Raw genomic sequence first — 55,558 nt, 5'->3', positions numbered from 1 at the left:
ACTGGCGCTGGATCAGCAGCTGCGCCAGAGCCTGGTTCAGTCCTGGAGCCATTGCCCGTGGCAGATGCAACCCCTGGAGGCCGACGAAGTTCAGGACTTGGAAAGAGAGCTGGCGTCCTGGTCGGAGCTTTGATCCCTCATCGTCTGCACCATCTGAGGAAGCATCGCCAAACCCAAGGGATAGCCATTGCGCTTGCGCGCCTCGTCGAGAATCGCGGGGGGCAGGGTCACACCGAGACGCTTCAGCACCGCATCTCCCACATCCATGCGATCAAGGGTGCCGCAGGGAAGCCCAGCAATACTCATCACCAAAAGGCGTCCCTGGGAGGCCGCCTCCAGGGCCGGCACCGCTTCCACCATTGGGGCCGCACTGGTGATGGACGGCAGTTCAGTGAGGGGCCGCAGATGATCCTCGAGGCGCTGTTGGTCCCATTGCTGCACTGGCAGCAGTTTCAGGGGCTGATCGTCAATCCAACCCACCCAACGGCCGCTCTTGCAGACGAGCACCCAATCGACAGGACCCTCACCCTCGCTGGCCGTAAGCCGCAGCTGGCTAAGGCGCCGCAAGGTCTGATCAGCCTCCAGCACGCGGAAGCGTTTGCCTGCCGCAGCCTCCACCTTCAACTCCCGCAGCACGGTCTGCAACTGCAGCATCTGGGTCTGACTGCGGTTGGCACTCAGGCCGAACCAACCGATCAACATCAGCAGGAGGCCGTTAAGCCCCCAGCCCTGCCAAAGCAGGACACCGCCCAACACGATCATCAGCATCGACAACGCCCGTCCGGACGCCGATGCCACCTGAACGCCCTTCTGCTGGCTGCCGCTCACCTGCCAGACCAGGGCCTTGAGAATCAGCCCACCATCCAGCGGTAGACCAGGCAACAGATTGAACAGACCCAGCATCAAGTTGAGCAAACCCACCTGGCTCAACAACTGCGTGGCCAAGGGCTGGGTGTCGGACAGCGCTGCAGCCCCCACCAGCATCCCGAAAGCCAACATCAAACTGACGATCGGGCCAGCAGCTGCAATGCGCAAATTGCCCATGGCGGTAGGGCATTCCTTCTCCACCCGCGCGATACCGCCCAGATGAAACAGGGTGATACTCAGCACCTTCACCCCTTCCCGCAGGGCCATAAGGGCATGGCCCAACTCATGCAGCAGCACGGAGCTGAACAACAGCAAGGTGGTCAGCAATCCCAGCCCCCAACTCACCGTGACCGAGGCCGTGGTCGCATAGCGGGATTGGAACAATGTGGTGAAGATCGCCACAGCAAACAACCAGCTGGGCTGGAGCCGCAGGGGGATTCCGCCAATTTTGAGCACCTGCCAGCCCTCTCCCACCGCCAATCCCGTCGTGTGCCGCTACTGCGGACTGTCATCCACGATCCTAGGGAGAGCAATCGATGCGGCCCTTGCGTGATCCCCGCCCCACTCCAGACCTGAAGATCTGTGGGATCACCGACCCCGAGCAGGCCCATGCCATTGCACAAATGGGCGTGCAGGCGATTGGCGTGATCGGCGTTCCTGCCACCCCACGCTTTGTGGAACCACCCCAGCGCAGGTCCTTGTTCCAGCTGCTGGAGGAGCAGCATCCCCAACTGCATCGCGTTTGGGTGGTGGCCGACCCCGACGATGCCGCCCTCGAGGAAGCGCTCAACGGTGCAGGACAGCCCTCCGTGGTGCAGCTGCACGGCAGCGAGTCAGAAGAACGCTGCCAACGCTTGAAACAGCGTTACCCCCGGCAGCAGTGGTGGAAAGCTTTACGGGTGCGCGAACCCGAAGACCTCGAGCAGCTTGAGCAGTACGCGCCCAATGTGGATGCCCTGCTCCTCGACGCCTGGAGCGCTGATCAATTGGGCGGCACAGGGCACAGGATCCCTCTTGATTGGCTCGGTGAGACCCAGTTATCGGTGCCTTGGTGGCTGGCGGGGGGAGTAAGTGCGGAATGGGTTCCGGAACTGCTTAGCCGCGTCACGCCACAAGGGCTCGATGCCTCCAGTCGGCTGGAGGAACGTCCGGGATGGAAAAACCTCGACAAGGTCCAAGCCCTTGTCGAGGCAGTGAAACGAGGTTGAGTTGAGGCTGATCAGGTGCTGAGCAGCGCTTCCTGCTGACGCACCAGCTCAAAGAACTCCTGCTTGAGGCTGGGGTCGTGGCGGAAATCACCGCGCACCACGGAGTTCACCATGCTGGTTTGGGGCTCCTTCACGCCACGCCACTTCATGCAGTAGTGCTGCGCCTTGATGATGATGCCGAGACCCTGAGGCTCACAGAGCTTCTCGATTTCGTCGGCAAGGATCATCACAGCCTCTTCCTGGATGTGGGGGCGGGAGAAGACCCAGTCAGCCACACGGGTGAATTTGGAGAGGCCAATCACCCTGGCACCAGGCTTGATCCCAATCCAGCAGTTGCCCATGATCGGCACCAGGTGGTGTGAACAGGCGGAACGCACCGTGATCGGTCCAACGGTGTAGATCTCATCCAGCTGCTTCACATTGGGGAAGCTGGCCACCTTGGGTTGCTGGTGGTAGCGCCCTTTGAACACCTCCTGCAGATACATCTTGGCGACCCGCTCCGCCGTCTCATGGGTGTTGTGGTCGTTATCGATATCGATCACCAGGCTGCGCAACAGATCGCGGACCTTGTCAGCGACCTCAACCTGAAGCTGATCCAGTTCACCGGGATTGAGGTGATCAGCAATGTTGTCGTTGGCCAGGAAGGAAACGCCAGATTCGATTAAACGTTCACGAATTCGGGCTGAAACCTGGGGATTCAGGAGCTTTTTAGCATTGCCGTTGCCGTTGGCGACGCCGTTGGAAACGAAAGGGACTGTGGAGGTCATGGTGTTCGTTCAGAAGGCGCCGGCGGCCGGCATAAGGGTGAGGTCTTCGATCAACTGGTTGCTGGGTTGCATCGCCAGATTCGCCAGTGTTTCTGCCGCCTGATCGACAGAGAGCATGGCACGACGATCGAAATCGCTTTGTACGGTTTCCGCGTCCCACAGTGGTGTGTTCACGGCTCCAAGAGTGAGGGTGCAGGCACGAATGCCGTTGGCCCGTTCCTCTTCTGCAAGGCAGCGGGTGAAGCTGGCCAAGGCAGCTTTACTGACGCAATACGCACCCCATTGAGGGAAGGCATTGCGAGCGGCGTGACTGCTGATGTTGATCACCAGTCCGCCGTTCTTGCGCATGGCGGGAACGGCAGCAGAACAAACCTGCATCACGCTGGTGACATTCAGCTGTAGCAGCCATTGCCAATGCTCAAGCGGCATGGCCAGAAGGTCGCCGGTGTAAGCAGCGCCAGCGTTGTTGATCAACACTGAAGGGGTCTCACCCTGCTGCAACAAGCCAGCCATCGCAGCTGCGATGGCATCTGATTGGGTCAGGTCGATGGCGGCATAGGCCACAGAAACACCTTGTGAGCTGAGCTGAGCACTCAGCCGCTCCAGTTGATCAGCGCTACGGGCCGTGAGAAGCAGGTCCCAGCCCTGGTGAGCAAGAAGCTCAGCAGTCCGGCGACCTATGCCTCGGCTCGCACCCGTGATTAGAGCCGTTGGCAAAAACCGTTAGCAAACCACAACACCTTAAGCCGCTTTCTCCACATCCTGTGACGTTTTTTCGAGGAACCGCCCCATCGCTCTGAATTTGGAGTAACGGGCCTCCCGCAGTTGTTGTTCCGAAAGGCTCAGCAATTCATCGAGATGACGCTCGATCGCCGCCCGCAGAATTTCTCCGGCCTCCAGTGGTGCCCAGTTGTTACCACCGGAGGGCTCCTCGAGCACCTCATCCACCACCCCAAGCTCCAGCAGGTCCCGACCGGTGATCCGCAAGGCTGCCGCCGCATCAGGCGCCTTGGCCGCATCACGCCAAAGGATGGAGGCACAGGCCTCTGGGCTGGCCACCGTGTAGACGCTGTGCTCGAACATCATCAAGCGATCGGCCACCCCGATGCCTAAGGCACCGCCGGATCCGCCTTCACCGATCACAGTGGCGATCACCGGAACGCGCAAGCGAAACATTTCCCGCAAGTTGACCGCAATAGCTTCACCCTGGCCCTGCTCCTCGGCCTCGAGCCCGGCATAAGCACCCGGAGTATCGATGAAGGTGAGGATTGGTAGGCGGAAGCGATCGGCATGGTCCATCAACCGCATGGCTTTGCGGTATCCACCCGGAGCAGCCATCCCGAAGTTACGAGCGACGTTTTCCTTGGTATCGCGGCCTTTCTGATGGCCGATCAACATCACCGGACGATTGCCCACCCGTCCGACACCGCCAATCAGGGCCTGATCGTCATTACCGCGACGATCGCCATGTAGTTCGACCCAGTCGTCGCAGAACATCTGGATGAAATCCAGCGTGCTCGGACGGTGCGGGTGACGGGCGACCTGAATTTTCTGAGCGGGGGTCAGCCCCTGAAAGATCTCCTGACGCCGTCGGGCTGCAAGGCTTTCCAGCTGCTGCAGCTGCTGCGAGACGTCAACTTCAGAATCCCGGGCCAGCTGGCGGATTTGCTCAATCTGCTGCTCCAGCTCGACCAGCGGTTTTTCGAACTCAAGCAGGGGGCGACGGGGCATGGCTCTGGCTCTCCGGAGGTCAGGCGGCAGTGGCCTGCAGGTTGGGATGGAGGTTCAAGGTGCTGAACCCATGACGGACCGATGCCGCACCAATGAAATCCATCTTCTCGAGGGTGATGTTGTTGCGCCCCCAGCTGAAGTTGGTGTGGCAGCGCTCGAACTCGAGCAGCATCGCTTCAGCGAAGCAGGCAAACATCTGACGCTGGGGCCGCTCCATCTCGGCGATGGCCATCATCGACCATCCGATGTCTCGGCAGAACTCAACAATTCCACCTTTGAGAACGTGGATGCCACCACCAGCGACCTTGGAATTGAGATTCTTGGGATAGCCCCCATCAATCATCAAACAGGGCTTCTTCAAGCTGTTGTGGTCGATCTCAAGGGTGCGGGGCATGCTCGCCACCCAGACGACCACATCTGCCTCGGGCAAGGCTTGATCGAGCGGCAGGATCCGTCCACCTCCCAGTTCTTGCTGAAGATCAAGCAGAGGCTGCTGCTGACGTGCCACCAGCAACAGCTCTGCGACCCCAGTACGCGCTTGCAGCCAACGACAGACGGCAGAGCCGATATCACCAGTCGCACCAACGACGGCCACCTTGGCCTTGCTCAGATCGATGCCAAGGGTTGGAGCGTTGTTCTCCACTTGGCGGCAGATCACCCAGGCCGTATGGGTGTTGCCGGTGGTGAACCGTTGCCAATCCAGGGTGGTGCTCCGCACAGTCTGGTGCTGAAGCAGGTTGAAATTCTCGAAAATAATCGAGGTAAAACCACCCAAAGCAGTGATGTTGATGCCCTTCTTTTGGGCCAGTTCCATCGCATTGAGCACCTTGCGCCGAGCCGTTTTGAAGCGGCTCAGCATCTCAGGCACGAAGCAGGAGTCGATGTAGGCACCCTCAATCGTCGTGCCCACCGGACTGGTGACTTCCACGTGCTCAACGAGCTGTGGAGGTGCGCTGCACCACACATCCAAATCACCGTCGGCGATGTGATCGAACCCGAGTTCCATTGCCTTGCGGCGAGCAGCCTCAAAACTCGTTGAATGTCCGATCAGACCAAACATGTCTTACCGCTGACGTCTCAAAGAACACCTCGAATCACCATGCTCCCATGGCAAGCGGTATCGACGGCAACGTGCCTGTCGATGAACCGGCGTTGAATCAAGCCCTGGAGCGGGTCAAACGGCCAGAGCTGCCGCTGCCATGCGGGCGATGTCGCGAGAGGTGAAGCCGATCTCACCCAAAGCTTCCTGGTAAGCGATCAGGAAATCTTCGATCAGGTCTTCCTTTTCCATGTGCAGGACGGCGGCATCAGCAGCAACGTCTTCCAACATTGAACGGATCAGAGGAAGGTTGGCTTTGTTGGCCTCGAACAGCTCATCTTTACTGGCCTCGAAGTTGGCCTTGAGCCATTCCTGGCCGTAATTGAGGTGGGTGTACTCGTCCTTCACCACACCCTCAGTGATTTTGCGGGCGAAGGGATCTGCAACAGGGATATAGATGTGATAGGCCGAAATAGCGAATGCTTCGATCAGGAGGGCCTGAATCAGCAGGCAGGTGACCACCTTGCCCTCCTTGAGAGCGGCCTGGAAATTGCCGTGCAGTGGTTCGAAGAACTTCTTGGCGAAGGGCAGATCGGCTTCAACCCCGAGGTTGCGACCACAGGAGGTGAAGCCCTTCATGTGCTTCATTTCCATCCGCGCCAGACGCTTGAGCTCCTCGGCCTGCTCAGGGATCAGCGTGCCCAAGGAGATGTAGTTGTCGTGAGCTTCCTGTTCGCCCTCGATCACGATGGCGTTGATCCGGCTGTAAGCGTCTTTGTAGGCAGCGGTTGTGAAATCGGGAAGTGCGTCCTGGCCCTCCAGCACGGGTGCTTCAGGTGCATTGAGGGTCGTCATAGGACGCTGTCCACCACGTTTAGTGGGACCGACAATAACCAGTGCCCCACGAGTTGGGGACACATGCGTCCAAGGTTCAGGACCTGGGGGAGCTTTGGGAGGGTTTGGGGAGCAGGCTTTGGGTGGGGGGCCAGTGACTGGCCAAAAGGGCCTGAAAACGTGCCTGCCAGTGGTTCACCAGCCGTCCTTCCAAGCGATTGCCCAAATCCACCGAGGCCTGGCTCGCATCTCCGATCACGCCCGTTGCACTGAGGTCGTCGGTGAGCCAAGCGCAGGGCGCCGCCCCTTCGAGGCTCCACCCCTCCGGCGGTTCCTGATCTGAACCCGGTATTGGACGTCCATCCACGGGGCGGGCCGATCCAACCAGTTCTGGGGCCATCTTCAGCATCAAGCTGGTTTCGGCTTGGCCGGCATGGAGACCGTGGAGCAACTCCTGATCGGACAGCAGGTCAGCCAACCCTTCAACCCCACTCCAGAGGAAGCAAGGCAGAACGGCCAGCGACGGGCAGCGAGCGCGCAGCTGTCGGGCCGCCACCTGAAGCAAACCGATCTGGCCGCCATGGGCGTTGAACAGAACAAGGCGCTGCACCCCCATCGCCGCCAACTGCGAGCCCACCTGTTCGACGAGCTCCAGAAGCAGAGAAGCCGAAATGCTGAGGGTTCCGGGGAAGTTCTGGTGCTCAGGCGAAAAGCCGATGGCCTGACACGGCAGTCGCCAAATCGGCAGAGCTGGATCAAGCCCAGACAGGACCAAATCGAGGATGCCGTCGGCAAAAACAGCGTCCGTCGACAGGGGCAGCTGAGGACCGTGTTGCTCAAAGGCTCCAAACGGCCAAATCACCGTTGCACCAGGCCGAGAGGCGGCTTTGCTGGCCTCGGGCCAGGTCAGCTGATCAAATCGCTTGCGAAGCTGATCCATGGAGTTGAACAGGCAAGGAGCTGCTGATCCCAGCCCAGCCTGTCAAAATGGGCGATCGACAAGCCCAATGGTCCATGCCCGCAGCCGGCAGTCCGCAGCCCAACCGCCCCAAGGCACCCAAGCCGGCAGCGACGAAACCGCTGCAGGTGATGCAGATCAACCGCCGCGAAGAGCAGGAAAAGCTGGCTCTCGAAGCGGCTGAAGCACGGGCAGCAGCAGAGGCTGCGGCGGAAAAGGCACGCATCCTTGAGGAACGGGCGGGTCTTGCCACCCCTCCGCGACCGGTCCAGCAGGCACCCTCCTCGTCTCCAGGAACGGATGACGACGCGCTGTTCGACATGGGCGGCATGGAAGGCATGACCATGGCAGACCTGATGGGTGCGCCGGATCAGAAACCCAAGAAGGAGCAGCGCAACCAACCGCGCAGCGTGGATGACTTTGATTTCGATGAAGAAGCTTTCCTCGCCGCCCTGGACGAGAACGCTCCGGTTGGCACCACCGGTGAGGTGATCAAGGGCACGGTGATCGGCATCGAAAACGATGGGGTGTATGTGGATATCGGCGGCAAAGCCCCCGGTTACATGCCCAAGAGCGAATCAGGCCTTGGTGTTGTGACCAACTTCCGAGAACGCTTCCCCAAGGGCCTGGAGGTTGAAGTTCTGGTGACCCGTGAGCAGAACGCTGATGGGATGGTCACGATCAGCTGTCGCGCCCTGGAGCTGCGCAAAAGCTGGGACCGGGTCAAGGAGATGGAGAAACAGGGGAAAGTGGTTCAAGTCATCGTCAATGGATTCAACCGCGGCGGTGTCACCTGCGATCTCGAAGGGCTGCGGGGCTTCATTCCCCGCTCTCAACTCCAAAACGGTGAAAATCACCAGGAGTTGGTGGGCAAGACCCTGGGCGTGGCCTTCATCGAGGTCAATTCGGAGACGCGCAAGCTGGTGCTGTCCGAAAAACGAGCCGCCGTCGCCGAACGCTTCCAGGATCTGGAAGTGGGCCAACTGGTGGAGGGCCAAGTTGCTGCTGTGAAGCCCTACGGCCTGTTCATCGACCTCGGTGGCATCAGCGGACTGCTGCACCAATCAGCCATTACAAATGGCAGCCTGCGCTCAATCCGTGAGGTGTTCGATCAGGGCGACCGCGTGTCGGCCCTGATCACAGAACTGGACCCTGGCCGTGGACGCATTGGTCTCAACACAGCCCTTCTCGAAGGCCCCCCCGGAGAGCTGCTGATCGAAAAAGACAAAGTGATGGCTGAAGCTGCCGATCGCGCCAGCCGCGCCCAGAACATGCTGAAGCAGCAGGAGCAATCCGCCGGATGAGCACTGCTGCCCTGACAGCCGCTGAAGACTGGGAACTCGACTTCTACTCCCGACCAATTCTTGAGGCCGATGGCCGCAAGCGTTGGGAACTGCTGATCACCTCCACCCCCGCCGCAAGCGGCGATGCAGGGCCATTTCGCTTCGCCAAGGTGTGTCCCTCTGGAGAGGTGAATTCGCTTTGGTTGAGCCAAGCCCTGGCAGAAGCCAAGGAGGCATCCGCCAGCGGAGGCTGGGGTTCTCCCGTCCGTTTGCGCTGCTGGCGCAGTTCGATGCGCACCATGGTGCAGCGCGCCGCAGCCGAACAAGACCTCGAGGTGATTCCCAGTCGCCGCACCTTCGCGCTGCTCGATTGGCTTCAACAGCGCGAGAGGGAGGTCTACCCCGAGGAAGAGGGATTCATGGCGGGCCCATTGGCACCGCCGCCGGCGCCCGTCCCAACCCCTCCGGTGCCCCTGCCGGAAGAAGTTCAAGGAGACGCCTGGAGCTGGGCCGCCCTGCCGGCAAGCCTGCTGCTGGAGGCATCGGAATGGCCGATGAGTTTCAGCGGGCTGCTGCCGGTGCCCGATGGCATCGACCCCGAGGCCTCTGTGCCGGGTCTGCGCCTATTCAGCCAGAGCCGCTCGCTCGCCATGGCTGGCTGGTTGGGGGGGCTGGAGCCCGTGCGGATGATCGTTGAAGACCGCCAGCTGGTTCTGGAGGCTGGTCAGGACGACCGCTGGCTGGTGAGCGACCTAGAACCGGGCGTCGCCGCTGAAATTGCCGAAGCCCTGGCGACCTCGCAACAGCAGGTGCGCGGCCTCCAATTCATCGCCATCCAAGCCAGCCCCGAAGAACAGACCTTCGGCGGCTTCTGGATGCTGCGAGACATCCCGATGGCCTGATTGCAGGGCTGATGAAAGACGGGCCGTTTGATCGACCAGACAGCCGCTTCAACACGTTGAAGGGCTGGACCTGGATCGGTTGTTACGGGGGCTATTACCTCCAGAGCGATCTTCTCCATGAACAGGGTTTCGAGCACGGCTTCTTCACCCGGCTTTGGCACGGCCGCGGGCCCGATCAACTAGCGGGATACATCAGCGCTGGCATCAGCGTCCACCGGCCCCAGCAGATCCACAGTGGAATCGTTCTGAACGGCAGCGACGCCCGTCAGGATCCCTGGCCTGAGGCCGATGGACTGGTGAGTGATCGTGGGGGGCAAAGCCTCTGGGTGTGCGGCGCCGACTGCACGCCTGTTCTGATCGCAGATCCCGGCACCGGGCATGCCGCGGCCTGTCATGCCGGTTGGCGTGGGGTGGCAGCTGGAATCCTGATCACGGCCCTGGATCGGTTGGTGGAGCGGGGTGCCCGGCGGGAGGATCTGGTTGTTGCCCTGGGTCCGGCCGTCAGCGGCCCTTGTTACCAAGTGGGCGACGAGGTGGTGGAGGCCGTCAGCGACGCGATCCCCGGCGAGGCTGCCTTATCCAAGACCGGGGCCCTGGTGCCCGATAAGCAGCCGGGGCGGCATCGCCTGGATATCCGAACCGCAGCCAGATTGCAGCTCCAGGGTGCGGGAATTCCTGGCGAACGGATCGCCCACTGCCCGCTCTGCACCGTCGGTGAACCCGAGCTGTTCCACTCCTGGCGACGGGATCAGGTGAAAGCCGTGCAGTGGAGCGGCATCGTGGCGCAAGCCCCAACCTGAGCCAGTCCAATCACGACTTACGGACAAGAGCAGACGATTGCTCAATACAGAGCCAAGCTGAAAAAATCTTTTGAGCTTTCCCGATGTTCCAATCGATCCTTCGCCTGGGATTGGTCAGTGCAGTGTCACTTACTCCCCTACTCACCTTTACAACCGCTGCTGATGCCAAGCCCGCAGTGATGTCGGAAACCATCCGTGTAGGCGAGGTGAAAGCCGCCCAGGACGGTTGGTGTGATGCCCTCATCAACATCAGCAAAACCCATGCTGAGGGAGGTTTGGCCAAATCCAAACCCCTGGCCGCCGAAGTGATCGATGCGGCTTACGGCTACCAGTTTGGTCCTGTGGCCTTCAAGCCCACCTGGGCGACAGGCGACCTGACGTTCCGCGATACCCGCGCTGGTGCTGTGTCGTATTTCGTTGGAGGCGATCCCACTTTTGACGATCCCGGCTTTGCCATCGGGACGCCCGGTGCCAAGCGCAGCCCCTGGGTGAAATGTGAGCCCGAGATTTTCGTGATCCAAAGCTTCGGCAACACCGCCAATGCGATGGGCTGGGTGCATATTGAGGCGGCCGATGGCACCACCAGCAAGGTCGACAAGACCTTTGGCTATGTGCGAGATGACGCAGGTGCCCTGCGCATCGTTGTTCATCACTCCTCGACCCCGTTTGCCGGGTATTGATCGCGGAGGGGGGGGCGAGGTCAATGGGACGATCGGCTAGTTCTCAGGATTTGCATAGCCAAGGCTTCAGCAGCCCGAATGCCATCGATTCCGGCCGACAGGATGCCGCCGGCGTAGCCCGCCCCTTCACCGGCCGGCACCAGTCCCTTCACATTGAGCGATTCCAAAGCCTCATCCCTGGGAATCCGCACAGGCGATGACGTGCGGGTTTCCACGCCAGTGAGCACCGCATCGGCGTGGTCGTAGCCCTTCAACTTGCGGGCAAAGGCCGGCAACGCTTCGCGCAAGGCCTCAATGATGGGGGCTGGAAGCAGCTCAGCCAGGTCGGCGGGATGCACACCCGGTTGATAGGACGCTGCAATGGCTCCGAGCCGGGTTGACGGCCGAGAGGCCAGGAAATCCTCCAGTCGCTGCGCCGGTGCGGCATAGCTGCTGCCCCCCAAGCGAAAGGCGCGCTCCTCCAGATGCCGTTGCAGGCCAATGCCCGCCAACGGATCCCCGGGAAAGCGTTCAAACGGAGCCAGGTCATCGGCGTCCAGGGCCACAACCAACCCGCTGTTGGCGTTGCGCTCGTTGCGGGAATGCTGGCTCATGCCATTGGTCACCACCCGGCCTTCTTCCGACGTTGCCCCCACCACAAATCCACCAGGACACATGCAGAAGCTGTAGACGCAGCGGCCGTTCTCGGCATGGTGCACCAGCTTGTACTCGGCTGCCCCGAGACGCGGATGGCCAGCCGCCTCCCCCCAGCGGGCTGCATCAATCAGATGCTGCGGATGCTCAATTCGTACGCCCACGGAAAACGGTTTGCGCTGCAGCTGCACACCGATCTCCTGCAGCATTTCAAAGCAGTCTCGTGCGGAATGACCGGGAGCCAGCACCAGATGGCGACAGGGAATCTCCGTTCCATCGGCCAGAACCACTCCATCGAGTTGATGTGGCTTCTCACCGCTGCTGTCGCTGAGCTGAAGGCGTGTCACGCGACTGTTGAAACGCACCTCACCTCCCAAGGCTTCAATCCGAGCCCGCAAGCCGCGGACAACCGTGGCGAGCTTGAACGTGCCGATGTGGGGGCGATGCAGCGTGAGGATCTCCTCGCTGGCACCACAGGCCACCAGTTCCTCCAGCACCTTGTGGCCGTAGTGCTCGGGATCGCTGACCTGGCTGTAAAGCTTGCCGTCAGAAAACGTTCCCGCTCCACCCTCACCGAATTGGGCATTCGATTCCGGGTTGAAAGGGCTGTTGCCCCGCCAGAAGCCGAAGGTGTCAGCTGTGCGTTGCTTGACGGCCTGACCCCGTTCCAGCAACAGCGGGTGAAAGCCCATCTGCGCCAACAGCAACGCAGCGAAATAACCGCAGGGGCCTGCCCCCACCACCACAGGCCGATCGCCCGCGTCCAAGGGGAAGCCATCCGGCGCCTGGCCCACGGGCCGGTAGCGGGTGTCTGGGGCCGGACGCACCCGAGCTTTGTTGCCGATGCGCCGCAACAGGGCGGCTTCACCCTTCACCTGCACATCCACGCTGTAAATCAGCTGGATCCGGTCGCTGCGCCGCGCATCAACACTGCGCTTCACCAGGGTCTGACCCAAAAGACGATCGGCGGGAATCCGCAAACGTTTGAGCACCGCTTCCTGCAGCGCTTCCTCCCCATGGTCGAGGGGCAGCTTCAGTTCACTAAGGCGCAGCATCTCGAGGTTGTGTCCCCAGACCTCATTCGATCAGACTGGCCATGGCCTGACCTGATGGTGCCTGACCAGCACGAAAGCGGGAATCACTGGCAACGGCTTTCAGACGGAGACGCTCCCCGCGTCGACGCTGATCAAAGGCCTGGCAAATCGGGACGGCTTCCTGCTGATCGGGGTCCAACCACCCCATCGCATCGACGCCCCCGTCAGCAGACAGCGGCAAGGGGGCTGCATCGGCAAGGGCCAACAGCCGCGCCGTATCAAACCCCGCACCCGCGAGCAACGATGGAGCCTTGCCTGTGTGCTGCTTGAAATCCTGTTGAAATTCAGCCCAGGCCACACCACGGGCTGGGTGCTGAAGCCCAAGCTGCTGCCAAGGCACCGCGGGCGCATCCTGCAGACCTTCCGCCTCAGTGAGCCAAATCCAGTTTGGCGTCAGCGGCGCACCACCGCCGAAGCGCCCTTGCTGTTGCTCAGCCCGCAGCTCTTGGGAGAGAAGGCCGTCTGGAGCATCGGCGACCACAACGGTGGGCACCCAAGACCAGGCCATGTCGTCCTTGAACCGTTGCAGACGCCCGTTGTTGCTGGGATCCACCCGCTGGACAGGCTGCGCTTCGTAGCTCTCAACAATGCCGCCAGCGGCCTTGAACAGCTCCACAAAAGTATTTGAGCTGGTGGATTCGAGGGCAGAAGGGTCCTCCACCACCATTGCTCGTCCCCAGCCGGCCTCCATCGCCGCCGCCACCATCGCCTTCAGATCCTCCTGACGGGAGGGAACAAGCGGCCAGAGCCGTTCACGGCCTTCCAGCCCGCGCAGGGTGTCCAGCGACTGGCCACGCTGATAGGGGAGCAGCACGGTGAGGTCCCGCTCGTCAGCCAAGGCGGCAAAGGCCCGCAGATCTGCAGACGGGGGAGCCACCAGAAGCTTGAGATCACTGGATGGCATCAACTGCGGATCGGGCCCATCGCCGGAGTTGGTCCCATGCCAAGCAACCTGCGGGAAGGGCTCACCACAGGCCTCCACCGAAGCCTGGCCCAGACGAAAGCCCTGGAGAAAGTTGTGCCGCAATTCAGCATCGCGGTGCCCCATCGGCAGCAGCACCGCAAACCTTGGGCGACTAACCCCACTGGCAACGATTGACTGGCAGCCGATCAGCGTGGCTGCCACAACACACCACGACAGCCAAGGCCAACGTCGCCACTCAGGCTTCGACATGGAATCGGAGGGAAGCAACCCGATCCACGCAAATTAGGGAGAGGGGTCTGACTCGTCTGGTTTTGTCACAGAGGTCTCAGAGCCGCCGCCCAACTGGGACAAACCACCAGCCAAAAGCAAGCCAGCACCAATGCCAATGGCCAGGGTGCGATTTTCAGCTGCGGCGCCCTGGCCCCAGGCGGCTGTGGCCAGAAAGGCAGCCCCAAGCAGCAGGCAGGGCACCAACACAATCCCCCTGGCAATGCGGTTATCAGCCATCAACCCCACAGCTGTTGCTGGCCAAACCAGCGGCAATCAAGCCAGCGCTGAGGTCACGCTCAGCACCGATCGGGGTCACCCGAGCCATCAGCTGACCCTCACTGGAGCCGACCGGCCGCAAATTGACCTTGCGGCGGCGCGGCAGCTCCTGACGCAGCCATGCGGTGGCCTCGGCTTCCTGGCTCGCATCAACGGCAGCACAGGAGAGGGCAACGGTGTAGGTGCGGTTGTGATCGCCAACCTGCAGCAGTGAACTGCTGCGCACCTGAAGCACCTCAGCAGCCTGTACAGGCACGGCCCAAAGCAGCAGCAAAAAGCCGATTAAGACAAAACGAATCAAGAGGTCGGCGCGTTGAGAACCGGCATGGGAGCCGGGAGGCCAACCATTTCAGCATTGCTTTTGCCTGGGGGAACCATCGGATAGCAGTTCTCACCACGACGAACGTGGATGTCAATCAACATCGGGCCGGGAGCCTTGAGCGCCGCCTCGAGATCACTGCGCAACGACTCCCGCTCGCGGATGTGGACGCCTTCCACACCGAAGGAGCGTGCAAGGGCCACGAAGTCCGGCATGCCATTAAGCATGTCGGAGGCGGAATAGCGCTCCTCGTAGAAACTCTCCTGCCACTGGCGCACCATGCCCTGCCAGTGGTTGTTGACGATCACCACCTTCACCGGGAGGCCATAGGCCGCCAGGGTTCCCAGCTCCTGAATGTTCATCAGGATGCTGGCGTCACCCGCGATGCACACCACCTGACGATCGGGGCAAGCCACTTGGGCGCCCATCGCAGCCGGCATGCCATAACCCATGGTGCCGAGACCGGCACTGCTGATCCAGCCCCGAGGCCCATTACGCAGGTACTGGGCAGCCCACATCTGATGCTGGCCCACATCCGTGGTGACGATGGCATTCGGTGCCAACTCACGAACGGCCAGCAGAACCTCTTGGGGGAATAAGGGGCCTTCGGCGGGAGGAACGGTGAGGGGATAAGTCTTTTTCCACTCAGCGATGCGTGCCAACCAAGGGGCCGTGCGGGGCTGCACCTGCTGCTGCAGGCTCAGCTCCACCAACCGCGCCACACTCAGGCTCAGGTCTCCCAGCACCGCCACATCGGGGCGGCGGGTCTTGCCGATTTCGGCCGGGTCAATCTCGAAGTGGATGACCTGGGCGCGGGGAGCAAAAGTATCGAGCTTTCCGGTCACCCGATCGTCAAAACGGGCTCCAACAGCAATCAGCAGATCGCATTCGGTGACGGCGAAGTTGGCGTAGGCCGTGCCGTGCATGCCGAGCATGCCCACCGAGAGGGGGTCGTTTTCATCGAATGCACCCTTCCCCATCAAGGTGGTAGTGACGGGTATCTGGTAGCGCTCGGCAATCACCCGCAGGCTGTCGTGGGCACCGGCTGAGATCGCACCACCGCCCACATAGAGCAGGGGATGCTCTGCCTCGGCGATCAGCTCAAGCGCCGACAGGATCGGTTCATCCCGGGGGGGCTGAGGCTTACGGAAGCCTTTGGGAACAATCGATCCGGGCTCAACCGGCACGTAGTCGAACATCTCCTGGCCAACATCCTTCGGGATGTCAATCAGCACGGGGCCCGGACGACCGCTGGCTGCGATCAGAAAAGCCTGGGCAACGATGGAGGCGAGATCCGCCGGATCGCGCACCACCCAGGAATGTTTCACGATCGGCAGGGTGATGCCGAAGATGTCGGTCTCCTGGAAGGCATCGGTGCCAATCGCCGGACGCGGCACCTGGCCGGTGATCACCACCATGGGCACCGAGTCCATCTGGGCGGTGGCGATGCCGGTCACCAAGTTGGTGGCACCGGGCCCCGATGTGCCGAAGCAAACGCCCACCTTGCCTGTGGCGCGGGCGTAGGCATCGGCCGCGTGGGTGCCGGCCTGCTCATGCCGGACCAGGATGTGCTTGACCCAACCCTCGCTTTCGGCGATGTGAAGTGCGTCGTAAATCGGGAGAATGGCGCCGCCGGGGTAGCCGAAAATGGTGTCGACGCCATGGCGCCGCAACGCATCCATCAGGGCTGTCGCCCCAGACATTCTCTGCCCACCGTGACCGGCCTGCTGCCCAGTGACGGCCGAAGACGCTGAGGTGAGAGTCACAGAGGCGACGGGTCAATGACCCTCAAGATTAAGGGCCCGAAGCGCCCCTGGCTTGATCAGAGCAGACCGAGCGCATGCAGCGGCCCTTGACCACTGATCAGCTCCAGCAAAAAGGCCGAAAAACCGACCATGGCCAGACGGCCGTTCCAGACCTCAGAACTGTTGTTCCAACCCCATTCCCACTTTTCCTGGGGATAGAGCTTCACCTTGTTGGGAAGCTCTGCCGCCGCATCAAGACTCACTTCAGGACCCTGAAGGCTGGTAGCCACGAGATCGGCCAAGCCTTCGATGAAGGGGGAGTAGGTGTCGAGAGCGCGCACCCGGCGGAAATTCACCACGCCGGCTTCGGTGGCCAACTCCCGGTATTCGATGTCGATTTCCTCGAGCGTCTCGATGTGTTCGCTGACAAAGCTGATCGGCACCACCACCAGATCGTTGGTCTTCGCTTGGCCCAATTCCTCAAGGGCCTCCTCGGTGTATGGCTTGAGCCACTCCACCGGGCCCACACGGCTTTGGTACGCCAGGGTGAAGGGGTTGTCGTGGCCCATTTGAACGGCCAACTCCTTCATGATCAGATCGGTGCAGGATTCGATCTCTTTTTGATAGGGGTCGCCTGCCTCTTCGACGTAGCTCTTCGGAACACCGTGGGCGCTGAAGAAGACATGGGCCTTCGTGGGATCGTCGCTGTTGCGGACCTCTGCAGCGATCAGCTCGGCCATGGCCTTCACATATCCCGGGTGGTCAAACCAGCTGCGGATGCAGCGAATCGGCAACTTCTCAAACGCGGGATCCGCCTGCCGCAGGCGCTGAAGCTCGCGGAAACTGGATCCACTCGTGCTGATCGAGAAATGGGGGTAGAGCGGAAGCACCACCACCTCATCCATGCCGTCGGCCTTGATATCCGCCACTGCGGATTCGGTAAATGGATGCCAGTAGCGCATGGCCACGTAGCTGGTGGCATCGATGCCGCGCTGACGCAGCAAGCTCTGAAGTTCCCGGGCCTGCTGCTCCGTGATTCGCCGCAGTGGTGATCCGCCACCGATGGAGCGATAGGCCTCCTGCGACTTGCCACTGCGCAAGGTGCTGATCAACCAAGCCAGCGGTTTCTGCAGCGCCGGGCTGGGTAGCCGAATGATCTCCGGATCGGCGAACAGGTTGTACAGAAACGGGCCAACGTCTTGGATACGCTCCGGGCCACCCAGATTCAGCAGGACGACACCGACGCGAGACATACCCATCAGAACGCTTTTCGGGGGTTGAGCGTAGCCGCCATGGACGCGATCCTTGGTTCCAACGACACATTTATGGAGTTCAAAAGTGCGCTGGAGACCGCCAATGCGCAGCTGGCGGCACGGGGGTCACGCCTGCGCATCGAACAGCGGGGACGACGTCTGAACCTGCGCGGGTCTCTGCCATTGCGCGGGGATCCAAGCCAGAGCGGCTTGCAACGCATCAGCCTGGGGCTGATGGCCGATCCAGCCGGACTGAATCAAGCCCTCAGCACTGCTGCCCTGGTGCAGCTGCAATTGGAGCAGCGCAGTTTTGATTGGACGCTCTGGTCGGCCCCCACCTCATCAGCCACGGCCAAGGGGCGCTCGATCAGCATCCAGACCGCCATCGAAAGCTTCGAAGCAGCCTTTTTTGCCGACCCGCGCCGACGCCGTTCACAAGCGAGCAGTCGCACCACCTGGACCAGTGCCTACTTGCCCTACCTCAGGCGACTGGCGCGTCAGTGCAGTGATCAGCCGCTGGAGCCAGCGCTGCTGATGCAAACGCTGACCAGTTACGACGACGGCAGCCGCAGCCGGCAGCAGTGCGCCACGGCCCTGGCCGCCCTAGCCCGGCATCTGGAGCTGCCCTTACCGGAGGACTGGCGCCAAGAGGCCGGCGGCTATGGCCTGCATCGGGCCCGCTTCCGCCAGCTGCCCACCGATCCGCAGATCCTCGAAGCCGCAGGCCGCATTCCCAATCCGCAGTGGCGCCTGGCCTTTGCCCTGATGGCCACCTACGGCCTGCGCAACCACGAGGTGTTCTTCTGCGATTGCTCCTCTCTGGCCCCAGGCGGGGATCAGGTGTTGCGGGTGCTTCCGACCACCAAAACCGGTGAGCACCAGAGCTGGCCGTTCCACCCCGACTGGGTCGAGCGCTTCGGATTGCAGGAGCTGGCGGAGAATCCAGCCGCCCTGCCGGCGATCCAGACCGATCTGCGTCGGACCACGCTCCAGCAGGTGGGACGGCGGGTGAGTGAGCAGTTCCGCCGCTACGACCTGCCGATCACCCCCTACGACCTGCGCCACGCCTGGGCGGTGCGCACCATCCACGTCGGCCTGCCGGACACCGTTGCCGCCAGGATGATGGGCCACTCGGTGACGATCCACACCCGCACCTATCACCACTGGATCACCCGTCGTGACCAGCAGCAAGCGGTGGATGCAGCCCTGGCCCGGCAACCGGCCTGACATCAACCTGACTGCCCTTTTGCACATCAACGATGACGTCGTTTCTGAGGCCGCTGGCCTACCGCTACCGCTGGATTTACGACACGGTGACGGCGGTGTCGTCGCTGAGTGTGGGTGGGGTGGAGCGCCTGCGGGGCCTAGGGCTCGAGGCATTGCGACCCCATCTCAAACCTGGAGCGGCAGTGCTGGATTTCTGCTGCGGGAGTGGCGAAGCAGCGGCCCCATGGCTAGCGGCGGGCTATGCCGTGACGGGGCTCGATGTCTCCCCCCGCGCCCTGGATCTCGCCGCCCAACGCCACCCCACCCTGGAGCGGGTGGAGGGGCTGGCCGAAGATCCGCCGCTGGCCGATGCCAGCTTCAACGCCATCCAGCTGAGCGTGGCCCTGCACGAATTCCCCCGCAGCGATCGGGAGAGGGTGCTGCGCAGCGCCCTGAGGCTGCTGGAACCGGGCGGCTGGTTGGTGGTTGTGGATCTGCATCCAGCCGGACCTTGGCTGAAGCTCCCCCAACAACTTTTTTGCGCCCTATTTGAAACCGACACCGCCACCGCCATGCTGGAGGACGACCTCCCCTCCCAGCTGGAGCAACTTGGGTTCAGCAGCGTGAGCCAAGAGCTGCTGGCGGGACGGGCCCTGCAACGCATCACCGCCACTCGACCTCGATAGAACCAACAACGCCCCTCTTTCCATGAGCACGAACGACCTCGATCAATCCGCCGCAGAGCTGGGCATGGGGGGCAAGCTCGCTCCCGAAACCGACGACGCCGGCTACCGCAAACGAATGGAGCGGCGCCAGCAGGTGCAGAAGCAACGGGTGGAGGAACGCGATAAGGAGAAGGGGCTGGTGCTGGTGTTCACCGGCCAGGGCAAGGGCAAAACAACAGCCGGGCTTGGGCTGGTACTTCGCACCCTTGGCCATGGCGAGCGGGTAGCGATTGTTCAATTCATCAAGGGGGGCTGGGAGCCCGGCGAAGCACGAGCACTACAGGCCTTCGGCGAGCAGGTGAGCTGGCATGCCCTGGGGGAAGGCTTCACCTGGGAAACCCAGAACCGAGAGCGGGATCAACAACTGGTGGAGGCGGCCTGGCAGACGGCCCTGGGCTACCTACGCGATGCGAGCGTGAAATTGGTGCTGCTCGACGAGCTGAATGTGGCCTTGAAACTGGGCTACATCGAGGCCGGTACGGTGATCGACGGATTGAACGAGCGACCGGAGCTCACCCACGTAGCGGTGACCGGACGGGGCGCACCAGCCGAGCTGGTGGAGCGGGCCGATCTGGTGACCGAGATGACCCTGGTGCACCACCCCTTCCGCGAACAGGGGGTGAAGGCTCAGGCGGGCATCGAGTTTTAAGGGTTGAACAACCCAGCCTTAATTAGGCCGCTTCAGCCTCCTCGAGATCGTCCTGAAGATGACGTGTGGCCGCGGTGAGCACCGACAGTCCACTCACCAACAGAGCGCGGTGCACCACAGGCTCACGCCAACAGTCCGGATCCTGGCTGGCCCGTTCCAAAGCGGAAAGCGTGAGACGGGCCATCACACCGCTTTGGGTGGCATCGCTCTTTGTCATCAAACAGCCGCGGTTTCCCCATCCAAGCGGCGATCAGAGGCTTCTGCCAGTGCTTGCTACTGTCGAAAGGATCTGGACCGTAGATGACCTACACACGCGTCCTGCTGAAAATCAGCGGCGAAGCTCTGATGGGATCTCAGGGCTATGGCATCGATCCCGCGATTGTTCAATCAATTGCCTCCGATGTGGCCAAAGTGGTGGCCAGTGGCACCCAACTGGCGATCGTCGTGGGCGGCGGCAACATCTTCCGCGGCCTTAAGGGTTCTGCAGCGGGAATGGAACGGGCCACAGCTGACTATGTCGGCATGTTGGCCACGGTGATGAACGCCATCACCCTCCAAGACGGGCTCGAGAGGGCCGGAGTGCCCACCCGGGTGCAGACCGCCATCGCCATGCAGGAAGTGGCGGAGCCCTACATCCGCCGTAAAGCCATTCGGCACCTGGAAAAAAACCGGGTGGTGGTGTTCGGCGCCGGTTGCGGAAACCCTTTCTTCACCACCGACACCACCGCTGCCCTCCGGGCCGCCGAAATCAATGCCGATGTGGTGTTCAAAGCCACCAAGGTGGATGGGGTCTACGACAAGGACCCGGCTAAGCACGCCGATGCCGTGAAGCATGCACAGCTCAGCTATCAAGACGTGCTCAGCGGCGAGTTGGGGGTGATGGACAGCACCGCCATCGCCCTCTGCAAAGACAACAACATCCCGATTGTTGTTTTCAACCTGTTCGAACCTGGCAACATCGGCAGAGCCGTGGCCGGCGAACCGATCGGGTCTCGCATCGGCGACCCCGCCTGATAACACCACCCAGTACGCACGCCTCCTCCCTCAACAACCATGTCGACCCAGGACCTCGAAGCCAGCATGCGCAAGTCGGTGGAGGCCACCCAGCGCAACTTCAACACGATCCGCACCGGCCGGGCCAATTCCTCCCTGCTGGATCGCATCAGCGTTGAGTACTACGGCGCTGACACACCGCTGAAGTCGCTGGCCACCCTGTCGACCCCGGACTCCCAGACCATCCAGATCCAACCGTTCGACATCAGCGCCCTGGCCTCGATCGAGAAAGCCATCGCCATGAGTGAGCTGGGCTTCACCCCCAACAACGACGGCAAGATCATTCGCATCAACGTTCCACCCCTCACCGAGGAACGACGCAAGGAGTTCTGCAAGCTGGCCTCCAAGTACGCCGAGGAAGGCAAGGTGGCCCTGCGCAACCTGCGCCGCGACGCGATCGACAAGATCAAGAAGCAGGAGAAGGAGGGCGAGTTCTCCGAAGACCAGAGCCGCGATGAACAAGACAGCGTTCAGAAAACGCTCGACAAGTTCATTGCCGAACTCGAGAAGCACCTTGCCACCAAGGAAGCCGACATCCTCAAGGTGTGAGCAAGGGAGTGGATCGGACCCGCGATGTTCTGATCGTCGGGTCCGGGGCCGCTGGTGGTGCGGCGGCAGTGCATCTCGCAGCAGCGGGCCATGACGTTCTGACGCTTGAGCGCGACGACGAGCCGCGGATCAAACCCTGCGGTGGTGGCATGGCGGCCTCGGTGCAGCAATGGTTCCCCTTTTCCCTGGAGCCGGCGGTGGAGCAGGTGATCCGTCAGGTGGATTTCAGCTGGTGCCTGGAGGATCCGGTGGTCGCCGAGCTGCCCGGCAATGCACCGTTCTGGATCGTGCGCCGCGAAACGCTGGATCAACTGCTCTCAGACCAGGCCAGTCAGGCTGGGGCCGAACGGCTTACAGGCGTTGAAGTCAATGACATCCGTCGTCATGGAGATATATGGCAGGTGACGGCAACCGATGGGCGCCATTGGCAGGGACGGACCGTGGTGATCGCCGATGGTTCGGGGTCCCCTTGGCCCCAACAGCTCGGCCTGGGAGCGAAACAGCCCCAGATGGCCACCACCATGTCGGTGCGGCTGGAGGGCCAGGGAAATCTCAGCGATGGCACCACACGCTTTGAATTCGGCCTGGTGAAACAGGGCTTCGCCTGGGCCTTTCCCCTCGCTGGCGGGGTGAACATCGGTGTGGGCAGCTTCATCGGCAAGCAGGACGCCGACCCGGAGCAGGTGCTGGCCCAGCTGCTGCCGGATCTGGGCTTCGCCGCAGATGCTGGGATCCGCCAACGGGGGCAACTGCGGGTGTGGAACGGCCATCACCGTCATGATGGCAACGGCATTGTGGTGGTGGGCGATGCGGCATCGCTGTGCGATCCATTTCTGGCGGAAGGGCTACGCCCCGCCCTGATGAGTGGCTGCGAGGCGGCTCGACATCTGAGCCAATGGCTCAAGGGCGACAGTCGAGATCTGCGGGGCTACAGCCGCGCCATGCGGGAGCGCTGGGGTGAGTCGATGGCCTGGGGTCGGCGCATTGCCCAGGTGTTCTATCGCTTCCCCGGTGTGGGATATCAGCTGGGGATCAAGCGGCCCACCGCACCACGGCGGATTGCTCAGATTCTCTCCGGGGAAATGGGCTACGGCGACATCGCCCAACGGGTGATCAAACGGCTGCTGCTACAGCGCAACTAAAGGCCAAGGCTGAGCTGCTGACTGGCGTTGTCGGGTTGCTGAGGTTTGCGCCGACGGCGTGCCGTCGTGGGCTTTAAGCCAGCTTTACGGGAGCCATGCTTGCGCTGAATCGCATCGGCATGGCGATCAAAACCGGCCGATCGACGAATCTCCCAGATGCGATCTTTGGCGTCTTGCATGGATGTGGTGACATCAACAATCGGTGCTGGCATGCCACCACCCAGCATCCACGGCTCATGGATATGAATCGCGGGCACATCCTTTAGCTCAGGACACCACTGACGGATGAACAGCCCCTGGGGGTCGTGGTCCATCCCCTGCTTGATCGGGTTGTAGATCCGAATCGTGTTGATCGAGGTGCTGCCTGACTGCATCTGGCACTGGCTCCAATGGATTCCCGGTTCGTAATCAACAAACTGACGGGCCAGATGCAGGCCACTATGCCTCCAGGGAAGCCAGAGGTTGTAGCTCGCGAATGACATCAACATCGCCCGCATGCGGAAATTGATCCAGCCATGGGCCCGCAAAGCGCGCATGCAGGCATCCACAAAGGGGACGCCTGTGCGGCCTTCGCTCCAGGCCGTCAAACGCTCGGCATCCGCTGCACGAATGCCCCGCATGAACGGATGGAAATCGCTGAATTCAATCGCGGGCTGATCCTCCAGCTTCTGAATGAAATGGCAGTGCCAGTGCAGCCGTGATTCAAAGCTGCTGACGCCGCGACCACTGTGGTTGCGGCTGGTCTGCAGCACCTCCCGCATCGAGAGACAACCCCAGGTGAGATACGTCGAAAGCCGAGAACAACCGATGAAAGCGGTGTTGGGGCTCGACATCGACCGTTGATAGCGCTGGGCACGGTGCTGCAGAAAGTCGCTCAACTCCTTGAGGCCGGTCGAACGGCCACCGATCTGACGCTGCGGACACGCATCCGAAAGCAGTTCTGAACAGGGCCCCTCAGGGATCACTCCAGGATCAACACCCTCCAGGCGTTGCAACGCGGCCGGCGCTGGCGTGATGGGCTCCGTCATCTGAACCTCCCATCGCTTGGCCCAGCCATTGCGGCTGCGCATCCGGCGCGTCACCCCGAACTGGGGGATTTCCGTCCACGCGATGCCGTGCTGACGAGCCCAGGCCCCAACGCGTTTGTCGCGCTGGTAGGTCCAGCCGTTGCCGGTTTCCTCATGGCTCCACAGCCCATCGATACCGAACTGGCGCCGGGCCCGCTCCAGCACCTGCACCACATCCCCAACACGCACCACCAGGGGTTGGCCCAGATCCGCTAGGGCCTGGCGCAACTCCAGCAGCGACTCCCGGCAAAACATCCACTGCCGCTCGGAGGCATCGGGCTGCTGCCACAACTCCGGCTCCACCACATACAACGGCAGCACAAGGCCACACTCGGCAGCAGCCGCCAAGGGCCGGTGATCAACGATGCGCAGATCACGCTTGAACCAGACGATCTGCAGCGCTGCCATTCACTGCAATTGAAGGAATCCGGTTCTAGTGGATCCGGAGCTCCAGCCAAGATTCAATCCACTGCCATTTCCATGACATCTGAAAAGCGGGTTTTCACCGTGTTGCGGAAACCCTCCACATCCAAATGGCGCGTCATCAACGCGGCACCAAGGAAACAAACCATCTGCAGGCCAAAGACACCGCCATAGGCAGCGAACAAATCACCCCCGTTCCACGCTTTGAGCAAGGTGAGCAGCCCGCCTCCACTGATGGTGGCCAGGCCGCAGGAATAGGCATAGCCCGCACCCCAGATGCCCAAGAGGAAGCCAGTGCGACCGGGCTGCACAAAGCTGAACATCAAGGAGAGGCAGGCATTCATGCACACCCCCAGCGACAGGCCAAACAAGCCAACGGAAGTCCGCAACAGGGGGATGGACTGCTCAGAGCCGGCCCAAAGCATCAATAGCAAAGCCAAAGCTGCCAGCACCGCGCCCACCCGGGCCGCTCTGATGTTGCCGGCACGCTCAATCAACCAGAAGCCACTGAGGCCCAGGCCAGCAAAGAAGCCCAGGGCAATCAACACATTCAGGGATGTGGTGGCACAGACACTCATGCCAAAGACGGCGGCACCGTAGGGCTCGAGCACCGCATCGTTGAGGAACATGCTGAAAGTGAACAGGCAGAGCACCCCGAGGAAGCGTCCGGCCTGAGGGATGGTGCGCAGTTGCCACAACAATTGGGGCAAAGCCAACCGCTGGGGGACATTCTGGGGAGCCGCCCCCGCAGGCACCATCAAGCCTGTAGTGCAGCGTTCCACGCCAAATACAGACACCACCCCAAGCCCCAGCAGCACCAACGGCGTCACCAACGACAAGCGCTGAAGTCCGGCCAGAACAGCGGTGCGGCTGGCATCGGCCGCACAGACACTGCCGAACACCTGATTCACCAGAACACTGCCCAGCAACACCCCCAGTAGACGCATCCCCCACACCACCGACAGCACCCGCGGCCGATCGGCTTCTGTGGTGCGATCGGCGATCAAGGCCGAAAAGGCTGTTCCACCGGCGGCAATCGCCGTGCCGATTCCCACGAAAACAAGAATCAACAGGCCAATCAGCAGCGCATTGAGCTCACCGCCGGAGGCCTCCATGCTGGCGGCCAACAGGAGCACCAGCTGACAAGCAACGCCGAACAACAGGGCGATCGCCAAGGAGCTGATCACGATGAAAGGTGTGCGCCGTAGCCGGCTGGGAGGGATGCCATCGGAGCGATGGCCGAACCAAGCGCGGGTGAACCCCATCAACTGCTGAGCACCCACGGCCAAGGCCGCCAACACCGCCGGCAGCTGGATGTCTTGAATTAGTAGACGATTCAGAAGTCCCAGGATGAGAACGCCAAGGATTCCCAGACTGAGCTGGAACAATCCAAGTTGCATTCCCAGGCGGAGAGGCCGCATCGCGAGTGATCGGAATCCAAAATCCGAATCATTCTCACTGATCAATCGAAAAAATCACTTGCTTGTTTCAGACAATGCCAGCAAGCTCTCTATGCGGCATAGCCGGCATAGGCGAGCTATTTGTCACGCCAAACGCTTGAGAAAACTCCTGTTCAAAGCCTATTTTTCTTGCGCCAATCCATCGCTTTAACAACAAGAGATTCAACTAGAGCTGCGCTTCATCATTCGAATTCACCACAAAGACACAGATTGGATCATCCAATACAACTTCTCCACAAGTGCAGACCAATACAACCTCGACGCCCCAGATATTTCCCCTTGCATCCAAAGCCTCACTTTGGCCTTTCAATAAATAACATCGCAGCACATTTAGCCACGATTCAAAATCAAGTCAAACAATCGTTAGACCCCATCGAAAAAAGTTCTGTCTCAGCCCTCAGCCAACTTGATGTCCCGCAGACGAGCATCAATCGATGCGAGGAGTTGCACTGCGAACATCGGCGTCTCCTGAACTGCAAACAGGAACTTGTCGCGGTTCATGGCAATCAAACGGCAATCACTGGTGGCCGTGGCGGTGCTCAGACGCTGATGGTCCTCCATCACCAAGGCCCCAGCACCAAACACATGGCCTACTGGGATGTCCTCGTGTCCCTCATGGCCTGCAGAATCAATCCAGGTGAGCCGCACCGATCCCTCCAGCAGACCGTACATGCAGGTGCCGGTTTCGCCCGTTCGAAACAGCACTTCACCCTGCTGGAGACGAATCACTTCGGCCTTGCTGGCCAAAGCACGCATGGTGTCGAGCGCATGCATGGAACCAGCTCGACTCAGACAGAGGTCAGAGCAAGGGCTGCGCCAAAGCCTTGGCGCACATCCTCCTGAGAGATCAAACCATCATGGTCCTGATCCAGGGCATCAAAGATGGCATCACTACCGAGCCATTCATCGCGGGTGATCGATCCATCACCGTTCATGTCATTGAGCATGAAGATCTCGGAAACGGCGTGGCGGAAGGCGGATCCACCCTCCAGTTCAGCCAGACGATGGGCCAGTTGATGCTCCAGCGTTTCAATTGCCTTGCTGAAGCCTTTGATGCCCTCGGTGAGTTTGTCGCTGGCCATCCGATCGTCCTGCATCAATGCATCAAAGCTGGCGCGATCGACGTGGATCTTGGCTTCGCCATCCGTGGGATGGGCCGCATCCAATTTCTGGGTCAGCACGGCATCACTCTCACGGAGTTGATCCAACAACTTCGGTGAAATCGTGAGCAGATCGCAACCGGCCAGCTCGGTGATCTCATCGATGTTGCGGAAGCTCGCCCCCATCACCTCCGTGCTGTAGCCGTGGGTCTTGTAGTAGTTGAAGATCTTGGTCACCGAAATCACGCCGGGATCTTCCGGACCCGGATAGGAGTCGCGCCCGGTTTCTGCCTTGTACCAATCCAAGATGCGCCCGACGAAGGGGGAAATCAGGGTGACGCCGGCTTCGGCACAGGCAACCGCCTGACCGAAACCAAACAGCAGGGTGAGGTTGCAGTGAATCCCCTCTTTCTCCAGCACCTCGGCGGCTTTGATGCCTTCCCAGGTGGAGGCAATTTTGATCAGAACACGATCGTTGCTGATGCCGGCATCGTTGTACAAACGAATCAGCTTGCGCCCCTTTTCAATCGTGGCATCGGTATCAAAACTCAGGCGAGCATCCACCTCAGTTGACACACGACGGGGAACAATCTTGAGAATCTCCTTGCCGAAGATCACACTGATTTCATCCAGCGCTTCCCGCACAACGTCTTCCACCGCTGCATCGCTACCCATCAACTTGCGCGATGACCGCAACGCCTCATCAATCAGGTTCTGGTAGGCGGGAATCTGCGCAGCAGCAAGGATCAACGACGGGTTGGTGGTGGCATCCCGAGGGGTGAACTTACGGATGGCCTCCAGATCACCCGTGTCGGCAACGACCACGGTCATTTGTGAAAGCTGATCGAGCAGGCTGGCCATGATGTACGACGGCTCAATACCCGTAACGTAGCGACGCTTTTTAATGCGTCAGCTGTTCAAAAGCTTGTTCAATTCAGCAGGTTTTGAGGGAGCAATGCGCTCAACAACCAGCAAGGCATCAATGATCTGCTTGGCGACAGGAACGGCCACGGTGGAGCCATAAGCGTGTTCACCTTGGGGCTCATCCACCACCACAAACACCACGTAACGGGGATCCTCAATCGGCAAGGTCGCTACAAAGCTGCAGATCTTGGCTCCTGGCAGATAGATCCCATTCAGGGCCTTCTGCGCTGTTCCCGTTTTGCCACCAATTCGGTAGCCGGGCGTTTTCACACCCTTGCCACTGCCCTGATCCACCACAGATTCCATCCACTGAAGCACCGTGCGCGTGACCTCCGGGTTCAGCAACGGCTGACCACTGGGTGCCGCCGCCGGAGCCAAGGCATCACCCGAGCGGAAGCCACGGGTGATGTGGGGACTGATCAACTTGCCACCGTTGGCCAGCATCCCGTGAAGCTGCACCAGCTTGAGCGGCGTCAGCGAAAACCCCTGACCAAAGGCCGTCGTCGCCGGCTCGATCGGCTGACTGGTGAACTGCTTCTTGCTCTTGAGCTGTCCGGCCACCGCTCCGGGGAGGTCGGTGTCGGGACGCTGATTGATGCCAAGACGCTCCATCCAGTTCCAGTAGGCATCGTCGTCAAGACGGCGCATGGCTTGGACCATGCCGACGTTGCTTGACACCTGCAGCACGGTGGCGAAATCCACCAAACCATGAGCTTTTTTGTCGTGGTTGTTGATCGGCCAACCACCGATCATCAGCTTGCCCACGTCATTCACCCGATCCGTCGCCTGAATTGCGCCGTCCTGAAGTGCCAGAGCCAGATTGATCGGCTTGAACGTCGACCCCGGTTCATAGAGATCCTGAACGGACCATTCCCGAAACCGCCCGGTGGGGAAATCCCAGTAGCGGTTGGGGTCATAGGTGGGTGTCGATGCCAGCACCAACAGCTCACCGTTGGTGGCATCCATCACGATCGCGGCACCCTTCTGGGCTTTCCACTTGGCAACCTGCTCAGCGAGAGCTTTGAGTGCCACCTGCTGGAGCCTCGAATCCAGCGTCAGCTGCAGGCGCAAATCATCGCCATAGAAGGCACCCGGGGCGAGGTTGGCCGGCAATGGCGTGCCATCAGCGCCGCGGCGGAGGTATCGGGTTTGCTCATGGCGAGCCAGATCACCATCACGGCTCTGCTCAAGACCCGCTTGAGGTTGCCGCTCCGCATTGAGAAAGCCCACAACGTTGGCAAACAACGACGCCTGGGGATACACCCGCTGGGGATAGGCCTCCAGATCCAGGCCGCTGATTCCAAGGGCACGGATGCGATCGGCCGTCTCCGGATCCAGCTCCTCAGCCAATTTGATCCCCGAGGCCTGGGTTCCCATGGCCTTCAGAAGCGCAGGCACGGGACGAGCCAAGGGATCGGCCAACACCTCCGCCACATCCTTGGTAGGACGGACGAGATTTGGGGCATCTCCCGGCATGTTGAAGTAGCGGGGATGGGCCCAGAGCCGGAACCGCTTTTCATCCATCGCGACCAGGCGGCCGGTGCGATCGACAATCGGACGCCGTTGCCCCAAGGGTTGGGTGCGCTGCGTTTGCAGCTGACGGGCACGCTGCTCCAGGTCGGGGGCTTGCACCAACTGCAACCAGGCCATGCGGCCCACCAACCCCATCAGGCCTGCCGCCAGGATCAAGAAAATGATCCAAAGCCGCTTTGGGGGGACTTGGGTCAGAGGAACGACCCGCGCGCGGGAACGCCGCGAACGGACGGGTCGATGCCCGGACAGCCGCGTCATCAGTACCCCGCCCTAATGGGCTGATTCCCCAGGGCCTGGAGCGATGCCATAGGAGAGGACGCGGACACTTGCAAAGAACCCAGATCGGGGCGATCGAGATGCACCAGATTGGCCACTTGCGTTGGCACCAGGCGGTTGGGCTGCTGAGAACGCTGCAATAGATGCTGTTCCATCACAGCGGTTGATTCCGTCAAGCGGTGTGCCTGGGTGCGTGTTGCCTCCAGCAGGTGAAAGGCCACAGTCCAGCGATGCTGCCAGTGCAGCGTGAGAGCAGCAAGAACCGCAACCGCCGCAATCAACCCCAGCAGCGTGCCGTCCATCAGGCGATGGAGCCCCCCAAGGAGAGGGGAGCGTCGTGCAATGCGTCCGGAGGACAGTGACCCCTGAATCAGCTCGAAAGCCGTGGTCGATGCACGCTGTTCCGGAGCGGCAACCACCGGGATCACAGGCGAATAGGCCAGTGAACCACCTGCAGATAGGCGGGGCAAGGCTCAGAGCAGCAGCAGATTCAGGAAAGTCACGGCGTTCCACAGCCCATGCATCAGCACCGAGGGCCACAGGCGTCCGCTACGGAGCCGCACTAAGCCAAGCCCAACTCCCAACACAGTGAGCGGTGCCAACTCGCCAACACTGATGTGGGCCATGGCAAACAACAGGCCACTGAGCAGGACCCCCGGGAGGGGACCGATCCGGGTCGCCAACACCGGCAGCAAGGCACCGCGGAAAATCGTCTCCTCAAACAGCGGCGCCAGCACAACCGCAGTGAGAGCAAGCAAGGCCAGCGCAAGCGGATCACGGCTGCCCAGCACCAACTCCAACAGCGGATTGCTGCCCCCGGGATCCCCCACCAGGCGCACGAGCAACCACCCCGTGAGCATCACCACCGGGGTCACCATCAACCAACCCGCCAGCGCATCGCGCAGAGCTGAGAGCAGCGGACGCACGCGCCACTGCATCCATCCCCCCAGCGGTGCCCTCTCCTTGGGCAGCGAACGCACTTGCCGCCAAAGGATCAGCAGGCTCGGCAAGGCCATCACGGCGTAGTTGATCACCACGCTGACGGCTTCGCGACGAGGGCTGCCAAGCCCCGCCGTCAGTGCACCGACCAACGGGAACGCCACCAGCGGAACGCCAACAGCACTGATCACCACGAAGCCACCCGCCACCAGCAGCGCCATGTCGACCAGGGTTAGCGCCGGCCCCTGAACATCGGGCCAGGCCATCAGCCGGCCTCGCAGCCAACGCCAGGCCTGACCAAACAGCAGCAGGCCACCGAGCAGGGCCGTCACCAGGGGCAGCACCGTGCTGAGGGCCAAACGGAACGCCGCTTCCCCCGCGGCTGCAGCATCGATGCAGAGCGTGGGATCAGAGGTGCCCGCTTCGCAATGCAGCTGCTGGAACAAAGGATCATCGGCGCCGCGTGCAAGGTCCGCTGATGCGGAACCTTGGCCCTGCAACAACAGGAGCATCTGTTGTTGCCGCTCATTCCGCTCCTCTGAGCTGATTCCCTCCAGGGCCTTGAGCAGGGCATCCCGCGGCGACTCCCCCAGGAGGGCATCCCGCAACGGGGGCGGCACCGCTGGTTCAGCAAGAAGCGTCAACTCCTGCTGCTGAAGGCTCAGGGCAGGTGCCACCGAAGGTCGCGAAAGGCTGTCAATCAATCCCGACAACCAGATAAAACCAGCCAAGGCGAGGGACAAGGCCGCCAGAAGTCCCTTCCAGTGCGGGGAAACCGGTTGTGGGGAACTGGGCACCAGCGGGCGTCAACTGCCCACGATTGTCCCCCCGAAAGGCCGCTTCCATACGATGGCCGCGCCCTGACGCTGAACCGTGCCCCTTCGTCTTCTTCTGGTCCGCCACGGTCTCAGCAGTTTCAACAAGGAACGGCGCATCCAGGGCCGCGATGATCTCTCGAACCTCAGCGAGGAGGGGCATGAGCAGGCCAGGTCCCTGGGCCGCTCGCTCCAGGACGTGAGCATCCAGGCCATCTACAGCTCTCCCTTGCAGAGGGCGGCCGCAACCACTGCGAGCCTGCTGGAGGCCAAAGGCGGGCAGACACCGGGTCCCGTCTTTGACGACGGACTGCTGGAAGTGGATCTGGAGCCCTGGTCCGGCCAGACCATCGACGAGCTAAAGCAAGGCTCAACGGAGGCCTACAAGATCTGGAAGCAGCGGCCCATGGAGCTGGAGCTCCAGCGTCGTGATGGTTCGAGCTACAAGCCACTGCCTGAACTGATGGAACAGGCGCGGGGCTTCATCAGCAACCTGTTGGAGCGCCACCCCGCCAACGGCAACGACACGGTGCTGGTGGTGGCCCACAACGCCATCCTGCGCTGCCTGATGCTGGTGTTGCTGGGGGAACCCGACCACGGCTTCCGTCGTCTCCGCGTCGACAACACCTCCCTTTCCATCTTCAATCTCCGGCCGGGAGAGAACGGCCCCCAGGTGCAGATCGAATGCTTGAACAGCACCACACATCTGCAACCCCTGCCGGAGAAGGGCAAAAACGCCAGGCTGATTTTGGTGCGACACGGCGAGACCGACTGGAACAAAGCCGGGCGCTTCCAGGGACAGATCGATATTCCGCTCAATGAGAACGGTCGCCGTCAAGCCGCGGCCGCCCGCGATTTCCTCAAAGACATCCCCATCGATCGGGCCTGGAGCAGCACTCTTTCGCGCCCAACCGAAACGGCCCAGATCATTCTCGAGGCGCATCTCGATGTGCCCCTGACTCAGATCGACGGACTGGTGGAGATCGGACACGGTCTCTGGGAAGGCAAGCTCGAATCCGAGATCAGAGATGGCTGGTCGGAGCTGCTGGACACCTGGAAACGTGCTCCGGAAACCGTGCAGATGCCTGAAGGGGAAACCATCCAGGACGTGTGGGCCCGTTCCGTCCGGAGCTGGGGAGAGATCGCTGGCGAGCTGAAGCCTGAGGAAACGGTGCTGGTGGTGGCCCACGACGCCGTCAACAAAACGATCCTCTGCGATCTGTTGGGGCTGACCCCGGCCGACATCTGGGCCGTCAAACAGGGCAACGGTGGCGTCACGGTGGTCGACATTGCCGCTGATCCAGGCCAGCCTGGAGTGGTGACCTGCCTCAACCTCACCTCCCATTTCGGAAGCGTGATTGACCGAACGGCAGCAGGCGCTCTCTGACGTCATGAACGACACCTTGCTGCTGGATCCGGTGCGCATCCTGCGTGGCCCCGGACATTCGGTTCAGCGCGGTGCAGTCCTAATCCACCAAGGGGTTCTCGTCGGCTTTGACGACCAGGCCCGGCAGCAGGCCCTCGACCTGGGCATCAAGGCCAGTCCAGCACCGGATCAACTGGTCGCCCCCTGCCTGGTTGATCCTCATTCCATCCTTGAGACCCCCTTCAGTGGGGATCAAGAAACAGCCGTGAGCCTTCGGCACTGTGCCGCCGCAGGGGGCTATGGACAGATTGCCCTGCTTCCCCGCAGCAGCAGCAGCTGGCGCGATTGTCCGGAGCGGCTCCAGGGGTTCAGTCTCGATCAGGATCAGACGGCGTCGGTTCGGCTGCACCTTTGGGGAGGCTTCAGCCGCGGCGGGAAGGCGGATGAACTTGCTCCCCATGGCGATCTTCTCGAACACGGTGCCATCGGACTGGCGGACGATGACGCCATGGTGCCAATCACGTTGCTGGAGCGGGGATTGCTGCTCGGAGAGATGGGGAGATGCCCGGTGCTCGTGGCACCCCGGGATCCAGATCTGCAAGGGGAGGGTCTGGTGCGGGAAGGGGTGGAGACGCTGCGGGCCGGGTGGCCAGCGGATCCGATAACCAGCGAGACCCTTCCCCTCAGCCAGTTGCTGCTGCTGCATCAACGCCATCCGGAACGACAACTGCGGCTGATGAACCTCTCCACGGCAGCGGCGGTGCAGCAACTTTCAGGCTGCGAGTTACCCCCCTTAAGCAGCGTGAGCTGGTGGCATCTTCTGACCGACCGCAGCATGCTGGCCAGCAGCAACCCGGGCTGGCGTGTTTGCCCATCTCTCGGTGGCCCAGGCGACCGCCAGCAGTTGATCCAGGCCGTTCAGCAGCGAACGATTACTGCCGTGGCTGTCCACGCTGTGCCTCTTGATGCAGAGGACATGCTGTTGCCAGGTGACCAGCGCCCCGCAGGCCTCAGCGGCCACCATGTGGTGCTTCCTGCGCTGTGGAATGCCCTGGTGCGGCCTGGACGCTGGACCGTGGAAGATCTTTGGCAGGCCCTCAGCTTTGGGCCGTCGGCGCTGATCGACCAGCCCTCCGAACAGCTTGAACAGGGCAGCCGGCGCTGGCTGCTGTTCGATCCCGATCAAGGCTGGACCATCAGCAGCCACACCCCTGGAGCACCGCGTGCTGCCAACATCCCCTGGCTGGGCCGGGAGCTTCAGGGACGCGTTGTGGCCTGTGGCCTCACTTGCTGAGCGGACCGATGCGCGAAGGAGGCCAGAAGCGAAAAACGGCACGCCCAATGATCTGATCGTCAGGCAAAAACGGACCGCCTGGCCAGCGACGGGCATCCTGGCTGTTGCGGCGGTTGTCGCCCAAAACAACAACGTTATCTTCGGGAACAACGGCATACAGGCCCTTGCAGCCGATCATTCCATCGCGATCGGAGCAGAAGTTGGTGACGTAAGGCTCATTGAAGGCCGTGCCGTTGATGCTCACGGCACCAAGGCTATTGACCTCCACGACATCACCAGGAACACCCACCACCCGCTTGATCCAGGCCTCACATTCGGGATAGCGCTGTAACAGCACACGATCCACAACCCAGCTGATGCCAGGGAAAGTGACAACGCCGCACTTGAGTGGATTGGGCTGCCCCGCCTCCAACTTCCAAACTGGATCGAAGGCACTGGGAGAATTGAACACAACGATCTCTCCCCGCTGAGGAGGTCGTGAGCGGTACGACAGCTTCTCAACGATCAACTTGTCGCCGACCTGAAGACCCGGCAGCATCGATCCCGAAGGGATATAGCGGGCTTCAAAGGCGAACTGCCGAAGCAGGAGATAAAGCGAAACCGTGAACAGAAATGGGGCCCAGAACTCCCATATCGCGCTCACTCTGCCCTTCACATCGGAAGGCCCTCTCTCCGCGTTCAATGTGGGCAGGCTCAATCTTTCCATCCACGATAGGGGGAACCTGCAGGCCCAATGATTCGTCCACGCTGGCAAGCACTCAAGCCCCAACACGGCCTGCTCAGCTGGCGCCGGTGGGACCAGGCCATTGCTGTCATCGCCGCAGTCAATCTCACCTGGGTCGCCATCGACCTCACTTACATCCCCCTGCGCAATTTCTGGCTGCAACGCAATCTTTATCCGGTGCCATCGCTTCCCCTGGTGGTTCCCCTGCCCTGGCTCCCAGACATCACCCCACTACTGGATCCACTCAAGGGCATCGAACCCCATCGCGACACCAAGGCTTATCTCAAGGCCTACACGGCCCTGGATCGTGCACTGCAGCAGAACGGCTCGAACACTGCTGAGAGCACCGATCTGCTGAAGCAGCAGGCTGCGCTCACCACAGCGCTGATGGACAGCAACCCGTTCATCAGTTCAGGCCAAGCCGGCGCGCTTGAAAAATTCAAGAACCGACTCCGCGCCCGCACCGGCCTGGAATCAGCCCGTGACTCCGCCAACCTGCTCCTAAGCCCCGAGCATCTGGAACGCTTCCCCTGGAGCCAGGAGCGTCAGTTCTGGAGCCAAAAGGTCTTGCCACTGGTGGAAAGCAACTATTGGCGAAGCATCGATGAGAACGGCCGGCCCAGCGATTTGAGCTGGCGCATCGACACGCCGTTTCAACTGCTGTTTCTGATCGACATTCTTCTGCGCACCTTGCGTCTGAAACAGCGCTACCCGGCGATCCGCTGGCGCGACGCCCTGTTACGCCGCTGGATCGACCTGCCCCTGCTGCTGCCGTTTGCGCGCTGGCTCAGGGTGATCCCGGTCACAGAGCGGCTTTGCGGAGCCGGCCTACTGCAACTCGAACCGCTACGTGCCGTGATAAGCCGCGGCGTGGTGGCCCTGTTGGCTGTGGAGCTGTTTGAAGTGATCGCCATCAGGGTGGTCGATGCTCTGCAGCAATTGATCCGATCACCACAGCTGCCAGAGAGGGTTCGCGGACTCTGCACTTACCAAAGCAGTGATTTGAACGATGAGCGGGAGGTGATCGAGCTGCTGCGGTTGTGGCTTCCTCTGCTGCTGACCCGCATTGGCCCAGCCATGCGACCGCAACTGCAAGCCGTGATCAGCCATCTGGTGCAGCAGAGCTTGGACCAGAACGTCGTGCCGGATGCCCTGCGGCGGCTTCCTGGACTGCAAAACGCCGAATCAGAATTCAGCCGCCAGCTGGCCGAAAGCATGGTGACCTCAGTGCTCGACCTGTCCAAGGGAGCAGGAAACCGCATCGGTCAGCGTGATCCGGTTCTGGAATCCCTTGGATCCGAAACCTTGGATCGACTCTGGGAGGAACTGGCCCACACCCTGGAGCAGGGTCCTGTACTGAGCCGCAGCCAGGATCTGCTGGTCGCCCTCCTGGAAGAGATCAAACGCTCGAGCTTCAGGCAGATCCGTGACCAAGGCGATGTGGACGCCCTGATCAGCGAATTGGATGGCTTGAACTTCAGCCCTGGAGTGCCGACTCCCAAAGATCAGGCTTGAAGCCGGTCAAGTACGTGGAGCTATTCACTTCCACGAATGGACGTTTGATCAATTTGCCATCTGCAGCTAAGGCATCCATCGCCTGGTCATCTGTCAGAGCTTTCACTGCTGCCGCGCCAATGGCGCGATAACTCTGGCCACTGGTGTTAAACAACAGCTTCCTGTCACCGAGGGATTGGTGAGCGGCCGCCAGCATGACCTTTGACGGTGGAGTCAGGGTGATGTCATGCACCTCATGGGCGATGCCTCGCTCGGTAAGCCAGGTCAATGCCTTTCGACAGGTGCTGCAGCGGTTGTAGCTGTAAACCTGAAGGGTTCCGGCCAAGACTCAGCGGCCGAACAGGGATTTGATCGCACCAACAAGGCTGTTGGAGCCGCGGCCCACACCTTCAGCCGGACGGGTACGAACGGTGACATCACCGAACACTGTGGTACGGCAGCTCAGACGGAAGTTCGCAGGACGGTCTGCCAGATAAACCTCCTCGACGTCGCTGCGGGGGGACAAGTTGGCTTGCCCTTCAACCACCTCCATCACACACGTGCCGCACTGACCAACGCCACTGCAGTTGTTGAGGTTGTTGAGACTCTTGTAGGGATTGACGCCTGCATCGAGTGCAGCCTTACGCAGATTCGCGCCCTCGATGCAGCCAACCTGCTGGCCTTCCTGCTCGAATCGGATGGTGGGCACGGTTACCGCAAATCTCAGTGCGCACCAACTTACAAGCATCTGGCCCGATCAAGGGGCTCTTCCCTGAGATCAATTGGCTGCATTAATGCAGGAATCAAGTAAGGGCTGAACCGCATCAAGGTCGCGCCATCCGTCAATCGTCACAACTCCACCCTGCAGCGTGCGGTACGTCCTGAAGAATTCAGCAACCTCCTCGAGCTGGGATGCCGCGATCTGGCGAATGCTGCGAATCTCGTCCTGACGGGGGTCTGCATCGGGAACACAAAGGATCTTCCCGTCGTAAGCACCCCGATCATGGAGATCCAACACACCGATAGGGCGAGCCTTGATCAGGCAACCCGCGAAGGTGGGTTCAGCCATGATCACCATCGCGTCGAGGGGAGAACCGTCCTCCGCCAGCGTGTTGGGGATAAAGCCGTAGTCGAAGGGGTAACGCACTGAAGAGTGCATCACCCGGTCGAGGACCATCACTCCAGCTTCGGCGGAGTACTCGTATTTATTCCTGCTTCCTGCCGGAATCTCCACGATGAGATTCACCAATCCTGGCGAAGGTGACGGGGGGAGCTGATGGAGATCCATGCCGATCCGAGGCGGTGGGGATCAGTTGCGGAGAAGGGAACGTTCGATCCGTGATCACAGCCACGAGAGGAGCACTGAAGCTGACAACAGCAATTAGTAATCCTTTGATGGCCGTCAACGAGGCGCGACGACTAAACGGCTCATCCGCCTCCGACGACGCGATGGCGTCATCGTGAGACGGGTGGGGAACATCTGAGGCCATAAAACGGGGAGCTGCAAAAGCTCCCTCTTCCGATCACAACGTTGATCAACTCATTCTGTCACTGCCAAAAGCAGGACGCACCGATCATTAAGCGGCGGGCCGGTCTTGCTGGTCGAGACGTGCGCTCAGGTCAGAAGGTGATTGTCCACTCGCCTCGAGTTGGCTTCGGATCAGTCGGAGCTCCTCAAGGATCGATCCCAAGATTTGCTGCGTCGCCGTTGAGGGAGAGTTCAGCACCTCGACGGTGACTTCCTTGATGCGTAGAACATCTTTCGCGAAGCGCGCCACCTCATTTGGGTGGAACATCAGCGGATCTTTCTGATCGCTGCGGTACTCCGGATTCAGCTTGCGGGGGTTGAAGGGGGGATTGAGGTTGCGTGGGTCGGTGTTGGTGTATCGGTAAACCGAGGCACGGGAGCGATTAAGGGATTTCTGAACGTCGTCGATTCCGACCAGGGCCTCGGCCTGCGCAGATGCATGGGCTGAATCCATGGAAAGCTCGGTCGCTTGTTGAACGCTTGACGCCACAGATTCAACGGACCGAGGAAACATGAGACGGGCCTAGGACAGGCTGGATTGAGCTGGACGGTAGCAGCCGAGACTCAGGGCGCACAGTGGAATTCCAGCAAAACAGACACTTCCGCGATCGGCATGCCTCCGAAGCGGTGATAACTTCCAAATCTCATTTTCTTCCGATTGATGCGCGTCTCCCGCCTGCTGCTGGTGACGCTTCGGGATGTTCCCGCCGAAGCGGAGATCACCTCGCATCAGTTGCTTCTCAGGGCCGGCTACATCCGTCGCGTTGGATCAGGGATCTACGCCTACCTCCCCTTGATGTGGAAGGTGCTTCAGAAGATCACCGCCGTGGTGCGAGAGGAGATGAACCGCGCTGGCGCCCAAGAAACCCTGCTGCCGCAGCTGCATCCTGCTGAGCTCTGGCAGAGGAGTGGCCGCTGGCAGGGCTACACCGCTGGAGAGGGGATCATGTTTCACCTCGAAGACCGACAAGGCAGAGAGCTGGGGCTTGGCCCAACCCATGAAGAAGTGATCACCAGCCTGGCGGGTGAGCTGCTGAGGTCATACCGGCAGCTGCCGGTGAACCTGTACCAGATCCAGACCAAATTTCGCGACGAGATCCGTCCCCGCTTTGGCCTGATGCGAGGCCGCGAATTCATCATGAAGGACGCCTATTCCTTCCATGCCAGCGAAGCGGATCTTCGCGAGACCTACGGCGACATGGATCAGGCCTACCGCCGCATCTTTGAACGTTGTGGCCTGGATGCCGTCCCTGTCGATGCCGATAGCGGAGCGATCGGCGGCGCCGCCTCCCAGGAGTTCATGGTGACGGCGGATGCCGGGGAAGACCTGATCCTGATCAGCGATGACGGCCAATACGCTGCCAATCAAGAAAAGGCTGTTTCGATCCCATCCGCCGCATCTCCTCTCCCTGATGGCCCGGAAGAATCGATTCCAACCCCTGGCTTGGGCAGCATCGAGAGCCTCTGCGACGCCAAAGGCTGGGATCCGAGCCAAGTGGTGAAGGTGCTGCTGTTCGTGGCGACGCTGGACGATGACACCCTCCAACCCCTGCTGGTGAGCCTCCGTGGTGACCAGGAGCTCAACCCGACCAAGGTTGTGAACGCCGTCAGTCGAATCCTGAATAAGGGTGTTCTCGATTGCCGCCCGATCACACCAGACGACAACAACCGTCAGCAGATTGATCCGATCCCCTTTGGATCGATCGGGCCCGACTTCTCCGATGACGTCCTGCAGGGAGCCAAGACCTGGGAGCCAACATTCCTGCGTCTGGCGGACGAAACCGCCAGCGAACTCGGCGGCTTCATCTGTGGTTCCAACAAGCCCGATCTGCACCGTTTCAACACCAGCTGGGCCGCCATCGGGCAGAAGCCGACCAGCCTGGATCTACGCAATGCACGAGCAGGCGACGTCTGTACACACAACCCTGAATCACGGCTGATGGAAAAAAGAGGCATCGAAGTTGGCCACATTTTTCAGTTGGGCCGGAAATATTCCGAGGCCATGGAGAGCCGTTTCACCAACGAGAACGGCAAGACCGAACCGTTCTGGATGGGTTGCTACGGAATCGGCGTTTCCAGGCTGGCGCAGGCTGCCGTCGAACAGCACCACGACGACAGCGGCATCTGTTGGCCGACCGCCATCGCCCCCTTTGAAGCCATCGTCGTTGTTGCCAACATCCAAGACGAGACCCAGGGCCAGCTTGGGGAAGCGCTCTATACGCAGCTTCAGGCTGCCGGAGTCGATGTGCTCATCGACGACCGCAAAGAACGCGCCGGCGTCAAGTTCAAAGACGCGGATCTGATCGGCATCCCTTGGCGGATCGTGGTGGGACGCGACGCGAGCGAAGGAACCGTTGAACTGGTGTGCCGCCGCAGCCGCGAGGTGCAGAAGCTTCCCCATGCTGAGGCTGTGACCTGCCTGACCAAGGCACTCCACCCCTAAAGTCGATCCACATTGAAGGGTTTCATGCTTTCCGCACTGACACGCCTGCTTCGCCCCCTCAGCCGGGCTGCCGTAGCCCTTGGCCTGGGGTTATGCCTCCTCCTTACGGCCTGCAGTGGGGATGCTGAAGCTCGTCTCAGCGGCGACTACGTGGAAGACACCGTGGCGGTCTCCCGCACCCTGCTAACGGTGATTGACCTGCCTCAGGACGATCCGACCCACGCCGAAGCCGAAGCCGACGCGCGGGCCCTGATCAACGACTACATGTCCCGTTATCGGCCTCAGCCCCGTGTGAACGGACTCAGCTCCTTCACCACGATGCAGACAGCGCTGAATTCTTTGGCTGGTCATTACGCCTCCTACGCCAATCGTCCCCTGCCCGAAGCGCTGCATGACCGCATCGCCAAGGAGCTCAACAAGGCTGAGAAATCAGTGGTCCGGGGCAGCTGAGCCCTCAAGACAAACTCAGCTTTGACGAGGCCACCCGAGATCTGAGATACTCGCGGATTGTGCAGATCTGCGGCTTCGGGCCGCCGTGTTCTTGGCCAACGTTGTCGTCATCGGAGCGCAGTGGGGTGACGAGGGAAAAGGAAAGATCACCGATCTCCTGAGCCGCTCCGCCGATGTGGTGGTTCGCTATCAGGGTGGTGTGAATGCAGGCCACACGATTGTTGTTGACGATCGTGTGCTCAAGCTGCACCTGATTCCCTCTGGAATCCTTTATCCCGACACGATCTGCCTGATCGGATCCGGCACGGTGGTGGATCCCAAGGTGATGCTCGGTGAGCTGGACATGCTCATCGCCAACGACATTGATATTTCAGGGCTTCGCTTGGCATCCACGGCCCACGTGACGATGCCTTACCACCGCCTGCTCGATCAGGCGATGGAGAAGCAGAGGGGGGCACGCCGGATCGGAACCACAGGCCGCGGAATCGGCCCCACCTACGCCGACAAGTCGCAGCGCAGTGGCATCCGCGTCATCGACCTCCTGGACGAACAGCGGCTGAGCGAACGCCTTGAAGGCCCACTGCAAGAGAAGAACGAACTTCTTCAAACCATTTACGGCGTTGCTCCCCTGAACGCCGAAGACGTCATCCAGGAATATCTGGAATACGGCAAGCGCCTCGCACCCCACGTGGTGGAGTGCACCCAAACGATTCATCAGGCAGCGCGAGCTCGCAAAAACATCCTGTTCGAAGGTGCCCAGGGCACGCTGTTGGACCTGGACCACGGCACCTACCCGTACGTCACTTCCTCCAATCCAGTGTCCGGCGGTGCATGCATCGGTGCAGGCGTCGGCCCAACCCTGATTGACCGCGTCATCGGCGTGGCCAAGGCCTACACCACCCGCGTGGGTGAAGGCCCCTTCCCCACCGAGCTAAGCGGAAGCCTGAATGACCAGCTCACGGAACGCGGTGGTGAATTCGGCACCACCACTGGCCGCCAACGGCGCTGTGGCTGGTTTGACGGCGTGATCGGTCGCTATGCCGTGCAGGTCAACGGCTTGGACTGTCTGGCCGTAACCAAGCTGGATGTTCTGGATGAACTGGACGAAATTCAGGTCTGTGTGGCCTATGAGCTCAATGGCGAGCGAATCGAGCACTTCCCGAGCAGTGCCGATGACTTCGCCCAGTGCAAACCCATCTTCGAAACGCTGCCTGGCTGGCAGTGCTCCACCGAAGAATGCCGCAGCCTTGAGGACCTCCCCAAGCCGGCCATGGATTACCTGCGCTTCCTCGCCGATTTGATGGAAGTGCCGATCGCCATTGTCTCCCTAGGGGCCAGCCGTGATCAGACCATCGTTGTCGAAGATCCGATCCATGGCCCCAAGCGGGCTTTATTGAGCGCCTAAGCCTCTGAGGTTCATACTTCGGGGCTGCTTTCCACGCGTCGATGTCATCAGAGACCCGTTTCCCCAGCGCCTGCAGCCTCGATGTCGTTGGCATCGGCAACGCCATCGTCGATGTTCTGGTGCAGACGGACGACAATTTCATCGCTGAACACGGCCTCCAGAAAGGGGGCATGGCGCTGATCGATGAACAACAGGCAGAGGCTCTCTACAAGGCCAGTGGTGCTGGCCTCGAAACCTCCGGTGGCTCGGTTGCCAACACCATGGTGGGCATTGCCCAGCTCGGCGGTCGCGCTGGTTTCATCGGCCGTGTTCGGGACGACCAGCTGGGCAGCATTTTCAGCCACGACATCCGGGCCGTTGGTGCACGCTTTGAGACCCCAGCAGCCACCAGTGGAGCCACAACAGCGCGCTGCCTGATTTACGTCACGCCCGATGCCGAGCGGACCATGTGCACGTTCCTGGGGGCCTCCACCCAACTGGAGCCCGAGGATCTCGACCTCTCCATGGTCAAGCAAGCCAAAGTGCTTTATCTCGAGGGCTACCTCTGGGACAGTCCTGCCGCCAAACGGGCCTTCATCGCCGCCGCCGAAGCCTGCCGCGAAGCAGGCGGAAAGGTCGCTCTTTCGCTCTCCGATGGCTTCTGTGTGGATCGACACAGAGCGAGTTTTCTCGAACTGGTGAATGGCCACGTCGATGTGCTGTTCGCCAATGACGTCGAAATTCAGTCGCTTTATGAAACTGATGATTTCGACCAAGCCCTCGAGCGGGTGCGCGGCTGCTGCTCGGTGATTGCGATCACCCGTGGTGCCCAGGGATCCGTTGTGCTGAGTGGAGACCAGCGCTGGGATGTCGGCATCTTCGGCCTGGGAGACCTGGTGGACACCACGGGTGCAGGCGACCTCTATGCCGGCGGATTCCTGCATGGCTTCACCCAGGGCGAATCACTCGAGCGCTGTGGTGAGCTCGGAGCCGTCTGCGCCGGACAGATCGTGACCCAACTGGGGGCCCGCTCCCAGGTCTGCCTCAAGCAGCTGGCGGAGACGCATCTGAACTGAGCTCAGCGATAGCCCAAGCCCCATAGGCCGGTGATGCCGTCACCGGCCAGCACAACCACTCAGGGGTGTCATAGCTGTGCAGCTCTGAGATAGCTGAGCGCAGGTCTTCCACATGCCGGGCTGAGGTCTTCATCAGCAGTTGAACCTCATGGGAAGCCTGCAGCGCCCCCTCCCAGCGATAGAACGACTGAACGGGGTGGACGGAAACACAGGCCACGAGATGGCGCTCCAGCAAGGCCTCGGCCAGCTGTTTGGCACTCTCAGCGTTCGCTTCCGTGGTGAGGGCCAGCACGAGCCCACTCGCTTCAATCACACTCAAGCCGATCCATCAGGCTGCTGACATCCTCGACACAATCCATTCCAGCGGGGGGGGATGGACGCCGCAACAGCAGCAAGCTCAGCCCCAGATCCGTGGTGAGTTGATGCCAGAGCTGTTCCGTCACACCACCAGACTGGCGGCATAGCACCACCCCGATGTCCCAGCGACGGCAGAGAGACCGCTCGATCGCCCCCGGCACCTCTCCCAGCAGGGGGCGCACCACGGCCAGGTGATCCGGGGGCAGACCAGCCCGCAGTGCTGCGCGCAATCCATCGGGGGACGGAAGCGCACGGCCATAGGGGATAGCTCCGGCGCGGCGCACAGCGGCAGTCAAGGCCGGAAGATGACGACCTCCAATGGCCAGCAGTAGACGCTGGCCATTGAGCGGCTGGGCGGCCAATGCCTCGGCATCAGCCAGCAGAGAGGCAGCTCCAAGCGGTTCAAGGCGACGCTCAAAACGCAGCAGCGGTTGGCCGAGATCCGCACAAGCCGTGACCAGGTCATGGCTGATCCGAGCCGCAAAGGGATGCGTGGCATCCACCACCCAATGGAAAGGCCCGGCCTGGTGCAGTGCTGCCGTAATTCCGCCAATGCCCTGCAGGGCACCGATCAAGATCCGCTCGAGTGGCAGTCCCCCGTAGGCCTTCGCCGCACTTGCGGTCACCACGCTCACGCTCACACGCCAATTGCGGCGGTAGAGCTCCTGCACCAAGTGCGGCCCCTCACCGGTTCCAGCCAGCAGCAGCACACGACGCTGGTCATTCGCGGGGCCTTGCATCAGGATGTGCGCCGACACCAGCTCAAGCCATGAACCATTGCGTGCTCGAAGTGGAGGTGATCGACGCACCGACGGTTCGATACACCCAGGACAACCAGACTCCCATTGCGGAGATGGCCGTGCGCTTTGATCCCCTTCGGGACGGTGATCCTCCAGGCGAATTGAAAGTGGTGGGCTGGGGCAACCTGGCCCAGGAGCTGCAGAACCGTGTGCAGACAGGGCAGCGGCTGCTGATTGAAGGTCGGCTGAGGATGAACACCATGCCCCGGGGCGATGGCATGAAGGAGAAACGGGCTGAATTCACCCTGGCTCGGCTTCATCCGATTGGCGCGGCAGCCACGGGCGCACCCCCATCCGGCAACCCGGCAGCCCCGGCCCCAAGCCGCCAGGCCCCCGCGGCTGCGCCGACCAAGGTGGAGAAAGAGCCTGAACCGGCCAGCTGGAATGCTGCACCCCTGGTTCCCGACACCGACGACATCCCCTTCTGAATCAAAGGACGCTCGCGGGTCGGAGCAACTCAACGATCAGCTTCGTCCTGCAGTTCTGAGGCTCGGGTGATCAGTTGCCCGAGCTCCCGCTCAAGAGCGGCAAGATCCAGCCGCAGCTCGGGCCAGCGACCACCATCAATCTGCTGCAGCAACCAGCTGCGATCACGGTCGAGCTGCTGGAGCAGATCATCCATCCCGGTCGACGATGGATCTGGCATCTAGCTCGGAGCAGTGGATCTCCATCCTGATGGCCTAGAGGTCAAAATGACGATCAAGCCAAGGCCTTCATGAAGGATTTCTTCTCCCCCGGCAGCCTCGTCACCATCGCCGGAGGCGTGCTGACCGTGGTCGGTGCCACCGCTTACGCCACGGGAAGCGCCAACCTCAGCCTCCCCACGATTTTCTATGGAATCCCGATTTTGTTGGGGGGACTGGCATTGAAATCGTCGGAGCTGCCACCAGCGATCCGGGTGACACCAATCAAGACCTTTCAGAAAGAACGCGAAGCTGCGGCCCCTGAACTGGGCAAGTTGCTCGGCGATGTGACGCGCTGGCGCTACGGCCAGAAGGCCCATCTTGAGTCGTCGCTGGAAGCGCTCAAACTTTGGGACGAGGACACCCCACCGCAGTTGGAGGAGATCGAAGAGCTGCATTCCGACAGCGGCTACGGCCTTCGGATGCGTTTCCTGCTGGGAGCCGTCCCCCTCGAGCGCTGGCAAGAGCGGCAAGAGCGGCTCGGTCGTTTCTTCGCCAAGGGGATGCGAGCGGAACTCAAGGAACTGGATCAGCAACGGCTGGACGTTCTTCTGCTGCCAGCGGGTGAGGCCTAAGCCATGGCCCACTCCACCCAAAACAACGATGACGCCCTCAGGGTTTCGGTGCTCAGCGAAGCCCTTCCCTACATCCAGCGCTTCGCCGGTCGGCGCATCGTGATCAAGTACGGCGGAGCTGCCATGGCCCATGCCGAGCTGCGTGCTGCCGTCTTTCGCGACCTGGCTCTGCTGGCCTGCGTTGGGGTCCAACCCGTGGTGGTTCATGGCGGCGGGCCCGAAATCAACCAATGGCTTCAGCGTCTGGAAATCCCCGCCGAATTCCGCGACGGACTGCGCGTCACCGACGCCGACACCATGGACGTGGTGGAAATGGTGCTGGTGGGCCGCGTCAACAAGCAAATCGTGAATGGACTCAACCAACTCGGCACCCGTGCGGTTGGTTTGAGCGGAAGTGACGGAAGCCTTGTGGAGGCACGCCCCTGGGGGGACGGCAGCCATGGGCTGGTGGGGGACGTTGCCCGCGTCAACCCCGATGTGCTCGAACCGCTGCTGGAGAAGGGTTATGTGCCTGTCATTTCCAGCGTTGCCGCAACCCCTGATGACGGGCAAGCCCACAACATCAATGCCGATACGGTCGCTGGAGAGCTGGCGGCGGCCCTGGAAGCCGAAAAATTGATCCTGCTGACCGACACCCCCGGCATCCTTGAAGACCGGGACGATCCCGACTCCCTGATCCGCAAACTGCGCCTCTCAGAGGCAAGACAGCTGATCGAGGACGGAGTGGTCGCAGGGGGCATGACGCCCAAAACGGAATGTTGCATCCGTGCCTTGGCCCAGGGCGTGTCAGCCGCCCACATCATTGATGGGCGGGTTCCCCATGCCCTCTTGCTCGAAGTCTTCACCGACGCAGGCATCGGCACCATGGTGGTGGGACGCGGCTAGAGGGTGAGCGAGCAGGACGCAGCACTGGACCTCTCTGAAGCGGAGGCAGCCCTGGAGCGCGGGGACTACGGCCAGAGCCTGGAGCTGCTTCTCCCCCTAGCGGAGCAATACCCGATCAATAGCCCGGAGGGGCCGGGCCTTCGGCTCCTGATGATCACCGCCTGGATGGGCCAGGGGCAGGACGACAAAGCCATCGCCACCTGCAGGCTGCTGAGTCGCTGCCGTGATCCCAAGTTGCGCCAGCAAGCCAAACAACTGCTCGGGATTCTGGAAGCCCCCAGCCTGGATCGTCCGGAACGCTGGTCGATGCGGATGCCGCAACTGGAGCTGAATGGCTCCGGCAGCGGGCAGACCTCCACCATGCGGCGGCGGCGGTCGCGGCGACCCGAACCCCCGCCGCCACCACCAACGGGTCCGACGCGTTCACCGGGGGCTGGTTTCGCCGTGCTGGTGATGGCGGTTCTGCTGGGGATCACGCTGTTGCTGAGTGGCTGCGTGCAAATCGAGGCTGATCTCGACCTTCGCGGCCCGGATCGACTGGCCCTCACTTGGGACATGCGGAGCACCCAGGAACGGCCGCTGCCCTGGCAGGAGCAATTCGAGCGAGACCTGCAACGGGATGTGCCCGGGCTGAAGATCGAACAAACAGGCCCAGGGCGCCAAAAAATCAGCAGCCGTGTTGTGTCATCGCACGAGCTGGCGCAACAAATGGCCGCCGTGGTTGCCGTGGCTGGTCGCGCGGCTGGAGTCTCACTCCCTGCACCGGTGCTCAAGCTCGAAGAACGCAACTGGCTGCTGGGGGTGCAGCAGCACCTTCAGCTGATGGTGGACCTCAACGGTCTGCCCGAGATCCCTGGGCTCGACGTTCATCTGAGCCTCAACCATGGGCGGGTTGAGCGCACGGCTCTTTCCGGCACCACCACCGAAGTCAGCTGGCAGGGCTGGCGCTGGAATCCGCTTGGCCTGGGGGCCGTGGTGATCCTGATGCTGTTGACCAGCAGCATGGTGCTGCAGGTGGTGCGGCGGAAACTGGGCTTTGGCTTCCCAGAGCTGCCCTCCTGATCAAAGCTGCTGCGGATCTGGATCCACAGTCAGCGCAACACCCTTGGGCAAGCCATCCCAAAGGGCCTGCCCCGGAGGCAACGGAAGCGAGGAGCCCGCCGGACCGTGCAGCAACAACTGCCATCGGCTCCGGCCAGCCACCCGGGCCACCGGGGCCGGGGCCGGACCCAACAGCCACCAGCTCTGGCGCTGACAAATCGGTCGGATCCGCTCCGCCAGAACCGCTGCCGCCGTTGCTGTTTTGCTGGGGGAATCTCCAGACAGTCGCAGCAGACAAGCGCGACTGAAGGGCACCAGACCGGCTTCCTTGCGGAGGGCCACTTCCTGGGAGAGGAACGCTTCATAACGACCATCCACCAGGTGTTGAATCACCGGGTGCTCTGGGGTGTAGGTCTGCACCAACACCTGCCCCGGTCGCTCACCTCGACCAGCACGGCCCGCCAACTGCAACAGCAACTGCAGGGCCTGCTCTCCTGCGCGGAGATCGGGGCGGTGCAGAAGCCCATCCGCCGCCAGTACCGCCGCCAGAGTGACCCTCGGCAGATCCATGCCCTTGGCCAGCATCTGCGTGCCGATCAAGACATCGGCTTCACCGGCAGCAAAACGGTCCAACAGGCGTCGATGGCCATCACGCCCCCCGGTGGAATCGCGGTCAAAGCGGAGCAATCGAAGGCCTTCGAGCTCCTGGGAGAGCAGTTCCAAAACCTTCTGGGTACCGGCCCCAAAGGGTTTAAATGCCGTGGAACCGCATTGACTGCAACGGTTCTCCAGATCCTCACGATGGTCACACCAATGGCATCGCAGCCACTGACGTCCGCCCTGGCCGCGGTGAACGGTGAGCGCCACATCGCAGTGGGGGCACATCACCACCTCGCCGCAACTGCGGCAGCTCAAAAAGGGGCTGTACCCCCGACGAGGAACCAAAACCACGGCCTGTTCGCCCTGCTCCCGCAGCGCTGCAAGACGATCCATCAAGGCGCGACTGACCAGACGCTTGTGCCCTTCGGCCAGCTCATGGCGCATGTCGATGACATGCACAGGAGGTAGGGCCTGCCGGGAAATCCGCTCGGTCAGGCACACCAAGGTCAAGGCACCATCGGGGCCCGATTGAATCCAGCTCTCGAGCGACGGTGTGGCGCTGCCCAGCACAAGCCGTGCCTGTTGCATCACAACTCGGTCCAAGGCCAAGTCCCTGGCGTGATAGCAGGGCATTGGGGCGTCTTGCTTATAAGAGCTGTCGTGCTCCTCATCCAAAACAACCAGCCCCAGTGGCTTCAACGGCACGAACACAGCGGAGCGGGTTCCCACCACCACCAACGGCTGTTCGGCAGCAAGACAGCGTCGCCAAGTTCGAACCCGTTCGGCGTCACCACAACCGCTGTGGTATTCCACGACGCGCGAGCCAAAGCGTTTGCGGCAGCGGTCGACGAGTTGGGGGATCAATCCGATCTCGGGGGTGAGCAGCAGGACGTGCCGGCCCCGCTCAAGCTCCTGAGCAGCCAGTTGGAGATACACCTCGGTCTTGCCGGAGCCGGTGATTCCCCAGAGCAGCAGTCCACGCCCCGGAGAAAGCTGTTGGTAGGCATCGACCACGGCCTGCTGCTCAGCAGTCAAAGCCTGGGGGCACTCCTTGGGGCCAGCACCACCTGAGGAACCCTGGTCTTCACAACGACGCTGCTCACGCTCCAGGTAACCCTGCTGGATCAGGGGGGGCAGCAATTGGGCACCAAACCCACAAGCCACCAGGTCCCGTTGCCAAACGCCATTGCCCTGGCCTTCCAACCAAGCCAGAAGCTCCCGCTGGCGCGGGGTGGGTTGGTCCGCAGCATCAGGGGGGACACGGGCCTGGATCCACCACATTTGACGCCCGCCGGCTAGGGAACGCTGGCCGGCCTGACCAATCCAGCCCGCCGGCAGAGCCGCCTTCAAGGTGCGAAAGACACTGAGATGGCAACGGACCGCCACCCGTTCCAGCCAGCTGTACCAATCCGAATCGACAGCAGCTCGCTGCAGGAGTGATTCCACCGGTTGCAGCTCCTGAAGATCCTGCTCAGCCCACTCCCGCTCCGCCACCACCAGCCCATGCATGGCTCGACCCCGGAGGCGCACCCGCACCAGATCTCCCGGCATCAATCCCATGGTGGGATCTGCGGCATAGCTGAAGGACCGCCCTTCTCGCCCGGCCTCCAGCCAGACCTCAACGCATCGCCGCGAATGCGACAGGACCTTGCAAACTTCGGAAGACTTCATTAACGTGGAGATGTTGGGCAATTTCTGCCAACCCTGCGCTCGATCCAGAGGGAAGACACAGAGTCTGAAGTCAAGGTTTTATTCCTTGCCACTTTGACCGGTCTGAGACCACCCCGGGCAGCACAGAGACAATCAGTCCAAGCGTTTCGTCGACTCGCGGACACCACCGTCAACCAATGAACTCCGTCTCAGCGTCAGCTGCGTCGTTCTCTTTCGTTTAAACGGAAGTCTCTGGTTCCGGCTTTTGCCGCTGGTGTGTTTCTGCCGCTTTTGCGTTTCCCCTTCATCCGACTTCGACTAACACCATGACCCCTGCTGCCACCAAAGCTGCCAAGCCGGACATTGTTCTTCTGGCCAATGCTGATGGCAAGGTGAAGGAAGTCACCATGGATTCCGAAAAAGAGACCAAAAAGGCCCCCGCACGCCGACGAACCAGTAAGGCGAGCGCAAAGGACCTGAGCGCAGCGGCCGACGAACTACTGGCCGCTGCGGATCAAGCCAAGCCTTCGGGATCAACCAAAAAGGCTGCGGCGAAAACCACCAAGGCGAAAACCACTACGAAAAAGGCCACAACAAAGAAAGCAGCCACCAAAGCCTCGACAGCTAAAGCAGCTGCAGCAAAACCCACCGCCGAAGAGAAAGCCAAAACCGCAGCCGCTGAGAAAGAAGCCAAGGCCAAAGCCCTGGCCAGCATCAAGATCGGGCCTAAAGGCGTTTACACCGAAGACTCCATCCGGGTTTATCTGCAGGAAATCGGCCGGATTCGACTGCTGCGTCCCGACGAAGAGATCGAACTGGCCCGCAAAATTGCCGATCTTCTTTATCTCGAGGAACTTGCCGCTCAATTTGAAAGCGACAACGGCCGGGAACCCGACAACAAAGAGTGGGCGGCCCTCGTGGAAATGCCGCTCATCCGCTTCCGCCGGCGCTTGATGCTGGGCCGACGAGCCAAGGAAAAGATGGTGCAATCCAACTTGCGCCTGGTGGTCTCGATTGCCAAGAAGTACATGAATCGGGGCCTGAGCTTCCAAGACCTGATTCAGGAAGGAAGCCTTGGCCTGATTCGGGCAGCCGAAAAGTTCGATCACGAAAAGGGCTATAAGTTCTCCACTTACGCCACCTGGTGGATTCGTCAGGCAATCACACGCGCCATTGCCGACCAGAGCCGCACCATCCGCCTGCCGGTGCACCTCTACGAAACGATCTCCAGGATCAAGAAAACCACCAAGGTTCTCTCTCAGGAATTCGGCCGGAAGCCAACGGAAGAGGAAATCGCCGAATCGATGGAAATGACCATCGAAAAACTGCGCTTCATCGCCAAGAGTGCCCAGCTGCCGATCTCCCTGGAGACCCCAATCGGCAAGGAAGAGGATTCCCGCCTGGGCGATTTCATCGAAGCCGACATCGAGAATCCCGAACAGGACGTTGCCAAGAACCTGCTTCGTGAAGACCTGGAGGGTGTTTTGGCCACCCTCAGCCCCCGCGAACGCGATGTGCTGCGACTGCGCTACGGATTGGACGACGGGCGGATGAAAACCCTCGAGGAAATTGGCCAGATTTTTGACGTGACCCGTGAACGGATCCGTCAGATCGAAGCCAAGGCCCTGCGCAAATTGCGCCACCCCAACCGCAATGGGGTGCTCAAGGAATACATCAAGTAAACCCGAACTGAGCCTGCCATCAAACAGTCACGGGAGTAATACATAAGTACATTCCCCCTGGCTCAATGGTGTGTCGGGCTCCTATAACAAGCGTGAGGGAATTGAGACGCCCTCCTCACACGGAAGAGATCAAACCCCAGTCTGAGACTGGGGTTTTCCTTTGGAAAACAAAAGCTCAGTGCAACAGGTTCACTGATTGTCTTCGAAGGTCTCAGTGAATTCCTGAAAGGCACGCTTCAAGCGCTCCACCGGAGTTTCTTCTAAGGGACACTCCTGGCGTGTTTCCAGGGCATAGGTTTGGAGCAAGCGAGCATCTGGTTCAAGCACAGAGGCCACTGCCCCCTTGAACAGAACCAGATTGTGCTGCGACGTCAGCCCCGAAAGGTAAGGCTGAAGCACCCAGCTGGACTGCCCGTCCTGCGAGGGCTCCGCCGCTGAGCGCACCAGACGGGGCCGAAGCAGTTGAAAGGCATGGTCTCCATCGCGATCTGTGGTGTGGCGCAGTCGCGCCATTAGGACATCACCACTGCACAACAGGATTAGACGAATGCAGCCCTCAGCCACCAAGGGGAGCATGGCCTCCTGCTCTTGGGGGTCCGGGGCAACCGAGCCAATCACTCCGGCCTGACGAACGCCATTGACGACGGGTCCTGGCATGGCTGTCCTGCGGTTCTGAGGAATGTTAAGTGTTCTTCACAAAGAGATCTTCCCTTTCGAAGCTTCACAACCTCGTGAAGACGAACCAATCAATCCAAGCCCAAAAGCGTAGGCTGGGCGGCTGATTCGCCCTTTCCATGGCCCTCACCGAACTGCGCATCGCCTCACGACGCAGCCAGCTGGCCATGGTGCAAACCAACTGGGTAAAGGCGGAACTGGAAAAGGCCCATCCCGGCTTGAAGATCACCGTGGAAGCCATGGCCACCCAGGGCGACAAGATCCTGGACGTTGCGCTGGCCAAGATCGGCGACAAAGGCCTGTTCACCAAGGAACTCGAGGCCCAGATGCTGGTGGATCGTGCGGACATCGCCGTTCACTCCCTGAAAGATCTGCCCACCAACCTTCCTGAGGGCCTGATGTTGGGTTGCATCACCGAACGGGAAGACCCGGCCGATGCGCTGGTGGTGAATGCCAAGAACCAGGCCTACAAGCTCGACACCCTTCCCGAAGGTTCGGTGGTGGGAACGAGTTCACTGCGCCGCCTGGCTCAGCTGCGTCACCACTACCCCCACCTGGTCTTCAAGGACGTTCGGGGGAACGTGATCACCCGGCTGGAGAAATTGGACAACGGTGGTTACGACTGCCTGATCCTGGCCGCAGCAGGCCTGGGACGGCTGGGCTTCGGCGATCGGATCCACCAGCTGATCCCCGGCGACATCTCACTGCACGCCGTTGGTCAGGGAGCCCTGGGGATTGAATGCGTAGAGGACAAGCCCGAAGTGCTTGAGGCGATCAAAGTGCTGGAGCACACACCCACCTCCCAGCGCTGCCTGGCCGAGCGCGCTTTCCTGCGGGAACTGGAGGGTGGCTGCCAGGTCCCCATTGGCGTGAACACCCGCTTCGAAGGCGATCAACTGATCCTCACCGGGATGGTGGCCAGCCTTGATGGCAAACGCTTGATCCGCGATCAAGCCAGTGGCCCCTCCAGCGACGCCGAAGCCATCGGCCTCTCCCTCGCCCACACCCTCAAAGATCAGGGAGCAGGAGAGATCCTCAAAGAGATCTTCGACACCGTTCGCCCCGAAGCCTGATCAACTGCGAATCTCCAGGCGCGTTCCCACATCCACAGCATCAAACAGCTGCCGGATGTGGCTGTTGAGCATGCGCACGCAGCCCAGGCTGACGGCCGCACGAATCTGAACCCAATGCGGCCACGCCGTTCCATGGATCCCAAATTCGCCGCGGCCATTGCGGTGAAAAGCCATGTAGCGATCGCCAATGGGGCTGCTGGGTCCGCGCAGCTCCTGCCGCTGACCCGACTTATGGGTCACATAGATCGGATCGACCTTCTTATTGAGGATGGCGAATTCCCCCTTGGGGGTGGGCGTCTTGGGATCTCCAATCGCCACCGGCCAGGATCCAAGCTGCTGCTCACCCCGAACGAGGGTGATCCGTCGTTTGCTGAGGTCGAGGACCATGCGTGACTCACGAGCAGGTCGCCGCAACGCCAGCTCAGCAGGTTCAGCAGCAAGACAGGGAGAAACAGCCACCGCCAACAGGCCAGGCAACAGCGCCGGCACCAACGACCACTTCATGAGACCCACAAGACCCATTGGTCTCAACGTATTCATTGCCGCAAGAAAAAAACAGCCACAACCGCCTTGAAACTGAACTCTTCAAGATCTCTTTGGTCTCAAGCATGAGACCTGCGATCCAGCGGTACCCTGCTTCAAATCTCTCCTCTCCCTGTTGACCTCCACGGCGATCGCAACGGCGCGGCCAACCCTGCTCGACGGCAAGGCCCTCAGCCAGGAGGTTGAATCAATCAGCTTTCGCTTCGGCGACCTCCTCAGCAACCGCAGAACCTTCCTCGCTGCGGCCTGGACGCTGCGCAGGCAAGGGATCATCTGCCTGCGGGAGGCGGCACCTGCCGACCTGATCGCGTCGATCAACAGCGAAGTCGGCCAACTGCTCGAGGAAATCGAATCAGGCGAACACGCTCGCCTTGCGTCCCTGGCCTATCTCAATCTTCCTGATCAGCGGGTGCTGAAGGGCTACAACCAGTTCCGCGACGCCGATCGGTCGGTCATCAACTACCGGGTCAAGCGACCTGATGGACGCAGCGGTAGCGATGCAGGAATGATCGACATCTTTCATCCCGAGCGCCTCTCCGACAGCCTCAACCGCAGCATCCACACCTGCCTGCAGGAATCGGTGATTCAGCGGTTGCTTTTGTTGAGCAGCTTCAATCGAATGCGGGTGAAATGCCGCAACCTTTACCTCAACCGAGGCGTGCAAGACACGCGCAGCTACCACTGCGATGGACGCTCACTGAAGTTCAAATCCTTCGTGTACCTCAGTGATGTGCAATCACTGGCCGATGGGCCCTATTGCTTCGTACCCAGGTCCCAACGCCGACGGCGGCTCTGGTGGCGTAACGCCCGCTTCAACAAGCGCCACGGCCTAGGACCGTTTGAATTCAGTCAGCTGCGAGGGGCTGAGGCCATTGCTCTGTTTGCCAAGGCCGGAGACATGGTGCTCTCCTCGCAGCGCGGAGCCCACTGCGGCCACCCCCAACACCCTCAGGCGCGCCGCTCCGTCCTGGTGAACATGTTCCAACGCTGAACCATGAAAAAGGCGGGGGACACCCCCCGCCTGATTAGGAGTCGAACGCCGACTCATTCAGTCGACCAACTTGGGATCGATCTCAGCCAAATAGCGACCCTCACAGCTCTTGATGATCTCAACGGCCTTTTCCGTGCCGAAGAAACCATTCACCGTGCAAGTGCCAGGCTTCTTCAGATCCTTGTAGTGCTCCCAGTAGTAGGTGGTCTCTTTCTTCCAATGCTCACCGAGATCTTCCCAGCTCTTGATGTGATCCATGCGCTTGTCGTCGGCAAGAACAGCAATCACCTTGTCGTCGACTTCACCACCGTCGTCGAAGGTCATCACACCGATGATGCGGGCTTCCACAATCGAACCGGGAATCAGGGGCTCGGTGACACCAACGATTTCAATATCGAGGGGATCGCCATCTTCATCCCAGGTGCGGGGAATACAGCCGTAGGCGAAGGGGTAAGCCAGCGAGGAGTAACCGACGCGGTCCAGCTTCAGATGGCCGGTTTCGGTGATCAGCTCGTACTTGTTGATCGTGTTGGAGTTGAGCTCCACGATCGTGTTGAGACGAAGTTCGGCTTCATCAGCGAAGGCCGGCAGCACGTGCAGCAGGTTGGGCATGCTGCGGCTGGGTGCCTGATCGAGGTTGGCCATAAACGGCGATGGACAGCGCGGCGCATCCTACGGGCCCCCTCATCCAGTCGAGTTGCAAGCGGCTAGAGGACCAGTTGCAGCCGATCAAGCTTGTTCTCCAGATAGCCGAGGAAGGCATCGGTGCTCAAGGGCCGACCGGTGACCCTCTCCACCA

60 protein-coding genes (2 of these 60 running past the window's edge) are annotated in these 55,558 nt (G+C 61.2%); 26 read left to right on the top strand and 34 right to left on the bottom strand.

What is annotated here, in order from left to right; translation table 11 throughout:
- A protein-coding gene (locus tag Q3Y53_RS06985; RefSeq protein ID WP_303534485.1) for a lipoate--protein ligase family protein crosses the window boundary here: on the top strand, positions 1-133 show its final stretch. Its footprint begins 584 nt before the window's first position; the window shows 133 of its 717 coding nt (coding positions 585-717); its start codon lies off the left edge, out of view; it ends in the stop codon at positions 131-133.
- On the opposite strand, the gene Q3Y53_RS06980 is transcribed toward Q3Y53_RS06985, so the two are convergent.
- Positions 91-1,341 (bottom strand): site-2 protease family protein, encoded by a 1,251-nt coding sequence (locus tag Q3Y53_RS06980; protein WP_303534483.1) that lies wholly within the window; start codon positions 1,339-1,341, stop codon positions 91-93. The genes Q3Y53_RS06985 and Q3Y53_RS06980 overlap by 43 nt on opposite strands.
- A 62-nt stretch (positions 1,342-1,403) precedes the next feature.
- On the opposite strand from Q3Y53_RS06980, the gene Q3Y53_RS06975 reads away from it, so the two are divergent.
- Positions 1,404-2,075 (top strand): phosphoribosylanthranilate isomerase, encoded by a 672-nt coding sequence (locus tag Q3Y53_RS06975; protein ID WP_303534481.1) that lies wholly within the window; start codon positions 1,404-1,406, stop codon positions 2,073-2,075.
- An 11-nt stretch (positions 2,076-2,086) separates the two neighbouring features.
- Here the strand turns inward: Q3Y53_RS06975 and folE are convergent, their stop codons facing one another.
- The 6 genes from folE to Q3Y53_RS06945 form a co-directional block, all read right to left on the bottom strand.
- A complete protein-coding gene (gene folE, locus Q3Y53_RS06970) occupies positions 2,087-2,842 on the bottom strand; it encodes a GTP cyclohydrolase I (RefSeq protein WP_303534478.1) in 756 nt (251 codons plus the stop codon).
- A gap of 9 nt (positions 2,843-2,851) precedes the next feature.
- Positions 2,852-3,559, bottom strand: a complete 708-nt coding sequence (locus tag Q3Y53_RS06965) for an SDR family oxidoreductase (RefSeq protein WP_303534475.1) — start codon at positions 3,557-3,559, stop codon at positions 2,852-2,854.
- 24 nt (positions 3,560-3,583) lie between these two features.
- Positions 3,584-4,573 (bottom strand): acetyl-CoA carboxylase carboxyltransferase subunit alpha, encoded by a 990-nt coding sequence (locus Q3Y53_RS06960; protein WP_226426106.1) that lies wholly within the window; start codon positions 4,571-4,573, stop codon positions 3,584-3,586.
- A gap of 19 nt (positions 4,574-4,592) precedes the next feature.
- Positions 4,593-5,633, bottom strand: a complete 1,041-nt coding sequence (locus tag Q3Y53_RS06955) for a long-chain acyl-[acyl-carrier-protein] reductase (protein WP_226426107.1) — start codon at positions 5,631-5,633, stop codon at positions 4,593-4,595.
- 114 nt (positions 5,634-5,747) lie between these two features.
- Entirely contained in the window at positions 5,748-6,467 is a 720-nt protein-coding gene (locus Q3Y53_RS06950; protein WP_186494792.1) for an aldehyde oxygenase (deformylating), read from the bottom strand.
- A 76-nt stretch (positions 6,468-6,543) separates the two neighbouring features.
- On the bottom strand, positions 6,544-7,386 hold the full coding sequence (locus Q3Y53_RS06945) for a creatininase family protein (RefSeq protein WP_303534469.1): 843 nt from the start codon (positions 7,384-7,386) through the stop codon (positions 6,544-6,546).
- Positions 7,387-7,460: 74 nt separating this feature from the next.
- Between Q3Y53_RS06945 and Q3Y53_RS06940 the strand changes: the two genes are divergently transcribed.
- The 4 genes from Q3Y53_RS06940 (at position 7,461) to Q3Y53_RS06925 (ending at position 11,069) form a co-directional block, all read left to right on the top strand.
- Positions 7,461-8,708, top strand: a complete 1,248-nt coding sequence (locus tag Q3Y53_RS06940; RefSeq protein WP_303534804.1) for a S1 RNA-binding domain-containing protein — start codon at positions 7,461-7,463, stop codon at positions 8,706-8,708.
- Complete coding sequence (locus tag Q3Y53_RS06935) at positions 8,705-9,589, top strand: Tab2/Atab2 family RNA-binding protein (protein WP_226426018.1); 885 nt, start codon at positions 8,705-8,707, stop codon at positions 9,587-9,589. Before Q3Y53_RS06940 ends, Q3Y53_RS06935 begins: the two co-directional genes overlap by 4 nt.
- A gap of 11 nt (positions 9,590-9,600) precedes the next feature.
- A complete protein-coding gene (pgeF, locus tag Q3Y53_RS06930) occupies positions 9,601-10,389 on the top strand; it encodes a peptidoglycan editing factor PgeF (protein WP_303534462.1) in 789 nt (262 codons plus the stop codon).
- An 83-nt stretch (positions 10,390-10,472) separates the two neighbouring features.
- Positions 10,473-11,069 (top strand): hypothetical protein, encoded by a 597-nt coding sequence (locus Q3Y53_RS06925; RefSeq protein WP_303534459.1) that lies wholly within the window; start codon positions 10,473-10,475, stop codon positions 11,067-11,069.
- 20 nt (positions 11,070-11,089) lie between these two features.
- On the opposite strand, the gene Q3Y53_RS06920 is transcribed toward Q3Y53_RS06925, so the two are convergent.
- The 6 genes from Q3Y53_RS06920 to hemH are packed head-to-tail and all read right to left on the bottom strand — an operon-like array spanning position 11,090 to position 17,584.
- Positions 11,090-12,757, bottom strand: a complete 1,668-nt coding sequence (locus Q3Y53_RS06920; RefSeq protein WP_303534456.1) for an NAD(P)/FAD-dependent oxidoreductase — start codon at positions 12,755-12,757, stop codon at positions 11,090-11,092.
- Positions 12,758-12,779: 22 nt separating this feature from the next.
- Complete coding sequence (locus Q3Y53_RS06915; RefSeq protein WP_303534453.1) at positions 12,780-13,970, bottom strand: amino acid ABC transporter substrate-binding protein; 1,191 nt, start codon at positions 13,968-13,970, stop codon at positions 12,780-12,782.
- Positions 13,971-14,003: 33 nt separating this feature from the next.
- Complete coding sequence (locus Q3Y53_RS06910) at positions 14,004-14,228, bottom strand: GIVxVP protein (RefSeq protein ID WP_226426014.1); 225 nt, start codon at positions 14,226-14,228, stop codon at positions 14,004-14,006.
- Complete coding sequence (locus tag Q3Y53_RS06905) at positions 14,221-14,568, bottom strand: nuclease (RefSeq protein ID WP_226426013.1); 348 nt, start codon at positions 14,566-14,568, stop codon at positions 14,221-14,223. The genes Q3Y53_RS06910 and Q3Y53_RS06905 overlap by 8 nt, the downstream gene beginning before the upstream one ends.
- Positions 14,565-16,352: a biosynthetic-type acetolactate synthase large subunit gene (gene ilvB / locus Q3Y53_RS06900; RefSeq protein WP_303534446.1), complete on the bottom strand. Its 1,788-nt coding sequence runs from the start codon at positions 16,350-16,352 to the stop codon at positions 14,565-14,567. Before ilvB ends, Q3Y53_RS06905 begins: the two co-directional genes overlap by 4 nt.
- Before the next feature lie 56 nt (positions 16,353-16,408).
- Positions 16,409-17,584, bottom strand: a complete 1,176-nt coding sequence (gene hemH, locus Q3Y53_RS06895) for a ferrochelatase (protein ID WP_226426011.1) — start codon at positions 17,582-17,584, stop codon at positions 16,409-16,411.
- A gap of 72 nt (positions 17,585-17,656) precedes the next feature.
- On the opposite strand from hemH, the gene Q3Y53_RS06890 reads away from it, so the two are divergent.
- The 3 genes from Q3Y53_RS06890 to cobO are packed head-to-tail and all read left to right on the top strand — an operon-like array spanning position 17,657 to position 20,164.
- On the top strand, positions 17,657-18,811 hold the full coding sequence (locus Q3Y53_RS06890) for a site-specific integrase (RefSeq protein ID WP_303534802.1): 1,155 nt from the start codon (positions 17,657-17,659) through the stop codon (positions 18,809-18,811).
- A 32-nt stretch (positions 18,812-18,843) separates the two neighbouring features.
- Positions 18,844-19,476 carry a class I SAM-dependent methyltransferase gene (locus Q3Y53_RS06885; protein ID WP_303534440.1) on the top strand — a complete coding sequence of 211 codons (633 nt, stop codon included), beginning with the start codon at positions 18,844-18,846 and terminating at the stop codon, positions 19,474-19,476.
- A 22-nt stretch (positions 19,477-19,498) separates the two neighbouring features.
- Positions 19,499-20,164, top strand: coding sequence for a cob(I)yrinic acid a,c-diamide adenosyltransferase (gene cobO / locus Q3Y53_RS06880; RefSeq protein ID WP_226426009.1), 666 nt, complete (start codon positions 19,499-19,501; stop codon positions 20,162-20,164).
- Positions 20,165-20,186: 22 nt separating this feature from the next.
- Here the strand turns inward: cobO and Q3Y53_RS06875 are convergent, their stop codons facing one another.
- Entirely contained in the window at positions 20,187-20,381 is a 195-nt protein-coding gene (locus tag Q3Y53_RS06875; protein WP_303534435.1) for a hypothetical protein, read from the bottom strand.
- Between the two features lie 83 nt (positions 20,382-20,464).
- On the opposite strand from Q3Y53_RS06875, the gene pyrH reads away from it, so the two are divergent.
- From pyrH to Q3Y53_RS06860, 3 genes are read left to right on the top strand one after another with little or no spacing between them, the layout of a single operon-like run.
- Complete coding sequence (pyrH, locus tag Q3Y53_RS06870; protein ID WP_303534432.1) at positions 20,465-21,178, top strand: UMP kinase; 714 nt, start codon at positions 20,465-20,467, stop codon at positions 21,176-21,178.
- A gap of 39 nt (positions 21,179-21,217) precedes the next feature.
- The gene (frr, locus tag Q3Y53_RS06865; protein WP_303534430.1) at positions 21,218-21,766 is read left to right on the top strand and encodes a ribosome recycling factor; all 549 of its coding nucleotides are present in this window, start codon (positions 21,218-21,220) and stop codon (positions 21,764-21,766) included.
- Positions 21,763-22,908, top strand: coding sequence for an NAD(P)/FAD-dependent oxidoreductase (locus tag Q3Y53_RS06860; protein ID WP_303534427.1), 1,146 nt, complete (start codon positions 21,763-21,765; stop codon positions 22,906-22,908). Before frr ends, Q3Y53_RS06860 begins: the two co-directional genes overlap by 4 nt.
- Here the strand turns inward: Q3Y53_RS06860 and Q3Y53_RS06855 are convergent.
- The 7 genes from Q3Y53_RS06855 to Q3Y53_RS06825 form a co-directional block, all read right to left on the bottom strand.
- Positions 22,905-24,383, bottom strand: a complete 1,479-nt coding sequence (locus Q3Y53_RS06855) for a cryptochrome/deoxyribodipyrimidine photo-lyase family protein (RefSeq protein ID WP_303534424.1) — start codon at positions 24,381-24,383, stop codon at positions 22,905-22,907. The two genes, Q3Y53_RS06860 and Q3Y53_RS06855, sit on opposite strands and share 4 nt — an antisense overlap.
- 53 nt (positions 24,384-24,436) lie before the next feature.
- On the bottom strand, positions 24,437-25,819 hold the full coding sequence (locus tag Q3Y53_RS06850) for a PucC family protein (protein WP_303534421.1): 1,383 nt from the start codon (positions 25,817-25,819) through the stop codon (positions 24,437-24,439).
- Positions 25,820-26,248: 429 nt separating this feature from the next.
- Positions 26,249-26,632: a cyclic nucleotide-binding domain-containing protein gene (locus Q3Y53_RS06845; protein ID WP_226426002.1), complete on the bottom strand. Its 384-nt coding sequence runs from the start codon at positions 26,630-26,632 to the stop codon at positions 26,249-26,251.
- A 14-nt stretch (positions 26,633-26,646) separates the two neighbouring features.
- Positions 26,647-27,819 carry a transaldolase gene (locus tag Q3Y53_RS06840; RefSeq protein ID WP_226426001.1) on the bottom strand — a complete coding sequence of 391 codons (1,173 nt, stop codon included), beginning with the start codon at positions 27,817-27,819 and terminating at the stop codon, positions 26,647-26,649.
- A 48-nt stretch (positions 27,820-27,867) separates the two neighbouring features.
- Complete coding sequence (locus Q3Y53_RS06835) at positions 27,868-29,673, bottom strand: penicillin-binding protein 2 (protein WP_303534416.1); 1,806 nt, start codon at positions 29,671-29,673, stop codon at positions 27,868-27,870.
- Positions 29,673-30,161: a hypothetical protein gene (locus Q3Y53_RS06830; RefSeq protein WP_226425999.1), complete on the bottom strand. Its 489-nt coding sequence runs from the start codon at positions 30,159-30,161 to the stop codon at positions 29,673-29,675. The genes Q3Y53_RS06835 and Q3Y53_RS06830 overlap by 1 nt, the downstream gene beginning before the upstream one ends.
- Before the next feature lie 3 nt (positions 30,162-30,164).
- Positions 30,165-31,427, bottom strand: a complete 1,263-nt coding sequence (locus Q3Y53_RS06825; RefSeq protein WP_303534412.1) for a CPBP family intramembrane glutamic endopeptidase — start codon at positions 31,425-31,427, stop codon at positions 30,165-30,167.
- 76 nt (positions 31,428-31,503) lie between these two features.
- Here Q3Y53_RS06825 and Q3Y53_RS06820 point away from each other — a divergent pair, with 76 nt between their 5' ends.
- Positions 31,504-32,832: a histidine phosphatase family protein gene (locus Q3Y53_RS06820; protein ID WP_303534409.1), complete on the top strand. Its 1,329-nt coding sequence runs from the start codon at positions 31,504-31,506 to the stop codon at positions 32,830-32,832.
- 4 nt (positions 32,833-32,836) lie between these two features.
- Positions 32,837-34,105 carry a dihydroorotase gene (locus Q3Y53_RS06815; protein WP_303534406.1) on the top strand — a complete coding sequence of 423 codons (1,269 nt, stop codon included), beginning with the start codon at positions 32,837-32,839 and terminating at the stop codon, positions 34,103-34,105.
- On the opposite strand, the gene lepB is transcribed toward Q3Y53_RS06815, so the two are convergent.
- Positions 34,095-34,760 carry a signal peptidase I gene (lepB, locus tag Q3Y53_RS06810; protein ID WP_226426034.1) on the bottom strand — a complete coding sequence of 222 codons (666 nt, stop codon included), beginning with the start codon at positions 34,758-34,760 and terminating at the stop codon, positions 34,095-34,097. The genes Q3Y53_RS06815 and lepB overlap by 11 nt on opposite strands.
- 78 nt (positions 34,761-34,838) lie before the next feature.
- Between lepB and Q3Y53_RS06805 the strand changes: the two genes are divergently transcribed.
- Entirely contained in the window at positions 34,839-36,344 is a 1,506-nt protein-coding gene (locus Q3Y53_RS06805) for a hypothetical protein (protein WP_303534402.1), read from the top strand.
- Here Q3Y53_RS06805 and Q3Y53_RS06800 read toward each other — a convergent pair.
- From Q3Y53_RS06800 to Q3Y53_RS06785, 4 genes are all read right to left on the bottom strand, one after another.
- Positions 36,307-36,669, bottom strand: coding sequence for a Spx/MgsR family RNA polymerase-binding regulatory protein (locus Q3Y53_RS06800; RefSeq protein WP_303534399.1), 363 nt, complete (start codon positions 36,667-36,669; stop codon positions 36,307-36,309). The genes Q3Y53_RS06805 and Q3Y53_RS06800 overlap by 38 nt on opposite strands.
- Positions 36,670-36,672: 3 nt before the next feature.
- A complete protein-coding gene (locus Q3Y53_RS06795) occupies positions 36,673-37,032 on the bottom strand; it encodes a 2Fe-2S iron-sulfur cluster-binding protein (RefSeq protein ID WP_114987966.1) in 360 nt (119 codons plus the stop codon).
- Between the two features lie 69 nt (positions 37,033-37,101).
- Positions 37,102-37,611, bottom strand: coding sequence for an inorganic diphosphatase (locus Q3Y53_RS06790; RefSeq protein ID WP_303534392.1), 510 nt, complete (start codon positions 37,609-37,611; stop codon positions 37,102-37,104).
- 289 nt (positions 37,612-37,900) lie between these two features.
- Complete coding sequence (locus tag Q3Y53_RS06785) at positions 37,901-38,305, bottom strand: resolvase (protein WP_226425993.1); 405 nt, start codon at positions 38,303-38,305, stop codon at positions 37,901-37,903.
- Between the two features lie 207 nt (positions 38,306-38,512).
- Between Q3Y53_RS06785 and Q3Y53_RS06780 the strand changes: the two genes are divergently transcribed.
- The 4 genes from Q3Y53_RS06780 (at position 38,513) to Q3Y53_RS06765 (ending at position 43,204) form a co-directional block, all read left to right on the top strand.
- Positions 38,513-40,294, top strand: a complete 1,782-nt coding sequence (locus Q3Y53_RS06780) for a proline--tRNA ligase (RefSeq protein WP_303534388.1) — start codon at positions 38,513-38,515, stop codon at positions 40,292-40,294.
- A gap of 24 nt (positions 40,295-40,318) precedes the next feature.
- Positions 40,319-40,744, top strand: a complete 426-nt coding sequence (psb27, locus tag Q3Y53_RS06775) for a photosystem II protein Psb27 (RefSeq protein WP_011363694.1) — start codon at positions 40,319-40,321, stop codon at positions 40,742-40,744.
- Between the two features lie 85 nt (positions 40,745-40,829).
- A complete protein-coding gene (locus Q3Y53_RS06770) occupies positions 40,830-42,149 on the top strand; it encodes an adenylosuccinate synthase (RefSeq protein ID WP_226401404.1) in 1,320 nt (439 codons plus the stop codon).
- 41 nt (positions 42,150-42,190) lie between these two features.
- Entirely contained in the window at positions 42,191-43,204 is a 1,014-nt protein-coding gene (locus Q3Y53_RS06765; RefSeq protein ID WP_226425991.1) for an adenosine kinase, read from the top strand.
- Here the strand turns inward: Q3Y53_RS06765 and cutA are convergent.
- Together cutA and Q3Y53_RS06755 are read right to left on the bottom strand one after the other, a co-directional pair.
- Entirely contained in the window at positions 43,173-43,517 is a 345-nt protein-coding gene (gene cutA / locus Q3Y53_RS06760) for a divalent-cation tolerance protein CutA (protein WP_226426033.1), read from the bottom strand. The two genes, Q3Y53_RS06765 and cutA, sit on opposite strands and share 32 nt — an antisense overlap.
- Positions 43,510-44,301: a precorrin-6A/cobalt-precorrin-6A reductase gene (locus Q3Y53_RS06755; protein ID WP_303534800.1), complete on the bottom strand. Its 792-nt coding sequence runs from the start codon at positions 44,299-44,301 to the stop codon at positions 43,510-43,512. Before Q3Y53_RS06755 ends, cutA begins: the two co-directional genes overlap by 8 nt.
- Positions 44,302-44,330: 29 nt before the next feature.
- Here Q3Y53_RS06755 and Q3Y53_RS06750 point away from each other — a divergent pair, with 29 nt between their 5' ends.
- Positions 44,331-44,789, top strand: coding sequence for a single-stranded DNA-binding protein (locus Q3Y53_RS06750; protein ID WP_226425990.1), 459 nt, complete (start codon positions 44,331-44,333; stop codon positions 44,787-44,789).
- A gap of 29 nt (positions 44,790-44,818) precedes the next feature.
- On the opposite strand, the gene Q3Y53_RS06745 is transcribed toward Q3Y53_RS06750, so the two are convergent.
- Entirely contained in the window at positions 44,819-45,007 is a 189-nt protein-coding gene (locus Q3Y53_RS06745) for a hypothetical protein (protein WP_115023976.1), read from the bottom strand.
- Positions 45,008-45,076: 69 nt separating this feature from the next.
- Between Q3Y53_RS06745 and Q3Y53_RS06740 the strand changes: the two genes are divergently transcribed.
- The 3 genes from Q3Y53_RS06740 to Q3Y53_RS06730 are packed head-to-tail and all read left to right on the top strand — an operon-like array spanning position 45,077 to position 47,566.
- Positions 45,077-45,619 carry a DUF2854 domain-containing protein gene (locus tag Q3Y53_RS06740; protein ID WP_226425989.1) on the top strand — a complete coding sequence of 181 codons (543 nt, stop codon included), beginning with the start codon at positions 45,077-45,079 and terminating at the stop codon, positions 45,617-45,619.
- Positions 45,620-45,622: 3 nt separating this feature from the next.
- Positions 45,623-46,504 carry an acetylglutamate kinase gene (gene argB, locus Q3Y53_RS06735; protein ID WP_303534377.1) on the top strand — a complete coding sequence of 294 codons (882 nt, stop codon included), beginning with the start codon at positions 45,623-45,625 and terminating at the stop codon, positions 46,502-46,504.
- A 3-nt stretch (positions 46,505-46,507) separates the two neighbouring features.
- Complete coding sequence (locus Q3Y53_RS06730; protein WP_303534375.1) at positions 46,508-47,566, top strand: DUF3153 domain-containing protein; 1,059 nt, start codon at positions 46,508-46,510, stop codon at positions 47,564-47,566.
- Here the strand turns inward: Q3Y53_RS06730 and priA are convergent, their stop codons facing one another.
- Positions 47,567-49,816: a primosomal protein N' gene (priA, locus tag Q3Y53_RS06725; RefSeq protein WP_226425986.1), complete on the bottom strand. Its 2,250-nt coding sequence runs from the start codon at positions 49,814-49,816 to the stop codon at positions 47,567-47,569.
- Between the two features lie 305 nt (positions 49,817-50,121).
- Here priA and rpoD point away from each other — a divergent pair, with 305 nt between their 5' ends.
- On the top strand, positions 50,122-51,477 hold the full coding sequence (rpoD, locus tag Q3Y53_RS06720) for an RNA polymerase sigma factor RpoD (protein WP_226425985.1): 1,356 nt from the start codon (positions 50,122-50,124) through the stop codon (positions 51,475-51,477).
- 189 nt (positions 51,478-51,666) lie between these two features.
- Here the strand turns inward: rpoD and Q3Y53_RS06715 are convergent, their stop codons facing one another.
- The gene (locus Q3Y53_RS06715) at positions 51,667-52,134 is read right to left on the bottom strand and encodes a hypothetical protein (protein ID WP_226425984.1); all 468 of its coding nucleotides are present in this window, start codon (positions 52,132-52,134) and stop codon (positions 51,667-51,669) included.
- A gap of 137 nt (positions 52,135-52,271) precedes the next feature.
- On the opposite strand from Q3Y53_RS06715, the gene hemC reads away from it, so the two are divergent.
- Positions 52,272-53,225 (top strand): hydroxymethylbilane synthase, encoded by a 954-nt coding sequence (gene hemC / locus Q3Y53_RS06710; RefSeq protein WP_226425983.1) that lies wholly within the window; start codon positions 52,272-52,274, stop codon positions 53,223-53,225.
- Here the strand turns inward: hemC and Q3Y53_RS06705 are convergent, their stop codons facing one another.
- A complete protein-coding gene (locus Q3Y53_RS06705) occupies positions 53,226-53,729 on the bottom strand; it encodes a L,D-transpeptidase (protein ID WP_226426031.1) in 504 nt (167 codons plus the stop codon).
- A gap of 154 nt (positions 53,730-53,883) precedes the next feature.
- Between Q3Y53_RS06705 and Q3Y53_RS06700 the strand changes: the two genes are divergently transcribed.
- Complete coding sequence (locus Q3Y53_RS06700; RefSeq protein WP_226425982.1) at positions 53,884-54,759, top strand: hypothetical protein; 876 nt, start codon at positions 53,884-53,886, stop codon at positions 54,757-54,759.
- Positions 54,760-54,816: 57 nt separating this feature from the next.
- Here Q3Y53_RS06700 and Q3Y53_RS06695 read toward each other — a convergent pair whose 3' ends face one another.
- Both Q3Y53_RS06695 and Q3Y53_RS06690 read right to left on the bottom strand, forming a co-directional pair.
- Complete coding sequence (locus Q3Y53_RS06695; protein ID WP_226425981.1) at positions 54,817-55,404, bottom strand: inorganic diphosphatase; 588 nt, start codon at positions 55,402-55,404, stop codon at positions 54,817-54,819.
- A gap of 62 nt (positions 55,405-55,466) precedes the next feature.
- Positions 55,467-55,558, bottom strand: partial view of a carboxypeptidase M32 gene (locus Q3Y53_RS06690; RefSeq protein ID WP_303534367.1) — the end only. Its footprint extends 1,417 nt past the window's final position; 92 of the gene's 1,509 nt are visible here — the last part of the coding sequence; its start codon lies off the right edge, out of view — the gene reads right to left on this strand; it ends in the stop codon at positions 55,467-55,469.

The sequence above is a fragment of the Synechococcus sp. YX-04-1 genome (assembly GCF_030546365.1).
Taxonomy (GTDB): domain Bacteria; phylum Cyanobacteriota; class Cyanobacteriia; order PCC-6307; family Cyanobiaceae; genus Parasynechococcus.
The sequence above is the reverse complement of the archived record's forward strand: the minus strand, read 5'-3'. Positions and strand labels throughout refer to the sequence as shown.

Bases quoted from the DNA above. Each gene is read 5' to 3' on its own strand.
- Q3Y53_RS06975 (WP_303534481.1), top strand. From the start codon at position 1,404: ATGCGGCCCTTGCGTGATCCCCGCCCCACTCCAGACCTGAAGATCTGT.
- folE (WP_303534478.1), bottom strand. From the start codon at position 2,842: ATGACCTCCACAGTCCCTTTCGTTTCCAACGGCGTCGCCAACGGCAAC.
- Q3Y53_RS06960 (WP_226426106.1), bottom strand. From the start codon at position 4,573: ATGCCCCGTCGCCCCCTGCTTGAGTTCGAAAAACCGCTGGTCGAGCTG.
- Q3Y53_RS06955 (WP_226426107.1), bottom strand. From the start codon at position 5,633: ATGTTTGGTCTGATCGGACATTCAACGAGTTTTGAGGCTGCTCGCCGC.
- Q3Y53_RS06950 (WP_186494792.1), bottom strand. From the start codon at position 6,467: ATGACGACCCTCAATGCACCTGAAGCACCCGTGCTGGAGGGCCAGGAC.
- Q3Y53_RS06945 (WP_303534469.1), bottom strand. From the start codon at position 7,386: ATGGATCAGCTTCGCAAGCGATTTGATCAGCTGACCTGGCCCGAGGCC.
- Q3Y53_RS06940 (WP_303534804.1), top strand. From the start codon at position 7,461: ATGCCCGCAGCCGGCAGTCCGCAGCCCAACCGCCCCAAGGCACCCAAG.
- Q3Y53_RS06935 (WP_226426018.1), top strand. From the start codon at position 8,705: ATGAGCACTGCTGCCCTGACAGCCGCTGAAGACTGGGAACTCGACTTC.
- pgeF (WP_303534462.1), top strand. From the start codon at position 9,601: ATGAAAGACGGGCCGTTTGATCGACCAGACAGCCGCTTCAACACGTTG.
- Q3Y53_RS06925 (WP_303534459.1), top strand. From the start codon at position 10,473: ATGTTCCAATCGATCCTTCGCCTGGGATTGGTCAGTGCAGTGTCACTT.
- Q3Y53_RS06920 (WP_303534456.1), bottom strand. From the start codon at position 12,757: ATGCTGCGCCTTAGTGAACTGAAGCTGCCCCTCGACCATGGGGAGGAA.
- Q3Y53_RS06915 (WP_303534453.1), bottom strand. From the start codon at position 13,970: ATGTCGAAGCCTGAGTGGCGACGTTGGCCTTGGCTGTCGTGGTGTGTT.
- Q3Y53_RS06910 (WP_226426014.1), bottom strand. From the start codon at position 14,228: ATGGCTGATAACCGCATTGCCAGGGGGATTGTGTTGGTGCCCTGCCTG.
- hemH (WP_226426011.1), bottom strand. From the start codon at position 17,584: ATGTCTCGCGTCGGTGTCGTCCTGCTGAATCTGGGTGGCCCGGAGCGT.
- Q3Y53_RS06890 (WP_303534802.1), top strand. From the start codon at position 17,657: ATGGAGTTCAAAAGTGCGCTGGAGACCGCCAATGCGCAGCTGGCGGCA.
- Q3Y53_RS06885 (WP_303534440.1), top strand. From the start codon at position 18,844: ATGACGTCGTTTCTGAGGCCGCTGGCCTACCGCTACCGCTGGATTTAC.
- cobO (WP_226426009.1), top strand. From the start codon at position 19,499: ATGAGCACGAACGACCTCGATCAATCCGCCGCAGAGCTGGGCATGGGG.
- Q3Y53_RS06875 (WP_303534435.1), bottom strand. From the start codon at position 20,381: ATGACAAAGAGCGATGCCACCCAAAGCGGTGTGATGGCCCGTCTCACG.
- pyrH (WP_303534432.1), top strand. From the start codon at position 20,465: ATGACCTACACACGCGTCCTGCTGAAAATCAGCGGCGAAGCTCTGATG.
- frr (WP_303534430.1), top strand. From the start codon at position 21,218: ATGTCGACCCAGGACCTCGAAGCCAGCATGCGCAAGTCGGTGGAGGCC.
- Q3Y53_RS06855 (WP_303534424.1), bottom strand. From the start codon at position 24,383: ATGGCAGCGCTGCAGATCGTCTGGTTCAAGCGTGATCTGCGCATCGTT.
- Q3Y53_RS06850 (WP_303534421.1), bottom strand. From the start codon at position 25,819: ATGCGGCCTCTCCGCCTGGGAATGCAACTTGGATTGTTCCAGCTCAGT.
- Q3Y53_RS06845 (WP_226426002.1), bottom strand. From the start codon at position 26,632: ATGCATGCGCTCGACACCATGCGTGCTTTGGCCAGCAAGGCCGAAGTG.
- Q3Y53_RS06840 (WP_226426001.1), bottom strand. From the start codon at position 27,819: ATGGCCAGCCTGCTCGATCAGCTTTCACAAATGACCGTGGTCGTTGCC.
- Q3Y53_RS06835 (WP_303534416.1), bottom strand. From the start codon at position 29,673: ATGACGCGGCTGTCCGGGCATCGACCCGTCCGTTCGCGGCGTTCCCGC.
- Q3Y53_RS06815 (WP_303534406.1), top strand. From the start codon at position 32,837: ATGAACGACACCTTGCTGCTGGATCCGGTGCGCATCCTGCGTGGCCCC.
- Q3Y53_RS06805 (WP_303534402.1), top strand. From the start codon at position 34,839: ATGATTCGTCCACGCTGGCAAGCACTCAAGCCCCAACACGGCCTGCTC.
- Q3Y53_RS06790 (WP_303534392.1), bottom strand. From the start codon at position 37,611: ATGGATCTCCATCAGCTCCCCCCGTCACCTTCGCCAGGATTGGTGAAT.
- Q3Y53_RS06785 (WP_226425993.1), bottom strand. From the start codon at position 38,305: ATGGATTCAGCCCATGCATCTGCGCAGGCCGAGGCCCTGGTCGGAATC.
- Q3Y53_RS06780 (WP_303534388.1), top strand. From the start codon at position 38,513: ATGCGCGTCTCCCGCCTGCTGCTGGTGACGCTTCGGGATGTTCCCGCC.
- psb27 (WP_011363694.1), top strand. From the start codon at position 40,319: ATGCTTTCCGCACTGACACGCCTGCTTCGCCCCCTCAGCCGGGCTGCC.
- Q3Y53_RS06765 (WP_226425991.1), top strand. From the start codon at position 42,191: ATGTCATCAGAGACCCGTTTCCCCAGCGCCTGCAGCCTCGATGTCGTT.
- Q3Y53_RS06755 (WP_303534800.1), bottom strand. From the start codon at position 44,301: ATGCAAGGCCCCGCGAATGACCAGCGTCGTGTGCTGCTGCTGGCTGGA.
- Q3Y53_RS06750 (WP_226425990.1), top strand. From the start codon at position 44,331: ATGAACCATTGCGTGCTCGAAGTGGAGGTGATCGACGCACCGACGGTT.
- Q3Y53_RS06745 (WP_115023976.1), bottom strand. From the start codon at position 45,007: ATGCCAGATCCATCGTCGACCGGGATGGATGATCTGCTCCAGCAGCTC.
- Q3Y53_RS06740 (WP_226425989.1), top strand. From the start codon at position 45,077: ATGAAGGATTTCTTCTCCCCCGGCAGCCTCGTCACCATCGCCGGAGGC.
- argB (WP_303534377.1), top strand. From the start codon at position 45,623: ATGGCCCACTCCACCCAAAACAACGATGACGCCCTCAGGGTTTCGGTG.
- priA (WP_226425986.1), bottom strand. From the start codon at position 49,816: ATGAAGTCTTCCGAAGTTTGCAAGGTCCTGTCGCATTCGCGGCGATGC.
- rpoD (WP_226425985.1), top strand. From the start codon at position 50,122: ATGACCCCTGCTGCCACCAAAGCTGCCAAGCCGGACATTGTTCTTCTG.
- Q3Y53_RS06715 (WP_226425984.1), bottom strand. From the start codon at position 52,134: ATGCCAGGACCCGTCGTCAATGGCGTTCGTCAGGCCGGAGTGATTGGC.
- hemC (WP_226425983.1), top strand. From the start codon at position 52,272: ATGGCCCTCACCGAACTGCGCATCGCCTCACGACGCAGCCAGCTGGCC.
- Q3Y53_RS06705 (WP_226426031.1), bottom strand. From the start codon at position 53,729: ATGAAGTGGTCGTTGGTGCCGGCGCTGTTGCCTGGCCTGTTGGCGGTG.
- Q3Y53_RS06695 (WP_226425981.1), bottom strand. From the start codon at position 55,404: ATGGCCAACCTCGATCAGGCACCCAGCCGCAGCATGCCCAACCTGCTG.